The following is a 57671-nucleotide window of genomic DNA, read 5'->3' as shown; positions in this document are numbered from 1 at the left end:
GGCGACCTCCTGCGCGATGTCGGCGATCCAGTCGCTGCGGTCGGCACCCTCTTCAGGTTCCAGCAGGGCGTCCAGACGGGGCGCGGCTGCGGCAAGCCACGCCCCGCGCACGGTCGGCTCCGGAACCGGCAGGCCGGCGCCGAACGCCTCCAGCGCGAGGTCTGCAGGCCGCCGGCCCGGGCGGGCGTGGGCGCTGAGCCACACCACCAGATTAAGTGCGTCGGCCGGGACGGTGGAGACGCTTCCGCGGCCCTGCCCGGCGCCGTGCTGCTCGTTGCGGGATAGCAGGCCCGCCGCCCGCCACCGTTCGAGCTGGGTGGGAGTGGGGGCCGCTCCGCGCTCCCTGGCGGCGGCGATCAAGGCGGCATCGGCCCTGCTGGGCTGTTTGCGGACCATGGCATGCGACCGTACCGGCCGACTTCGGCTTTTGGAGCCCCGCGAGCTTGTCGAGAACCGGACCGTCGCGTGCTGGTCTGCTGATGGTGCCCGAGGCGCCGAGCCTCTCTGCCACGAAGGAGTGCCAGTTCTATGACCAGCACACGCAGCTCATCGACGCCTGGCCCGGGCGGGTCGCGGCGGTGGACCACGATCGCCGCGATTGCTGGCGCCGCAGCCGCCGGGGTACTGGCCGCCCACAGCACGGCGTGGGCGGTCGGCGTCGGCACTGCAGCGGGCCTGTTCGTAGCGATCCACGAGATTCTTCGACATTGAAGCCCGAACACGTGACGAACCCCAACCCGGACCCGGCCGGTGCGTGCTGAGCGACCCGGCCATCTCGGCCCTTGACGAGACCGAGGTGGTGCTCCCCGCGTTGCGGCACCTGCGAGACGTTGCCCGCCATACGTGCCGCACCGCCGCCTACCTGCCCGGCCTCGCGGTGCGGTCCTCGTCACGCCACTGCGGCGCTGGCCAAACTCGCTAACCACATCGCGCCCTACGTCGTGGACTTCTGACCCCCGCCGGCGCGCGGGTAGCCAACGCCGAGGCCGCGCTCGTCGAAGCGCGCACGGACCTCGATACAGCACGCCATCACGCTCGTGCCCCCGCCGACCAGCACCCAGTCGCCGCCGCCTGACCACGATTCCGCTCGGGGCAGGTGCCGCGCACCGCGGACCTGCCCCGGGCGGGCGTCAGAGCGCCGCATGACCCCGCCCGATCCGCACGCCCACCCCAGGCACGGCGCGGATGCACGGTCGAGCACGGCAACGCGCGCGTCGGTGAGGGTGGGTTAAGCCGCGGCGGCCGGAAGCAGGATGCATGATCGGTCGGCTGGATGGCGTACCCCGTCCGCGCTACGGCCGGCGGGCCGCGTGCCGCCCCGGCGGTTGCGGGCAATGGTGACCGATGGGCGCGACCACGACCGGGTCGGCTCGGATCGCGCCGGCATTCCGCCCGCCGGTCGTGCCCCAGCTGACCGAGGCCACCTTGACCGCCGCCGGGCTGCCGGCCGAGCCGTTCACCACAATGCACGTCGAACTGGTCCGCGTCAGCCCGAAGGGCAAGTGACACGCCCCCGGTACAGACACCCACGGTGCACGCATGTGACCCGGGTGTCCGGCTACCGCCCGGCCAGCCTGCCGGCGTAGCAGGCCAGTGTGCTGGGCGAGCACGACCTGTGCAGTTCGTGCGTGCACCAGGCGGCGATGCCCGGTCCGGCCGGGGTGCTGTATGTCTCGGCCCGGCCTGATTGTCGCCGCCGCGCAGTGGGTCGCCGAGTTGGAGCGCCTCGCCCCCGGGATGGCGTGGCTGGACGTGGCCCGCTGGTCTCGGCAGACTCCCGTTCGGCCCGCTCGACCCCATCCCTGATCTGCTCGCCGGGCTCAACGGCGCCCGGGGTTCGCCGTGCACAGCGCAGCCGCCGTCACGGCCTGGGACCGGCTGCGTCAGCGGGCCGACGCCGCGGTGGCGGCGGCTCGCCAGGCCGCCGGCCCGCCCGGCGCCGCGCGCCGGTCGTGGCCAATCCGACCCCGGCCCGAGCGCCGCTATTGCGTGCGCCTTCGCCGTTGGCTCACTTTCTTTACTGGCGTGGTAGCCCCGCCACCTGCGTCGTCTGGACGGTCTGGACTGATTGTCCTCGGCGTCCCGGCTGGGCAACGCAACGCGGCGCGATCGACAAGGCCAGGACCTTGGGCTGAGAGTTGCCAGATCGGGACTGGAAGGTTACGGCCCGAGGGTAGACCTTCCCTGGGCAACGGTCCTGCTGGTAGCTGATGCCACCCATCTCCATTGGCATGTAGTCACCGCCGGCGAGCGGGATGCCGACGTACCAGATCCAGCATTTGTCGGCCAGCCCTTCCTGGTCGTTCCAGGTCGTCACAGCGAAGTCCGCCTGCGAACCGAACACGTAGCAGAACGCGGCCTTGTATGTGCGTCGGAAGTGATCGACACAGCCCTTGCCCACGTCGAGCAGCTGCGCCGACGTGCCGCCCGCGACGACCGCAACGTTGGCCTGACCGCCCTTCACCTTCTTCGTCACCGACATCTTGCGCACCATGTCCGGCCCGAACCGTGGGCCGGCTGGTGCTGCGGATGACGCTGCCGGGGTCTGGGTGGATTCAGCCACGGTGACTTCGGTGGACGGGCGAACCGACGGACTCGCGGTTGGGCGATCCGAAGTCATTGACGTACTGTCCCCAGCCGAACCGCCGCAGCCAGCGATGACCAACACGGCGGCCACCGACAACAGCCAGAAACTCCGGGGCAAGGACGTCATTCGGGAGACGCTCACAAGACCATCATCGTGGAACGCCTGAGCGACGCTGGAGTCTCTGAATGGGCATTATGATCGTCATCTTGCTGACAGCCCTAGACGTGTTGTGCTTCGGCCCCAACGGGCGTACAGCCATCGAGTTCAAGTACTTCACCACGCATTGAACGGTTCCAGGGTGTACTTCGACGTTCGATCTAGCTTTGTCGGCTCGCAGCGCAGATGCGCGCTGCACGGCCGCTATGCCACCCTGGCTGGATGCACCCGCCCGCCGGCGCTTCAGGCACTTTGCTGACAATGGTCGATGCTCTGGACATCCCGGTGTTCCTACGCCGCAGTTCGCCCCTGGTACCTGAGCGGCGGCCCCGAGCCCAGCGGATCGACGCGGGTGCCCCACCGTGGCCAGCCATCGCCGAACCACCGTCTGGGCAGTATCTGGTCCGTACCTCCTGGCGGGAGATCATCGATGCGGCAGCGACCGTCGGGCGAGACTCAGTGGGGTGGCTGGCCGCAACGCCCACGCTCGCGTGGGCGGAAATTGTGGCTCGCCGTTCCCCGCTGATGGCCTATCTCGGCCGGAGCCAGCATCCCGGCGGCCCGACCGGTTCGCTGTACCACCTCGAGCCGAACGTGGTGTATCAGCACGGCACGGAGGCCAGCGCGCAGGTCGCGTTCGGGTACCGGATGGGAATGACGATGGCCGAGTGGGCCTGCCGCGGCCTGCTGGGCACCGGTCCGACCGACCACGCCGAGAGCATCGAAAAGCCGTTGTACGCCGGAACCGGGTGGGAGGAGCAATTCGGTCTGCCAGACCTCGTCGCCCGGCACCCAGCCGCCCCGTACCCCTGGCTCATTGAGGCGAAGGGCGGCCGCCGCGCCGGTCTCGGCATGCTCCGTAAAGGCGCCGAGCAGCTGACCCGGGCAGAACTGATGGACGGGCCCCACGTGCGGGTGCTGTGCGGCACCAGCCTTGAACACCGTGTCTTCGTCACCCTGGACGTCGAGGCCGTCAGTACCGAGGGCGTCACCGCAAACTCGGATTCAGGCCCGGCGGACGACCCGAACAGCATTCTCGACCTGGCCCGCTCAAGGATGCTGTTCTACCTGGCGCTACGGGCTCTGCCACCCGAGCGTCTGCGGATCACGCCGGTCGGTCAGGATCTCGCATCGTACCGGGCCGGCCGCCGCACCGGGCTGGCACAACTGCTCGAGCATGACCCGTCAACCCGCGCCGAACGCGACGCCGCGCGCCAGCCCGAACAGTACCGCCGACGCCGGCCGGGCCATCGGTCAGACATGATCACGGGCAGGGTCCCGGGCACCGACCTCATCGTCGGGCTCTCCCGGCGGCTCTACGCGGCGTGCGAGCAACTGGCCGACGTCGAAGCCTCCCTTGCGCAGATCGTCAACGTCGAGCGCCCGGCATGGCCCCAGCGGGACGGTCCGGAGCCCAGCCTGCGGGAAGTCGACGAACGGCAACGTGAGCGCGATGCGCTGTTGCGGTTCCGTGAACGCGAGGAGCGTCCATATCTGGCAGAGCGCGCTCGGGCCGGTTTCGAACGCGGATCCGAAGCCGAATGGCCGGAAATCGTCGGTGTGGAGCCGCCCGTGGTCAGCGAACCGCCGCCGGGTTACCTTGAGGCGGCCACGCCCGACACCTATCTCGCCGTCAGCGCCGCGAGCACAACGACCGTCAGCTGACATGGCGCGAGCTGTACCCCGCTGGAGTCGGCGGCAGGGTGGTGCAGCTCGTCACTACACCATAACCGCACTGTCGGGCTGCTTATGGTGTGGGCAGGGCCCCGGTGCCCCTCCGGTCGCCGTCGGCGCGGACGATGACAGCCGGCTGGCGGTTGCGGCAGGCCCGAGCTCGCGACGGGATTGGGCCACACCTCATGCCTAACGGCGACTGGTTGTCTCGCCACACATGCACGGGGAGCAAGACGGTTATCACGCACCGTACGCAAGTTGCTTGGGATCATCCCCGCGTGCGCGGGGAGTACCGCGCCTATGACCACGCCATGCCGGCCCAGACCGGACCATCCCCGCGTGCGCGGGGGCGACCAAGTGCAGGAAGCGGCTATGACAGATTTCCAGGGAGAACCCTCGCGCGTGCGGGGACGACCGGATCTGCGTGATCGAGTTGCCGTTGCCCTGGGGAGAACCCCCGCGCGTGCGGGGACGACCTCTCCTGCCTCGTGAACGACGGTGCCCAGGGGGAGAACCCCCGCGCGTGCGGGGACGACATCTGCGAGGCGTGGATGTGCTCCGGGGCCTGTGGAGAACCCCCGCGCGTGCGGGGACGACGCGCAGGAAGTCGAGCAGGTCGCTCATGCTGCCGGAGAACCCCCCGCGCGTGCGGGGACGACAAGCCCTCGAACTCGACGCTGATCCACTCGGCGGGAGAACCTCCGCGCGTGCGGGGACGACTGCTGGCCGCCGCGTGGCCGATGGCGGTCACGGGGAGAACCCCCGCGCGTGCGGGGACGACGGCATGTTCGGCGCCGACCCGGCGCTGACACCAGGAGAACCCCCGCGCGTGCGGGGACGACGCCGTGACGGTGCCGATGGACACGATGCGCCGCGGAGAACCCCCGCGCGTGCGGGGACGACTCGCCTGGCAGGCGGTCGACGGCGCTGCGGGGCGGAGAACCCCCGCGCGTGCGGGGACGACAACATGTAGCAGTTCGGAGCCGCAACCGGGTAGGGAGAACCCCCGCGCGTGCGGGGACGACTCGCCCCGTCGCTTCTGTCGTACGGGCACATGCGGAGAACCCCCGCGCGTGCGGGGACGACTCGAGGAAAGCGCAGTACCCGCAGCCGTGACGAGGAGAACCCCCGCGCGTGCGGGGACGACGGCGTGCTGTTCGCCTGGCTGTTGCTGACGATCGGAGAACCCCCGCGCGTGCGGGGACGACCGGCTGGCCTGGGCTTTGTCGCCCTCCTGCAGCGGAGAACCCCCGCGCGTGCGGGGACGACCCGGACCCCGCCTCGATTGCGACGCTCTCCAGCGGAGAACCCCCGCGCGTGCGGGGACGACAAGAGCAGCGGGCGGCGGCGGCGCGGGACGAGGGGAGAACCCCCGCGCGTGCGGGGACGACCGAGGCGCCTCCTAGCTATCTGCACCTGGCCCGGGAGAACCCCCGCGCGTGCGGGGACGACGAGGCCATCAACCTGCGCCTGAGTAAGTCCGGCGGAGAACCCCCGCGCGTGCGGGGACGACGAACAGACGCTCGTCCTCGGGTCGCGCTGGGCGGGAGAACCCCCGCGCGTGCGGGGACGACTCGGCTGAGGGCGGCTCGGCCACGGTCAACGTGGGAGAACCCCCGCGCGTGCGGGGACGACCGGGTGCTCCACAAAGTCACCCTCACGCTCCAGGGAGAACCCCCGCGCGTGCGGGGACGACCCACGCTCGTCACCCACCCCGAGGGCGTTGAGCGGAGAACCCCCGCGCGTGCGGGGACGACGCGAGCAGCGGGATGCCGCCAGCCTTGATGTCCGGAGAACCCCCGCGCGTGCGGGGACGACGAGCAGTCCGGCAGGTTCCCGACCATGATCACGGGAGAACCCCCGCGCGTGCGGGGACGACCTTGATTGGCTGTCCCGCGACATCGCGGCGGGGGGAGAACCCCCGCGCGTGCGGGGACGACGGCTCGGCGGCGCGCTCGTCGGTACCGGGTCGCGGAGAACCCCCGCGCGTTCGGGGACGACGCCCACGCCGGCGCGATGATGGTGCGCAGGAGCGGAGAACCCCCGCGCGTGCGGGGACGACACCCGGTGGTGACCAGGACTCGTATCGCAAAAGGAGAACCCCCGCGCGTGCGGGGACGACAGTAGGGCTGTACGCCGATGGAGTGCCACCCGGGGAGAACCCCCGCGCGTGCGGGGACGACGTCTTCGTCAGCGCAGCGATCGTCTCCGCCTGCGGAGAACCCCCGCGCGTGCGGGGACGACGCGTCCGGCCTGCCCGGCGGCCAGTCGATGGGCGGAGAACCCCCGCGCGTGCGGGGACGACCTGGCTACACGTTGGATGCGCCGGAGGGGCACGGGAGAACCCCCGCGCGTGCGGGGACGACGTCGCTTCGGGCGGTCAAGCGGCCGTGAATCTCGGAGAACCCCCGCGCGTGCGGGGACGACCGCTCCGAAATGACCTTCATGTGGTGCCCCGCCGGAGAACCCCCGCGCGTGCGGGGACGACGGTCGGGGGTGCTGTCGTGGTCATGGGGTCTCCGGAGAACCCCCGCGCGTGCGGGGACGACATGTCGGCCCAGGCGCGCCGGATGTCGCGGGGGGGAGAACCCCCGCGCGTGCGGGGACGACGACCAGGAGGACGACGACGACATGGGTGCGAGCGGAGAACCCCCGCGCGTGCGGGGACGACGCGCAGTTCCAGCCACCACCCGCCCCGGATGCGGGAGAACCCCCGCGCGTGCGGGGACGACTTGGCCCGTCGTTTCGGTCGGCCGGGGCCCACAGGAGAACCCCCGCGCGTGCGGGGACGACGGAGTGAGCATGAGGCGGCCGAGCTGGAGCGGGGGAGAACCCCCGCGCGTGCGGGGACGACACCATCTACGACCGCGACGACGACGGGCACGTGGGAGAACCCCCGCGCGTGCGGGGACGACGGTGTGGCCGCCGGTTCCGGATCGTGCTCTCGGGGAGAACCCCCGCGCGTGCGGGGACGACGGAGCTCCCGAGGGACATCCCGAACTCACCGCAGGAGAACCCCCGCGCGTGCGGGGACGACGTGTGGTGGATGTCGCCGCAACAGCCAAGGGTGGGAGAACCCCCGCGCGTGCGGGGACGACGGCGTCGTCCAGGTCGACGCGGACGGCGCTAGCGGAGAACCCCCGCGCGTGCGGGGACGACGTCGGTGGTGGATCCCATGTCGGATGAGGATCTGGGAGAACCCCCGCGCGTGCGGGGACGACATGATCAACGACGAGTGGCGGCCGGTCGACGCGGGAGAACCCCCGCGCGTGCGGGGACGACTCGTTCGTCGGCGAGTATCCGACGAACGCGGCCGGAGAACCCCCGCGCGTGCGGGGACGACGCCCGGCCGCAGATCCGCGCCGCGTATCTCGGGGGAGAACCCCCGCGCGTGCGGGGACGACGTACGCGAGTTGCTGCTCAGCGGACATCTGGGAGGAGAACCCCCGCGCGTGCGGGGACGACCGGGGAAGATCACCGCGTCGCTCATCTCGATCGGGAGAACCCCCGCGCGTGCGGGGACGACATCCCCGAACCCGAGGACGGTCCGCCCGTTGCGGGAGAACCCCCGCGCGTGCGGGGACGACGTGTTTTCGGGCCGGAATCACAGGGCAAGCTGCGGAGAACCCCCGCGCGTGCGGGGACGACGCTTGCTGACCAGCGATTCTACTGTCACGGCGGCCGATTCCCGTTCAGTTGCACTGGCGCGACGGTTCAGGTTGTATCACCCGGAACGGCTCGTTCGTTCGGGTGAAACAGTTTCACGCGATTCGGATATTTCCGGATGAGAGCCGCATCGCGTCTCCCGAAACTGTCGTACCGCTGCTCTATGTTGCCGGGCGTGGATGCGGAATTGCTGCAGCGGCTCGCGCCGTTTTGGGGGAAGTCCAACGCTGGCGGCCGCCCCAACCTGCTTGTCCAGCACCTCCTCGACGCTGCGGCCGTTGGTGAGCTGATCTGGGACCTCTACCTCGCCCCAGCGGTGCGCGACAGGTTGGACGCCTGCTGCGCTGGCCGGGGCCGTCAGTTGTTCGTTGTGTTGTGCGCACTCCATGACGTAGGCAAGGCGACGCCAGCCTTTCAGGACAAGGTGACGGCGTTGGCGGCAGCGGTCCAAGCGTGTGGCTTGCGGTGGAGGTCGCTGCCGAAACAAGCGAAGCAGTGGCATCACACACTGGCTGGCGGGGTGATCGTGCGGGACGCGCTTCGCGCGGCCGGTTGGAGTTCTGACCAGGTCGATTGGGTCGTTCCCATGGTGACGGGCCATCACGGCATGGTGCCGATGCGCGCCCGGTATCGAATGCCGGAGCGCCACGGGCACGGCGAGGGGCCGCAGTGGCGGCGTGCCCAACAGGAACTGGTCAACGCGGTCGCCTACGAAGTGGGCGCTGACATGGCCGACCTTGAGCCGATCTCGACACCGGGCAGGGCCATGCAGTTGACGCTGTCCGGCGCGGTGATCATGGCGGACTGGATTGCCAGCGACAGCGAGAGATTCGTCGGCATCGACAGGCTTGACCAGGTCTCGATGGACGAGGCGCGTGAACGAGCCCGGGAAGCGTGGCAGAGGTTGGAGCTCCGCGGCGGCTGGCGTGACCGGTCGTTGCTCGCGCCGTCCGGGTTCTTCGAGCAGCGGTTCCGTCGTTGCGAGGTTCGACCGGTCCAGGCATCTGCGGTCGACCTGGCCTCCACGATGCCCGGTCCCGGCCTGATGTTCATCGAAGCGCCGATGGGCGAGGGTAAGACGGAGGCGGCGCTCGCGGCTGCCGAGGTCTTAGCGTCTCGGTTCGGCGCCGATGGCGTGTTTGTCGGTATGCCGACTCAGGCTACAAGCGACGCGATGTTCAACCGTGTCGTGGACTGGGCTCAGTCTTTGGACGCCTCTGTCCCGGTCGGTCTGCTGCATGGCAAGCGTCGGTTCAATCAGCGCTGGCGGGAGATGCGCGAGACGCGCTTCAGTGACGTCGATGACGACGAGTACGGGTGTGAGGACGTGTTCGGTGTGGTGACCGGGCGGTCACATGCCGTGCAGCGCACGGTGGTTCCAGCGGAATGGTTTCTCGGGCCGAAGCGTGGCCTGCTGATGCCGATCACGATCGGCACGATCGACCAGCTGTTGCATGCGGCGACCCGCACCAGGCATGTGATGCTGCGGCATCTCGGGCTGGCCGGGCGGGTCGTGGTACTCGATGAGGTGCACGCCTACGACGTGTACATGATGCAGTTTCTGACGGAGGCGTTGCGATGGCTCGGCGACGCTGGCGTCCCTGTGGTGCTGTTGTCGGCGACATTGCCGCCGGCCATGCGTCGGCAGTTGGCCGAGGCGTACCTGCAGGGAGCGCTACGCGAATCCGATGTAGCGGTGCCGGCATCGTTGGTCGGGGGCCAGGGATACCCGGCGGTGCGGTGGGTGACCGCAGCGGATGGTCGAGTGCAGAGCGGCGGCTGCTCGGCCAAGCCGTGGCGTGATTCGATCAGCGTTGCCGTCGACGTGCTGGACGAGGATCCACGTGAGGGACCTGAGAAGCTTGTGGCCCTGGTCGCTGAGGCGCTGGCTGACGGTGGTTGTCTCCTCGTGGTGCGCAACACGGTTCGCCGCGCACGGCAGACCTTCCAGGCGTTGCGGCAGGCGTTTGGGGGCGATGGCACGATCACTGTGCTGCTGCATGCGCGGCTGATGATGGGCGAGCGTGTGGACCGCACGGAACGGGTGCTCGATCTGCTCGGTGCTCCGGATCGTGAGCAGGCACCGTCACGTCCGCCGCGGATGATCGTCGTGGCCACCCAGCTTGCCGAGCAGTCCTTCGATGTCGACGCCGACTTGCTGATCAGTGATCTGGCGCCGATCGACCTGCTGCTGCAGCGCATCGGCCGGCTTCACCGGCATGACCGTCCGGCGGAGGCTCGGCCGTGCCGCGTTGCCTCGCCGAGGGTGGTGGTCGCTGGCATGTCGTGGATGGGCGGCGTGCCCGTGTTCCCCCGTGGCAGCGAACACGTTTATGGCCGTTATCCGCTGTTGCGTGCGGCGCACCTTGTTCAGGAAGCGAGTGTCCGAGGTGGGTGGAGTGTGCCGGCGAAGGTTCCTGAACTCGTGCAGCGCGGCTACGACGTCGGGGAGCCGCTGCCGGCGGGCTGGCGGACGGAAGTCGATGCGGCGCTCGCGCAGTGGAGGCACAGTGACGCGGTTCGGCGGGACAACGCCAACAGGTTCATCCTCGCCGGTGTCGGTGAGCTGTATCGCGCTGACCTTGCCGGACTTCATGACCGGCCGACCCGGGATCTTGACGACGACGACGCAGTGTCCGCCGTGGTCCGTGACGGTGCGGACAGTATCGAAGTGGTAGTGCTTCGCCGACGCGGTGATCTCAAGTACACCCTGGACGGGCGGTCGCTTGGTCCCGCCGACACCATGATCAGCGATCCGGATGTGGCCGAGGCCGTCGCCCGGTCGACGGTGCGCTTGCCGGCGGCGTTGAGTGAAGCCGCGCTGCTTGAGTTGACTCCGTTGTCTGAGGCTGGCGGCGACCCTTGGCTACGTCGTATCAGGGTGCTGGAACTGGATGACGGGAACAGTGCGGTCCTGGGACGGCGCCGGCTCAGTTACGACCTCGAACTGGGGCTCGTTGATGAGCCGGCGCCGTGAGAACCCCGCATGGCGGGGAGGACCTATGGGCGAGCTACACCCACGGGACACCCCGGCGGAGCCGGGCGTGTTCAGCGTACCGGAATAAATGATCAAGCAATTGTCACCAGCTATACCCAGTTCGGTCGATGGTGCTACGCTCGGCCGGTCCGGAGCGCGGCGCCCAGTGTGCCGCTCCGCTCCTCGCGTGCCTGCCAGCGCACATGCACCTCGGAACAGTCCAACGCTCAACGATGCGTGGAAGGACGAGATGTTCAGCTTCGACTTGACGACGGATCCGTGGATCCCGGTGATGACCCGCGACGGACGGCAGACGGTTTCGCTGCGTGTCGCGTTGCTCGAGGCGCACCAACTGCTGGGCGTCGCGTTGGACTCGCCGCTGGAGGCCGTCGCGTTGTTCCGGCAGGTGCTGCTGCCGGTATACCTCGATGCGCTGTTCGTCGACGCACGATGCCGGTACCCCCGGACAGCGCGCGAGTGGGGCCAACTCTGGACGGCAGCGGTCCTCGACCGCCGTCCACCCTGGGCCGACCACGGACCTGGTGAGCAAGGCCCGATCGACGCCTACCTGGATCGGTACCGTGACCGGTTTCAGGTCTTCGGCGCGCATCCTCTTGCGCAGGTCGCGGAGTTGCGAACCGTCAACGGCGAGACCAAGCCGGTGTCGGTGCTGATCGCATCGGCGGCCTCTGGCAACAACGTTCCGCTGTTCTCGGCCCGGACCGAAGCAACGCCGCCGGCGCTGTCGCCTGCGGAGGCGATCAGGGCGGCGCTGGCGACGCACTGCTGGGACACCGCGGCCATCAAGTCCGGCGCGGACGGCGACCCGATGGTGCGGGCGGGCAAGACGACCGGCAACCCGACTGGTCCTCTCGGGGGGATCGGCGTGGTGTTGCCGCTCGGCAAGACGCTCGCCCAGACACTGCTGCTGCATGTACCGATCACGTCCGCCACAGGATTCGACGACCGGCCACAGTGGCGAGCGAGCCCCGACCGCGATCCGTCTGCCAGGCCCGAGTGGCAGCAGCGTCCGGCCCGCGGCCTGCTGGACCTGCTCACCTGGCAGGCCCGCCGGATCCGACTTGTGCCGGAGGCCGGCCCCGACGGGACAGCCGTCATACGACGTGTGGTGCTGTCCGCTGGGGACCGGATGACTCGGCTCCCGGACGAGATCGAGCCGCATACCGCCTGGCGGATGTCCAAGAACAGCAAGGAGCAGGTGCCGGCCCGGCACACGGTCGGTCAGTCCGCCTGGCGGGGCATGCTGCCGATGCTTGCTACCGCGCCGAACAACCCGCACGGCTCCAGCCCTCGGGTGCTGGGCACGATCCGTGACGTCCAGGACCAGGACCAGTTGCCGATCGACTACCCGCTGCGGGTCCTGACGGTGGGGGTGCAGTACGGCAACCAGTCCGCTGTTGTGGAGGATCTGATCGTCGATCTGCTGCCGATGCCGCTGGCGGCACTCAACGCGGACAGCGGCGTCTATCAGATGGTCGAGACCATGGTCAGCCAGGCCGACGACCTCCGTGTGGCAGCCAACCGGCTTGGTGACGAGCTCAGACTCGCCGCCGGCGGCGAGAAACTGCCCTGGGACAAGGGCGATCGGCTCGGGGACCGAATGGTGCACGCGTTCAACCCTGTCGCGCGGGAGGTGCTGTCCCGGTTGCAGCGCCGTCCCGACGACATCGACGCAACCGAGGAACTGTGGCTCGCCGAGGCACGCCGCATTGCGTTGATAGCCGCCGAGGGTGCCCTGAACGCAGTCCCGCCCGAAACGTTCATCGGCCGTGTCCACAGCCCACGGGATATCTATCGCGCAGCCGCCGCGGAGGCTCGATTCCGCGCAGCGGTCCGCAACATTCTTGGCCAACCTGTTCCTGCTGGCACACCTTCAGGAGGTGCGTGACGACATGTCCACCACGGACGAGCGACCCCTGTTCTACTGGCAACGCTATGTGGCTGGCGGTGCGCGGTTCGCCAGCAGTGCTGGCGCCGACTTGGCCGCACTGCGCCGCGGTGTTGGCCGACTTCCCGGATCGGTTCCGGCGATGTGGCCGTTCTACACGCAGATCAATTCTGACGGGCGGACGACCGCGCGCTACGCCGCCGAACATGCCGCCCTCACGCTCTTCGCGATTCACCAACAGTCTCAGGCCACGTCCATGCACCGCCCGGGCATCGGCCTCGGCACCGCCGTGCTGAGACTCCGGCAGCACGGCCAGCGACGCGGCGGTGGCCCGGCGCCGGCCACCGGCCCCGCTGCTCCCGACTGGTCGAAAGAGAGCCCGGTCGACCGCCGGTTCAATAGCGCCGCCACCGCATCCGACGTCACCGAGCTTGTCTTGCACTTGCGCGGCCTGGTCACCCAGCTGCGCGGCATCGCCCAGCCGCTCGACTACACGATGCTCTTCGACGACCTCCGTCGGTGGGACTTCCCCGAGGGCGCAGCCCGGGCCCGGCGCCGATGGGGCATGCAGTACTTCACCCGCAACGGCCAAACCAACGACAAAGACGAAGACACCGCAACCGATCCCACCCAGCCGACCGACGAGGAGTCGCTGTGAACCGCACCTACGTTGACGTGCACATCCTGCAGACCGTCCCGCCGTCGAACCTCAACCGGGACGACGCCGGCAGCCCCAAGCAGGCCATCTACGGCGGGGTGCGCCGCGCCCGAGTCTCCTCACAGGCGTGGAAACGCGCCACCCGGCTGGCGTTCAGCGATCGACTGAACCTGCCGACCGAACAGCTCGGCATCCGCACCAAACGTATTGGTCAGCAGCTCACCGACCGCATTACCATCCGCACCGGCCTCGACCCGCAAGCGGCTCGGCGCCTCGCCGACGCCATGCTGGCTGGGCTCGGACTCACCGCCAGCAAGAAGAAGGCCGAGGAGAGCGCCTATCTGCTGTTCTACGGCAGGGCACAGCTCGACCGGCTCGTCGACCTAGTCGCCGACAACGCCGACGACCTCGTCGCCCTCGCCGACGAGCCGCTCACGAAGGCCACCGCGGAGCTCGGTGTGCAGCAGGTCCTCACCGAAGGTCACCCAATCGACGTGGCCCTCTTCGGCCGAATGGTCGCCGATCTCACCGCCCTCAACGTCGACGCCGCCACACAGGTTGCCCACGCCGTCAGCACCCACGAAGCCAGCTTCGAGTTCGACTATTTCACCGCTGTTGACGACGCCAAAGACCGCGAAACCGAGGACGCCGGCGCCGGGATGATCGGCACCGTCGAGTTCACCTCCGCCACCCTGTACCGGTTCGCGACCGTTGGGATGCACCAGCTCATCGAGAATCTCGACGGGCGGGTCGACGCGGCGGTTGACGCCCTCGCCGCGTTCCTCGAGGCGTTCGTCTACTCGATGCCGACCGGACACGCGAACACGTTTGCGCATCACACTCTGCCGAATCTCGTCTCGGTGGTGGTCCGCGGCGACCAGCCGGTCAACCTCGTCTCCGCCTTCGAAAACCCGGTCCGGCTCCCGTCTCCGTACGCCAGCGAAACCCGCCCCCGCGACGGGATCGCCGCCGAATCCGCCCGCCGCCTCGACGCCGAACTGGCCAAGGCGGCCCGCCTGTGGGGCGTCACTCCGCTGCTCGCGACGTCGCTCTACGACCAGCAGGCCGTACCCGAGCCGGCCGCGCTCGGCCCGGTCCAGCCATTCGCCGACATCGTGGCCGCAGTCCGCGACACGGTCACCGCCCGCATCACCGAAAACGTCCCGGCATGAACCAGCACTCGGGCCCCGGCCCGCACAGCCTCGTGCTGCGGCTCGCCGGCCCCATCCAGTCGTGGGGCGGCCAAAGCCAGTTCAACCGCCGCGACACCCAATCGGAACCCACCAAGAGCGGCGTGCTCGGCCTGCTCGCAGCCGCACACGGCTTGCGGCGCCAGGACCCGATCGAAGTCCTGCTCAGCCTCACCTTCGGGGTGCGCACCGACCGGCCCGGCACCATACTGCGCGACTATCACACCGTCAGCACACTCGACGGCACACCCCTGCCATCCGCGCAAGTCAACGCCAAAGGCACCCAGAAACGCACCTCGCCGCCCAAGTACACCCACCTCACCACGCGCTACTACCTCCAGGACGCCGTCTTCGTCGCCGCCGTCAGCGGCCCGCAACCCCTGCTCGAAACGCTCACCACCGCCATCCGCAACCCCGCCTTCCCGCTCTCGCTCGGCCGGCGATCTTGCCCTCCCACACAGCCGCTGCTGCTCACCGACCCCGAACACGGCACCGATCTGTGGCACGGCGACGCCCTGAGCGTCCTGCTCCGCGTGCCCTGGCAGGCGCCCACGCGTAAACCACCCACCGGCCGACTGCCGATCACCGTCGACGACCCCACCGGCGACGACGTGCGCACCGACCTACCCACCTCCTTCGACCCGCTACACCGCGCCTTCACCACCCGCACCGTCAAACACCACTGGGCCACACCGCCGGGCTACCCGCCGCTCGCCGACCACCACGACCCGTTCGCTCTGCTCGGAGGCTGATCCGATGCCCTACCTGTCACGTGTCTGGCTCAACCCGCAACGCACCAAGGCCCAGCTGTTCCTGCGCAACCCCCAGGTCGCGCACGCCGCGGTCCTGGCCGGCATCAGCCGCCAACCCATCAGTGAACGCGTCCTGTGGCGTCTCGAGCCAGACCCGGTAACCCAACATCGGCTCAGCCTGCTCGTACTCACCGACAGCCACCCGTCATGGGAGCACCTCGTCGAGCAGGCCGGCTGGCCACACGCCGACGAACCACAGGCCATCACCCGGTCCTACGAGCCGCTGCTGAACCAGATCGCACTCGGCAGGCAGTTCACCTTCCGGATCAAGGCCAATCCCACCAGCTCCACCAAGACTCCCGACAGCCCGTCGCCGCTACAGAAGGAACGTCTCAGCCAACCCAGGCCACGCGGCGTCCGAGTCCCACACCGCACCGTCGCCCACCAACTGGCCTGGTTCACCTCCCGGATCCACCGGTGGGGCTTCACCCTCGTTGACGGTGAAGCCGGTCTCCCAGCGGTGCGCGTGTCCGGCCGCGAAAGACTGTCCTTCAACAAGAGCAGCAACCGCGACGCGCCCGTGGTCCTGCAGACCGCAACGTTCGAAGGCGTCCTCACCGTCACCGACCCCGGCACCGCCCGCCAGAGCCTGCTTCACGGCGTCGGCCACGGCAAGGCCTACGGCCTCGGACTTATCACCCTCGCGCCCACCATCGACACGGCACGCAGCTGATGTGGTGGCTCGCCAATCCCCAAGACCTCCACCGCGTCACCGACCGGATCTCCAACCTGTACGTCGAGAAATGCCACGTAGACCGCGACGACAACGCGGTCGTGCTTGTCAACCGAGAACGCACCATCCGAGTGCCCGCCGCGATGATCGCAACACTACTGCTTGGACCAGGCACACGCGTCACACACTCCGCGGTCGCGCTGCTGGCCAACTCCGGCACCGCCGTGTCCTGGGTCGGCGAACGTGGCGTCCGAATGTACGCCTCAGGATTGGGGCCCAGCCGCGGCGCCCAACTCCTAATCCGACAGGCATACCTCGTCACCCGCACGAAGGAACGCCTCGCTGTCGCCAGACGCATGTACGCCATGCGATTCCCCGACGAAGACGTCTCCGGACTCACTATGCAACAACTGCGCGGCCGTGAAGGAACTCGCATCAAGAAGCTGTACCGAGAGCAATCGACACGCACCGGCGTTCCGTGGAACGGACGAGTCTACAGACCAGGACATCCATTCGAGGCCGGCGATGATGTCAACCGGCTCCTTTCGGCCGCCCACAGCTGCCTCTACGCCATCTGCCACGCCATCATCGTCGGCATAGGTGCCAGCCCAGGCCTCGGATTCGTCCACACCGGGGGCGCCACGTCGTTCGTCCTGGACATCGCCGACCTGTACAAGGCCGAATACACGATCCCGATCGCCTTCGACCTCGCCGCAGCAGGGCACGTCAGCGAGCGAGACGCCCGCATAGCCTTCCGCGACAAAGTCGCTGACGGCAAACTTCTTGCCCGAATCGTCCGCGACATCAAAGCATTGCTCCTCGTCGACCACGCCGCTTTGGAAGACACTGACATCAACGAACTGTGGGACGAAGAGCACGGAAACGTTCCCGGCGGCGTCAACTGGGCGATCGACTACGCAGACAACCTCTCCGACGACCTACTCGTCGGCGTGACCGGACCCGACATCGACCCAGCAAAGCAGGTCGACTAGTGACCGTCGTTGTCCTGATCGCAGTCGCGGAAGGCCTCCGAGGCCACCTTACTCGCTGGATGATTGAAGTCGCGCCGGGCGTGTTCGTCGGCAATCCCAGCAGCCGGGTACGCGACCGTCTATGGAATCTACTTACCGAACGAGTCGGCGACGGACAAACGATCATGATCGAGCCAGCGCGCAACGAGCAAGGATGGGCAACGCGAACTGCGGGTCGGGACCGCTGGTACCCAGTCGATCTCGACGGACTGATTCTAATCGCACGTCCACGCCGATAAAGTCCCAGCTCAACAAGCGTCGTCCCCGCACGCGCGGGGGTCTTCCAGGGTCGTACCCGGCCGCCGGTTGCTCCGGCTGGTCGTCCCCGCACGCGCGGGGGTCTTCCTCCCGCGTACAAGGTCGGCCAGGGGGCCGGTACGTCGTCCCCGCACGCGCGGGGGTCTTCCGCTAGCGCCGTCCGCGTCGACCTGGACGACGCCGTCGTCCCCGCACGCGCGGGGGTCTTCCCCTCCCGATGATCCACCGCCACGGGCGGTACCGGTCGTCCCCGCACGCGCGGGGGTCTTCCCCCGAGCCTGCCGAACCAGACCCCGTTGTCCAGGTCGTCCCCGCACGCGCGGGGGTCTTCCCCGGCCGCGGACCATCGGCGACATCAGCGACGAGTCGTCCCCGCACGCGCGGGGGTCTTCCACTCGGCGGATTCGCGCCGCTGGATACCGTGCCGTCGTCCCCGCACGCGCGGGGGTCTTCCGCCGCGGGCGGCGCGGCGCGCCCTGGGCTTGTTGTCGTCCCCGCACGCGCGGGGTCTTCCGGCTTCGGCTCCCTCGAAGTTCGCCGCGGCGAGGTCGTCCCCGCACGCGCGGGGGTCTTCCGCAGGACGTTGAGCGTGGTCAGCAGTTCGATGAGTCGTCCCCGCACGCGCGGGGGTCTTCCCAGAGTGCCGCTGTAGGAGTCGCGACCGATGGTGTCGTCCCCGCACGCGCGGGGGTCTTCCGAGTGCGCGCTCCGCACTGACCGGCCACGCTGGGTCGTCCCCGCACGCGCGGGGGTCTTCCCCGATCGGAAAGCCGGCGGTGGCGGTGGTGGCGGTCGTCCCCGCACGCGCGGGGGTCTTCCCAGAGCGGCCCCGCCGGTGTTGACGCACCGGACGTCGTCCCCGCACGCGCGGGGGTCTTCCCGCGTGGTTCCGGGGAGGCCCGGACGCGGCCGGGTCGTCCCCGCACGCGCGGGGGTCTTCCCCACCTCGCCCGCCGCCGAGCACGGTGTCGTCCCCGCACGCGCGGGGGTCTTCCGGCCGACTTAACGTCAACGCAGCCCGTCAGGTAGTCGTCCCCGCACGCGCGGGGGTCTTCCATTCGACAGGAGGCGGAGAATCGTGGGTAGATGGTCGTCCCCGCACGCGCGGGGGTCTTCCCTCTGGCAACGTCCGCGTCGCGGTTACCGGCGCGTCGTCCCCGCACGCGCGGGGGTCTTCCCTCTGGCAACGTCCGCGTCGCGGTTACCGGCGCGTCGTCCCCGCACGCGCGGGGGTCTTCCCGGTCATGCCGGGCGAGTAGTCCTGGTGGAGCGGTCGTCCCCGCACGCGCGGGGGTCTTCCCGTGTCGCCCGCGAAGTGCAGGACCAGGTGCCCGTCGTCCCCGCACGCGCGGGGGTCTTCCGAACGCGAGACGCTCGTACGTCTCGTCATACTTGTCGTCCCCGCACGCGCGGGGGTCTTCCGGTCGCGACGTCGGTCGAGTAGGCGGCTGGCTCGTCGTCCCCGCACGCGCGGGGGTCTTCCGCTCGCTACGCACGTCACGGTCGGCGGGACCACGTCGTCCCCGCACGCGCGGGGGTCTTCCCGATCGGATGGCCGTTCCACCCGCCCCATGCCGGTCGTCCCCGCACGCGCGGGGGTCTTCCCTCTCCCGGCTCCGGGTCCTGCTCGAATTCCGGGTCGTCCCCGCACGCGCGGGGGTCTTCCCGACGCGAGATCCTCCGGCCGTGCTAGCTGATCGTCGTCCCCGCACGCGCGGGGGTCTTCCCCAACCGGCCCCGGTGGGGGTCCCCTCCACCCAGTCGTCCCCGCACGCGCGGGGGTCTTCCCCTCACGTGCGACGTCGAGTACGACACGCAGGTGTCGTCCCCGCACGCGCGGGGGTCTTCCCGCCAAGATGGAGGCGGCGACGCTCAAGGCCGCGTCGTCCCCGCACGCGCGGGGGTCTTCCTCGTGACCGCGTCGTCGACTACCTGCACGATCCGTCGTCCCCGCACGCGCGGGGGTCTTCCGCCCCGCCGGATAGCCACCCACCGGACTAGCACGTCGTCCCCGCACGCGCGGGGGTCTTCCTTTGGACTGATACGGCCCCGTCCGGTGCGCTAAGTCGTCCCCGCACGCGCGGGGGTCTTCCGCCGCCAGCGAAACTCTTGGCGCCGCCGGTGAGGTCGTCCCCGCACGCGCGGGGGTCTTCCCTCCTCAGCCCGCGCACCCGCCGCCGCCGCATCGTCGTCCCCGCACGCGCGGGGGTCTTCCCCCGAACCCGGATACTGAGTCTCACCGGAATTAGTCGTCCCCGCACACGCGGGGGTCTTCCCTGTCCTGGCATCGGCCCTCCTCTATGTCAGTGGTCGTCCCCGCACGCTCGGGGGTCTTCCCTTCGCGTTGCTCGCGCCGACCTGGTGACGGGCCTCGTCCCCGCACGCGCGGGGGGTTCTCCGAGCGAAGCGTGCCCTTGCGCGTGCTCAAGGTTGTCGTCCCCGCACGCGCGGGGGTCTTCCCGGGCAGGTCATGTCCTGGATCACCCCTGGTGGGTCGTCCCCGCACGCGCGGGGGTCTTCCGTGCCGCGACGGGCAGACGGACACGGTCACCGTGTCGTCCCCGCACGCGCGGGGGTCTTCCTGCTCGTCGTCGGCTGGCGGAGGTCGCGGCGATGTCGTCCCCGCACGCGCGGGGGTCTCCCCGCGATCTCCGACCAGCCCTTCGGGGCCTCGAAGTCGTCCCCGCACGCGCGGGGGTCTTCCGTAGGCGAGTTCCGCGGTGTGCTCGAGGCCGTCGTCGTCCCCGCACGCGCGGGGGTCTTCCCCGGCCCGAACACTGGCAGCACGGCATCCCCGAGTCGTCCCCGCACGCGCGGGGGTCTTCCCACCCAGGAACGCGACAAGGACGAGTTCGGCAAGTCGTCCCCGCACGCGCGGGGGTCTTCCGGAAACGTGATCCGTCCGATGCAGCTCCTGTGGTCGTCCCCGCACGCGCGGGGGTCTTCCCGCGGAGAGCGAGTTGGTACGTCACCTGGTCGTCCCCGCACGCGCGGGAGTCTTCCGTTGTAGCCGATGTCCGACCAGCCGTTGGTGTCGTCGTCCCCGCACTCGCGGGGGTCTTCCGGAGGCCGCCGCGAGCGCGACGAGGTAGCAGAGGTCGTCCCCGCACGCGGGGGTCTTCCCGGCCCAACGACGGGCTTGTTGTTCACGTCGTCGTCCTCCCCGCACGCGCGGGGGTCTTCCGAACTACGCGGGGGCGTTCGCCACCCAGCTGCGGTCGTCCCCGCACGCGCGGGGGTCTTCCCGACATTGACGGTGGCCACCTGCTGCCGTCGTCCCCCGCATGCGCGGGGGCTTCCCAGGCGGTCGCCGCCGCCGCGAAACGGGCAGATCAAAGCGAACATCCGGGTCCTTCTGAGTCGATCATCGGCCAACGTCAGCTCAGGAGCGGCCATATCAGCAACAGCACGTTTACCGCAATGGGCAGAACCTGTTCCAGGAGGACCTTCAACAACGCCGTCTGCGGGGCCGGCGACCCAGCGATGTCGGTCGTCGGCGTTCGGTCGGGCTTGACCAACTGAACGACGCGCTCCTCGGTTGTCACCGTTGTCTGCACGACGGTCGTGACGGTCATGACTCGAGTGACGCGGACGGTCCGGGGTTCGAAGGCCATGGCTTGACAGTAGCAGAATGCAAATAGGCCTAGCCACAGACGGCGCCATGATGCCAGGCAAGATGCCAGACTGTCTCGCGCAGCAGGAGGGCGGAGGCGGCTGTTGCGCTGTCCAGCGGTGATGGCAGCGCATCTTGGGCACTACTTTCCAGCAGTTCAGTGCGGCAACGGCACGTTCCCGGTAGCCACAGTTAGTGCGGTTCCGTTGATCTTTCGTCGCAGCGATGCTTCCGAGCCGCAGTCAGTGCCGGAGTTAAAATCGGAACGCCCGGCTCATGCTGGGGTGCTCCGTAGGCGTAGCCACAGGCCACGTCGTCCCTGCCATGCGGGGCCGTAAGACGTTGGCTCATCTTGCGAGTCGGGTTGCCGCTCGCAAGATGAGCCAGCACACCAAGCCTGGGTCACGGGTTCAAGCCTGGGCCTGTAAGTAACCACCTCGGTGTACGCGGCGAGCACGATCCGCAGACGGCCACGGACATACTCGCTTAGAACAACCCTCACATGCGCGTCAAAGAACGTCAGCTGCGTGACCCGAGCCGTAATGCGCACCTTAATCCGTAGGTTCAGGGTTCGAGTCCCTGGCCCCCACCACTTGACCTGCGGTTTCATCCCGCCTCTCGGTCCGATGCGGACCGTGGATGCTTGCTGGCTACTCCTTGCCGGTTGCGTCGTTTCGAGCCCCTTGAAGTCGACGGAAAACCCGTTATCGCACAGTTCCGGCGTTTGCCGGGAGCCGCGCCGACGTGCACCGACGACGGCCGCACCACCACGACGGCGACGTGCTGCTCGGTCGACCAAGTGCCGTCCAGGTGCCGTTCATCCCCGGGCTCGCGATGACTGTGCCGGTGGCCGCCCGACGCGGGGTTCCGGGCCTCGGCGGCCGTGGACCAGGCCGACCAACCGGGCGTTCCTCGGCTGGCGTGTGCGGTCAGGTTCGCTGGCCGGGGCCGCGCGGTGCGACGTGGTCGACGGGCGACTTGACACTACCCGCAAACCCAAGCGTGGATCGTCGTGACATCGGGCATACGGGGCCGCTGCGGCGACGCCCGTCGAATTCCACGTCGACGCGAACGGCACCGTCTATTCCACGCCGAACAGCGCCGCGGCCGGTCTCGCGGGCTGCCCCGCACCCGGGTGGCCGACCTGGTGCACCGACGCCGGCGTCAGCCTGCTGCAGTTGCTTGACCGGCTTGCCGATATCGAGCCGCCCGCCGAGACCCCACCGGCGCGGGACATCGATACTGCCGGCTGGGCGGCGCCGTCCTGATCTCCCGGGTCGGGCGCTGACGGTGCGAACGCGGAGCCAGTTGGTCGCTGCGCACCAAAGGGTCGAGCCCCAGCCGGCGCTTCTTGATGTCGATCCGGTCAGCAGGACGGTGCTGTCACCGGCGGTAAGCCGAGCTCGCCACGGAGCGGGTCGAGGTCGGCGACGTACCGCTCGGCCCACGCCAGCCACTGCTGAGCTGCGGTGACGTCGTGGCCGTGCGCCGCGCGGCTGGCGATCTCGGTTCGCGTCGCCTCGAGGAAGGCCGCCGCGTGCGGGGCGAGCCGCCAGCGCCGCACCTGGTCGACGAAATGCCGACCCTGCTCGGCTTCGATGTATGCGGCTCGGGCCTGGTCGAGGGCCGCACGGCGCCGGTCTTCGGCGTCCCGGCTCGGGCTGGCCAGTTGCTCGAAGATGCGCAGCACGCGCCGCCGCGACCGTACCCCCGCAGGCGGGGCGCGGCCCGGCCCCGGCAGCGGCGGCCTGCCCCGCGGAGGCCGGGACCGGCGCAGCGGCTGGTGGTGCAGCGGCCGACCTGGGTCGGCGGCCGCCCGCACCAGCGCTGCGGGTGAGATCCAGAAGGTGAAGTGCCGCTCGCCTCGTGCGGTTCGACCCAGCGCACGATGTAGTCGAGGTCCAGCAGCAGCCTGGCCCCTTCCCTGTCGGCAGCCGGCTCCGATCGAGGCCAGGAGCGCGTGTTGCCGATCATTGAGCCGCTTCCGGTTGTCGGGCACATGGACCACTCAACCGCCATGCCGCGTCCGGCGCCGGATCTCCTTTCCGACGTCTCGGGCTTCCGCCTATGGCCAACCGGCGCCGTGCTCGGCCCGGGCGTGACTCACCCGCCTTCTGCGGGCAGGAGTCGTGGCCGGGCTCCGGCGTATCGCCGGTGCACCGCTGCCGATCCGTGCGGGGCCGGTCGGGGCTTGTTACCGGGGCGAGGTCCCCCGGGAGCACTTGCCCTGGGCGGCGAGGTGAGGGTTCATGTGGCTGCGTCGGAGCGGGTCCGGCGCGGGCCGCGCGGCAGTCGCCGCCGGCCCATCGATGCGAAGGAGGACTCTGTGGCGGACAACGTGTCAGCACCGTCCGGTCCCGGCCCGACCGGTATCGGACTGGGGCTGGACCCGGCATCGGGCGCGATCGGTATCGACCCGGAGGACACCGAGGTCGTGCCGGCCGCGTTCATGGGCCTGGTCGTGTCCGCGCGGGCGACCTACCGGGCCATGCAGGCCAATGGCTGCTACCCGGCGATCGTCGCGGTCGGGGCGGTGGAGGACACCGTTGCCGCGCTGGCTCGGATCAGCAGCCACCTGGAACTCTATGTGGGCGACTGCTCCGGCCAGGGCGGTGAGGCCGTCGTGCGGGCAAGCGATCTGCTCGGACAGGCCCGTAGCGCGCTGAGCGACGTCCGGCACCATCTCGGGCTTGACGACGCGGCCGAGCCCGACCTGACGCCGCCGGATGTGACGGTGCTGGTCGGCTGAAATCCGTTCGGAGTATCGCGAGCCTCGGCATCGGCGGCGAGCCCGCCGATGCCGAGGTTGTTTAGCCGGCCCAGCAATATCGGCAGGATCCCGTCGGGCTCGTAGGCGAGGGACGGAGACAGCGGGTTCGCATGTTCTCGAACGGGCGCAACCCGGACGCCGCACGGCACGTTGACGAACGTCCGGTGTCTGCGGCCGTCGGCCGCAGCGCGCTTGCCCACCAGGGCTGGGCGGCCAGTGGTGCGGCTCAGTCATCAAGTGGCCGCGGGACTCGCTTGGCATGCTCCCGGGGCGGTGGCCCATCGGCGGCCGGTGGCTGTTGTGCCCGCTCGGCGGCTTCGTTGTTGCCGGCGATCCGTCTGTCGATGTCGTCGGGGTGGGCTGTGTAGTAGTCCAGCGCGGCGGCGATCTGGGCGGTGGTGAGCCCGGTGACCGTACGCAGTTCGCTGCGCAGGGCCTCGCCATGCCAGGTGGGGTCTTCGTGACGGATGGCGTGCAGTGCCGCGATGACCTCCCAGACATCCGGCCCGTCGGACAACGCCGCGCGCGGCCCCGTCGGTCCGGGCCGCATGACGATCCCGGGATGCTCGCAGGACCCACCGTCTGCGGCGGGGATGTGAGCGGATGCCGATCCGCTCGACGCCGTCGTCCTGCCGGCCTCGGGATGTGCCGCCGCCGAGGGCTGTATGCCGCCGCGCCCGTCGTTGATGCCGGTCATGACCTGATCAACGCAGATCACTGGCCATGATGCAAGTCGTGTATCCCCGGGCGGTCTGGTGTGTGACGGTCCCGCGGCCGGTCGGCGGGCGTGGCCAGAACGTGCGGGCCGATGCCAGCACGTCCGGCCCTCGCCGCCTGCTCCGAGGACGCCGCGAAACCGCCGGTGGACTCCGCAGGGCCGGGGCCGTCGCCCGTCACGCCATCGGCCCGGTCGACCCCGCACCCTTCCGCTCGCGAACAGCGACTCCACGATCACCTCGCCGCATGGTGTGCGCAGTCCGGCGACCTCCTGCAGCGAACGCACGCTGCGGCGGAACGGGCGCGTGCCGCACACCGGCACCGGTTCGTCGCCGTCGCGGCCGGGCGCGACCGGAACCGGCCACGCCGCCGCGGATCGGCAGCCGCGAGTGCGTCCGGCTTGTGCGCCGCCGGCGGATGCACCATAAGTGGGATTACGCGCAGTCGCTCGCAGTGCACCGTCCGACGCGAGGTGAGCAAAGGAGATCAGCAGCGTGGCGGTCCCTCTCCGGGAGGGTCCAAGGGTTGGCGCCAAGGACTCCCGACGCGGAGGAAGGCCATGATTGACCTTCGTGACGATCGGCAGACGACAGCGCGGTCGCGGTACATATTCGCCGTCGCCCGTCAAGGCCCACGACAACGTCCGTGGCTGGACCAATCAGGAGCCGTCGAACGAAACATCCCACTGCAGAGAATTCGGCAGAAAGGCGCGGCTTCGCTCAACCGCTCTGCAGGAGTGCTACACGCGCCGCCTCGTCGCCGAGAATCGGACATTCCATGACAGCGTCCTGGCCGAGCCGCGCCGCCGTTCGGGAGTTGTGCGTGCGCGCACAGTGACGAGGCACTCCTTGCGCACGCCGTTCGGGGTGGGGCGTGCGCGCATAGTGAGCGAGCGATCTCTCCGCACACCGTTCGGGGCTGGAGCGTGCGCGCTTAGTGAGCGACCGATCTGTCCGCACACCGTTCGGGGTGGGGCGTACGCGCATAGTGAGCGGGCTATCTCTCCGCACGCCGCTCGGGGTGGCGCGTGCCCGGACGCGAGGTAGCTTGCATGCACTCGCAGCACCACACAGCGCCCTGACCCCAAGATCTCGACCTATGCACAATCTTGCAGCCTGCACGCCCTCAAGGTCCTCGATCGTGGAAACCAGCGATGGCTATAGCCCATCCACCTTTCCACGATCGAGGATCACGCCGCCGTCGACCGCCAAAACCTCGCAACAACCCCAATCTTGAGCGACAACCATCGCCGAGCGTGCAGTCACACACACACCCGTCGCCAACAAGCCACACCACGCGGCGACCCGGCGCGCGCCCCCGGCGCAAGGAATGAAAGCCGGACGCCAACGGCCAAGTGGTCCGGCCGCCCTCGACACGGGGTACACCCCGAGGAAGGCGGCCGGACCTACGGTCGTTCTCTAGTGGCATCTCCAGACGATCGCGCGGATGGTGTCGCTGGGATCGTCGGCCTGGCCGGCGATCGTGCGCCCGTCGTCGCTGATCGTCACGGCCAGGAGGCTGGTCGTGCTCGGCTTGTGCTGGAACGGATCCGGCAGCTGCATCCGCTTGTCGCCGGCCACCATCAGGCCGTGGCCCTGTGGGTCGGTGCCGACCATCCAGCCGGAGGCGTTGGCCGTGTCTGGGCGTGTGGCGAAGCCGGGCACCGTTTCGACCGTGCCGGTCGCCAGGTCCCAGCGTAGGCCGCTGGCGGGGGCGCCGGCCGGCCGGTTGACGCCGATCACCCAGCCGTTGCGGATGGTGAAGGCCCCATAGCCGGTGCCGCTGACGACGGCGGGCGCCGGCAGCCGTCGACCCGTGCCGTCGGGCGCCCAGGCGTAGGCAACGCCGGCCCGCACGCCGCGGGGGTCGGGGGCCGTCGTCTGCACACCGCCCGGGATAGTCGTGTAGATCGACCCGATCACCGTGCCGTCCTCGTCGATCGCGCTCGCGATGCCGCCGGTCGCGTCGTCGGGCAGGGCCAGGGGCCGCGGCTCGGCGGTCGGGCTGGACCAGATCAGCGGCCGGCCGGTGCCGTTGTTGCCGACGATGACCTCGGCCGCGTTGATGCCGGCGACCGTGACGCCGTCGCCGCCCGGGAGCTTGGTGACCTTGCCGTCGCGGTAGAGCCAGGCGACCGGACCGCTGTCGACCCAGCTGTTGCCCACCCCGACGCCGGCCGCGTTGACCGCGCTGATCGCCTGGTCCGCGCCGGGGACGGCGACCTTGGTGGCCCGCCCGTCCTGCCACACCAGGACCTGCCGGTCGCCGCCCTTGGGGTACGAGCGACCAAAAATGATGCTTCCGGTCGGGTCGGCCGCGGTCACCAGCGCCATCGTGACGTTGTCCGGGATCGGCAGCTTCTCCGCCTTGCACGACGTCGGGACCGCGATGGCCCGCGCCGTCGCCCGGACGGTCGGCGGGGCCTTGGCGGCGGCGCTCGTACCCCCACTGCTGCCTGACGCCGCGGGGGCAAGCTCGGGCCGGCGGTCGGGGCCACGGGTCGCGGCCAGCGCCACCGGCACCGCCGCCACCGCGGCCAGGGTCAGCACCAGCACGCCGCCCGCGAGTGCCCGACGGCGCAGCCGGCGGCGGCGCCGGCCGTCGCGCATCGCCCGCGCGACATCGATCGACGGCGGCCGCGGTGGCTCGTCGGGCAGGGTCCGCAACAGGTCGCCGGCGTTGTATTCGTTGAGATCCACGTGCTATCGCTCCTCGGTCAGGACCGCGACCGACCGCTCGCCGAGCAGCCGTCGCAGCGCGTTCAACCCGTGGGACGTCTGGCTTTTGACCGTGCCGACCGTAACGCCGAGCGTGTCGGCGACCTCGGCGACGGGCAGGTCGTAGATGAAGCGCAGCACCAGCACCGCCTGTTGGCGGCGGGGCACCTGCGCCAGCGCGGCGCGCAGCACCGAGCGGTCCTCGACCTCGTTCTGCCCCGGCGCCGTGCGGTCCGGTATGTGCGGCGGCTCCGCAAAGAGCCGCACCTTCGACCAGGCGAGCCTGCGCTCGTCGATGAAGGCGTTCACGAGCATGCTGCGCACATACCGGTCCAGGTTTCCGGCCTGCCGGATCTTCGACCACCGCACGTAGAGCGTGGTGATGGTCTGCTGGACGAGGTCGTCAGCGCGGTGCGAGTCGCCGCTGAGCACATATGCGAGACGGCGCAGCGCCAGCTGCCGCGCCGTGACGTACTCCACGTACTCCTGGTCCGCCGAGCTGCCGCCCATCCAAGCCGCCCTCTCCCATCGGGGATTTCGTCCACCCTCAGACGGGATCGACGGACCATTCGGTTGTACGGCATCCGGCGGGGCTTCCGGCAGTGCTTCCGGCGGGGCGGTAGCTGCACAACGCACCGGTGCGCACCGACGCCCGTAGGTGCGCGCCGAGCTCGGGGAGGACCGCCTCGATCCGCCGCAGTGCGTCGCGGATCCGCGTCGTGAACTCCGTGCGGGCCCGCTCCCCCGGGCTCCCCGCCTTTTAATCCGTAGGTTCAGGGTTCGAGTCCCTGGCGGCCCACCACGTGACCTGCGGTTTCATCCTGCCTATCGGTCCGATGTGGACCGTGGATGCTTGCTGGCTGCTCGTTGCCGCTTGCGTCGTTTCGGCCGCTTCCCACCCTCGGCATCGGGTTTGACCTGCGGTTTCGGGACTGGTCCGGTCGCAACGGTGGTGGACTTCTGCGGGGGTCGGGGCGGGCTGGTCGGCCAGTTCCGGCGGCGGATCTTGTCCCGCACCCCTCTGGCGGTGGTGAGGACGAGCCGGGCGGTGGCCTCAGCGGCTTTGTGCTGGGTGGCGGGCAGCACGCTGGTGTAGGTGTCGGCGGTGAGCACGATGCTGGCGTGGCCGAGCTGATCCTGGACGGTCTTGAGATCAGCCCCAGCAGTGTGGGCGAGACTGGCCGCACCATGCCGGAGATCGTGCAACCGCACCGGCGGCAGCCCGGCAGCGGTGATCAGGTACCGCAGCCGCTTGGTGAAGCTGTTCGGATGGAACGGCTGCCCGTCCGGGCGGGTGAACACGTAGTCCCATGCCCGCCACTGCCTGCCTGCGGCTGTGCACAGCTGCCGCCGACGGCGCTGATGGGCGCGCAGGATCGCCACCGTGCGCCGGTCCAGGGCGATCGTGCGGCGACTGGCGGTGGACTTCGGTGGGCCTTCGACGACCTGGTAGCCGATCGTGGTGCGCTGCGTGGTGATCGACAGCTGCCGGCGGTCAAGGTCAACGTCCTGCCAGCGCAGGCCGGCGGCCTCCCCGCGGCGCAGCCCGCGCAGTGCGATGAGCCACCACAGCGGGTACAGCGGATCGTCGGTGACGGTGTCGAGGAACTCGGTGAGCTGGGTGGTGGTCCAGACCGCGACTGCAGGCCGATGGCCGTCGGTGCGCCACTGCTCGACCCGGGCCTGGGTCCACACCACGGCGTGGGGTCGGTGTGGCTGGCATCTCAACGCGGCGGGCCGGGTTGTCGGTCACCATGCCGTCGCGGATGGCGGCGTTGTAGGCGGCGCGCAGCGTGGCGCGGACCCGCTGCAGGGTGGCGGGCGACCTGGACTGGTCCGTGGGGGTCGTGGTGGCAGCGAGCTCGTCGACGCCGGCCACGACCACCAGCCGCGGCCCGTGGTCCGGCCGGACCTGATCGACAACGAGGGCCTCACCGCGCCCCTACGCGGCGGAACTGACCAACGGGGGGTGGCTGCCCGTCGTGCGTCGACCTGCTCGGCGCGATCGCCGCCGAGCTCGGCCGGCCCGACGGCGACCCAGCCGTGCGCGAGGACCAAGCGCCGCTGGCGCTGCGACGAGGCAGGGTGCCGGCGTCGTTCGTTCGCCGAGTCGGTGCCGGCACTGCCGGCACGTAGGCGGTTGACCAGCCGGTTGAGGGTTGCGGCCGGGGCGGCGGTGGCCGATGCCGGCCGTACCGTGGTCCAGGCGCCCGCGACCATGCGGTCTCCTGGCCGGTGGTCGCGGCGGCGTTCACCGACCACGCGCAGATGGTGCTGTCGGCCCAGCCGGAGCCGGTGCAGGTACTCGGCATCGACGAGATCTGCCGGGGCCGGCCCAGATGGGTCCTCGACGAGGCCACCGGTGGCTGGCAGAGCACGGTCGACCGCTGGCACGTCGGGTTCGTCGACCTTGTCCGGCCGGCAAGGGCTGCTCGGGCAGGTCGAGGGCCGCACCGCCCAGGCAGTCATCGACTGGCTGGACGAACGTGACCAGGCCTGGCGCGACGCGGTCCGGTTCGTCGCGATCGACATGTGCACGATCTTCAAGTCCGCCGTCGGTCCTGCCCCGGGCGACCCTGGTTGTGGACCACTTCCACCTGGTGCAACTGGCGAACCAGACCCTTACCGAGGTCCGCCGCCGGGTGTCACCATCACCCACCGGGGCCGGCGCGGCCGCAAGGGCAACCGCGAGTGGGAGCTGCGTAACCTGCTCACCCGCTCCGCCGCCCGGATGCGTGGCGAGCACGTCGACGCCCCTCCCCGACGAACTCGCCAGTCTGCCGCCAGCGATCGGCAACCCGATCATCACCGCGTGGCACGCCAAGGAGGACCTCCTCGACCTGCTCGCCACCGCCCGCACCCACCCGGATCGCGAACAGGTCCGCGACCTGCTGTACCGGTTCTACCGCCGCTGCGCCGACGCCAGCCTCCCCGAACTGGAGCGCCTGGCCATGACCGCCGAGACCTGGTGGCCAGAAATCCTGGCGTTCCTGCACACCGGGATCACCAACGCCGGCTCCGAGGGCACCAACCGGGTCATCAAGACCATCGCCCGCGACGCCTACGGCTTCCGCAACCCCGTCAACCAGCGACTTCGAACCCGAACCGCCACTACCCGCAAAGCCCGCGGGCATCTCGACCCCCGCTAACTTCGAAGAGCCGGTTTGCGGCGAGGTCAGGTACGACGTTCATGCGGATCGCGAGTTCGTCGGGGGTGATGGGTTCGCCGGTGGTCTGCTGGTGGTTGACGGCCGCGAAGCGGGCGGCGGGCAGCAGGTGCATCGGCACCTCGACCGGGGCCGGCCGGGGGCCGGGGTGATGTCGGTCGGTGACAGCACCGCGCCAGATGGGCCGGTGACGGCTCAACGTCTCCAGGCGGCCCGTGTCCAGGCACCGCAGTTGCGCCACGCCTGCCCCGAGCCTGCCGTAAGGAGCCGCCCGCATCTTACAAAAATCGCTGTCATGTCCTACATCAAGCCACTAGGACACCCACCGGATCGCGTCGAAGGTGACACTGTCATCATCGAATTTATTAACCCGAAGAAACACCAGACTGAACCCATTGTCGCCCCGGTTGGTCGTCTCAACGCAAAGGCCAAGATTCGTGTGTAGCTCAACCTCGACATGCGGGTAGCCATCCTTGAATGATTTAATACTTTCAAGGCATTGAACAGCAGTCGGAGGCGTGGACTCCGTCCAACGACTCCACAGCGTATATATTTCGAGCGTGCCGATGCTCGTCTCAATGTCGGAACCTTCGAATCGGCCGGTCGGGTCGACCACAGGAGGGGACGCGTCAAGATCCGCCGCGCCGCCGGCACACGTGGGACAGGCATTTATGGTAAAAGCACCACTCCAATCCAAGTGAGGCGGCGGAGGACTCGGCTTCCTCGTTCGCACGGCAGCGCTAGGACTCTGCGCGGCCGTGGTAGGACTCTGCGCCGTGCTAGAACTCTGCTTCCCAGAAACGGCTACGGCTGACGCCACTGCCCATACCGCCGTCAGCGCTGTGATCAGACCCCCCACGCTCAACAGCACCTTTGTGGTGGTGTTCATCGCGTTCACCGCCCGGCGCACGACCCCCGGCCGGTGGTCATTGTGGGCGGGGAGGGCTGGGTAGGGGGCGGCCGGTGCAGGCCGCTGTGCAGGCGGGAATACCTGATATTGGGTCGACCCCTGATGCCGAGCCAGGTCGCCAGACCTGGATCCCGGCGCATACGGCGCAGGCGGCATCGAGACGGGCGGCCTACGGACAAGAGGCATCGAGACCGTCGACGTCGGGACGGGCGACGTCGGGATAGGAGGCATCGAGATGGGCGACGTGGGGACAGGAGGCATCGACACCGGCGACATCGGGAGAGGCGACATCGGAGCGGACGGGTCCGGCGGGCCGGCCGGCGCCAGCGGCTTCGCCACCGGACGTGGTGGCGAACCAGCCGGCGATACCGCAGCCGACTCCTCGTCCTTCGGAGATGGTTGCGCCGTCAGCGCGACGGCGCGGTCGATGTGCAAGGTGCCGCTGGCCACGACGAGTTCGGGCTGTTCGATCACGGTTGGCGCGACACCCAGCGATTGGTGCAACAGCGTGGCGGCCAGTGGCATGCGACTGGAGCCGCCGACGAGGAACACCGCAGCGATGTCCTCGGCGCGAATCCCGGCGTTGCGTATGGCAAGCCTGGTTGCCGTGACCGTGCGCTCGAGCAGCGGCCGGGCGAGGTGGTCCAGCTGCTCCCGCCCGAGGACCGCCTCCAGCTCGAGGATCGGCATGAAGATCGTCGTCATGGCGTTGCGGGACAGCGCCTCCTTGCCGATGCGCACGTCGTCCCAGAAGGTCAGCGACAGCCGCCGGTCGGCCGAGATGGCCGGGGCGATGAGTCGGCGCCAGCCATCGGGGGCGCCCGCGCCGTAAGTGGCACCGAGGTGCGCGACGATCGCTGCGTCGACGTCCAGCCCGCCAGCGTCGAGGATGCCCGCCTCGGCAAGCACCTCGAACCCGCCGGCTGTGCGCCGCACCACGGACGCGTCGAACGTCCCCGCCCCGAAGTCATACACCACCAGGCAACGACCCACGGGTACCTCGCGATTGAGCGCGTACACGTAGTACGCCGCGGCGGCGACCGGCTCGGCGACCAGGACCGCCGGCGGTAGGCCAGCGATGGCGGCGGCCTCGCGCAGCGTCTGCCGGCGGCGGGCGCCCCAGCCCGCCGGGTGCGTCAGGACCAGCCGGTCGACTGTGGCACCCACGACCCGCAGCGCCTCGTCGCGCACCCGTCGCAGCACCGCGCCGATGAGCTCAGCGACCCGCACCGCTCGCTCGCCGAGCAGCACCTCGCCGTCATCGATGCGGGCCTTCGGGTGCGGCTCGAACGCCTCTGGCCGACCGCGGGACGCCTGCACCGCGTCGCGGCCGACAAGCAGCCCACCGCCCGGCATGACGCAGACAGCGGAGGGCAGCAGCGGCGTCTCGCCGAACAGCAACGGCACTACCCGCCCGTCGTTCAACCCGACGACCGCAACGGTGGACGAGGTCCCGAAATCGACGCCGAGCGTCACCATTCCCAGGTCATATCACACCCGGACCGCCATGATTGATATGCCGCACCACCTGACGCCCATAACCGGTCCATTCGGCCGAGACACCCTCCGTCGAGCAGGGGTTGCATTCCATCTTCGGTAGCCGCCAGTTGCGACGGATCACCTGCCTCTGCGGGCCGATATGTCCCCCGACCGCGCTGTAGCCTTCACGCACCGCAGGAGATGGTCCTGCCCTAAAATGCCTCAAATCATGCAAAGCCGCCCGTCAATCAGTAGCAACGGCACCGCGTCCGAATTGATCGTAAAATAGAGTGTTTCTATGAATTGGCTGATTCCCTTCGTACAGCACTGCCTGTTCGGCGGAGCTGTGGGTTTGGCCCAACTATGCTAGATCGGTACTGATCACTGACGTTCAGGGGTGAGTATCGTGGCAGCTAGGGAGCGACCGATGGCGGTTCATACCGATAGCGGAATCATTTCGGCCGGCAACAGCGCCACCAGCGGTGAGTGAGCTGGCGGCCGCAGGGCCGCGCGCCGAGGGCGACAGGTCGATCGCGACCCAGTTCAACACGGGGATCATGTCCTCTGGGGCGAACGCGACCAACACCAGTCGTGCAGCTGTCCGAGGTGCCCGCACCGGCTGCGGTGGAGGCGCCGGCCGGGACGCAACAATCTTCCGGCGCCGGTGGCGGGGATGTTCGTCGGCCGCGACAACGCCTTGACCGATCTTGACCGGAAGTTGGCTGCCGGTGGTGGGGTGATCGGTCAGGCGGTGCGCGGTCTGGGCGGGGTGGGCAAGACCGAGCTGGCGTTGCGGTACGCAGTGCAGGTTCGGTCCGGACAACCGCAGTGGAGTCGTCACCTCGGCCGAGCTGCAGTTGCACGGGCCGAGGATACCGAGCGCGAAGTGCCGCATGCTATCGATGCGTCTGAGCGGTCGGTTCACCCCGGCGGACCGGACCCGCGCGGATCGCGGCACTATGCGGGTGATCTTCGATCACCTGCGCCCTGGCGGGCCGCGTAAACGTGATATGTAGCGTGATCGAGGCACTGCGTGCCCCGATTGAGGAGACTCACGATCACCTACATATCAAGCAGATGAGTGAATTGATCAAGTACCTCCACCGGTCGGGCTGTAACCCACCGTAGTCGTCTTGTCTCGACACATTCGGATGTGGGCGAGACTACGGAGTCCGCGCGGGCGTGGGCTCCACATGATCGGTTGCTCGCTGGTTGCTCGGATGTTCGCTACCTGGAGCGGACGGACCCGTACGGCTCAGGAACTTCCGCGTGCCATCCAAAGGGGGCATTGGCATTTGCGGGGAGCCGAGCCCGCTGACCAGCACGGACGTTGTCAGATCGACTCGGACGCGCCGGGCCCTTCACGGACTTTTCCTTGCTGTGCTTGGCTTTGAGCTAGTTGATCGTCCACTTCGGACTTTTAATCCGTAGGTTCAGGGTTCGAGTCCCTGGCGGCCCACAGGTTTCCCAGGTCAGAGCCGGTGCCCCAGGCGCCGGCTCCGCCGTCTCAGGCCGCGTACAGCAGCGAAGTACAGCAGTGGGTTCGTTCTGCGCCTGAGTCCGCAGGTGGGTCCCGCCAGCAGTAGTCCCGCCGGCTACGCCGGACTTGGGCTACCGACGCCTGTGAGATCTTGAAAAGCTGCGGTCCCGGAGTAGCCGATGAGAAAGCCAACGAGCGCGCCGCCCCAGAAATCTTCGATTGTGACAAACGATTGAGTTTCAGACTTCCGAGCGGAGAACACCGCCGCAGCCATGCTCAGTATGGAAGCTAGACCCAGCGACACTAGCGCTGACGTGGCATCGAGGCTGCCGAGATCTCCCGACGCCTGCTGAAGCAGTCGACCTATCGAACCGACGATTGAGCCCGAAATGGAGCCCAGCATTACCGACAGCATCGCAGTACGGATGGCAACGGTAAAAGGTACGGTGTTCGAGTAGATTTTGGGCTTCGAATCGGGCGGCTCGAAGCTGTAATGCACGATTAGATTTAGCCGATATTCGGCGGGAAGGAAGAATGGACTCCGCCGTGTGGTAAGAGTGATGGTCATAGCGTCTTCACATCCCGGCATTAGGGCCGAACCTTCGGGAAGTGAGCCGCGCAAGGTTACATAGCCCTGCTCGCCGGACCCCTCAATTGTTACCATTGAACCATCACGCGCGGCAACATAAACCCGCCGGTTGCCGGCGCGGACGTTGGCGCTCGAGCCGTCTCGCAGGCTAACAGTGATGGAAGACGCTTCGGAGGTCATGCCTACGCGCTGCTCTTCAAGCAGAGTAATTTCCGACCGAAGGTCGATTATGTGATCGCTTACATCCGAATCCGAACCGTCCTTCTCTAGGCTTCTAAGCGCGGCTCGCTTCTCGTCGATGAGTTTCGAGATCGCGGCGATCTTGGCGGGAATGCCTTCGGGCTGCGCGTCATCCTTTGCTATGCGCTGAATTATCGGTGGGTCTCCGAGCTTTTGATGTACCGAAGCTGGGAGATTGGTGACTACGCGATGGATCCAGACCGGACGATCAAATGGGTTCTTCACATGAAGATAAAGAGCGAAGTCTGAACCCGAGAAGATTTGAGGTGATGACAGGTTAACGACGAGATCGAGGAGGCCTTGCCTGACGTCGGCGCTCTCCGGATTTTCTGGCGTCAAGTTTGGCTCCTAGGCTAGGAAGTCGTTCGTACAGCTTCGATCCTCTTCAACGGGAATGCCTCGCCCGATCGGTGCTTCTTTACTCGTCCAACTGGCGCTGAGGTCGCCGAGATTAGCTGGCTGCGGGGCTGGTGATGCTCGCGGCCAAACGCTTAAGAGCGTCCCGGGTCTTCTTCGACGAGACCTGGGTGTAGATCTCCATCGTGATCGAAAACTTGGCGTGGCGAAGGATCTGCATCGCCACCCGCGGGTGAACGTCTAGGTCAGCCAGCATCGAGCCGCAGGTACGGCGCGCGTCGCGGACCGTGATGCGTGGGACGCCGGCCGCGTAGCAGCGTCGATCCCAGGGTCATTGCGTTGTTGGGTAACCGCTGGTCACGGCGTCTATGAGGTCGTGTGAGCGACGGTTGGCGCGTCGGTTGGCGCGGGCAATGTTGGTGTCGCCGTTGGTGCGGTGGTAGCCGATCGCGGTGTTACGCAGGGTGGCGATGACGGCTGGTCCGGTGCCGGTCCGGGCTTGGTGTGCGTCTTCACGAAACGTGACGTCCCGTACGTGGTGGAGGCGGTTTTCGATGTGCCAGGCGCGGCGGATCCAGTCCTGCAGGTCGGCGGGCTGGGCGTCGGCGGCGGGCAGGGACACGGTGAGGTAGGCGGTTTCCCGGCTGGTCCGGCCGGCGACGATGCGGGTGCGGGTGATCCGGATGGCCTGTTCGGCGTGGGGGAAGCTGATCCCGCCGGGCGTGTGCAGGGTGAGAGCCTTGACGGTGCGGGTCTCGCGGCGGCCGTGACCGCGGTCGCGGGTGCGGTCCCCGGCTGGGACGTGGGCCCAGGGCAGGCGTTTGAGCTGCGTGTGCAGCGTCGGCTGGTTGGCTTTGACCTGGATGAGCAGGTGCGCGCCACGGGCGGCGACGTCGGTGGCGTGGGCGGTCTGCGTGTGCAGGGCGTCGGCGACGAAGATCACTCCGGTCAGGTCGCCGAGCATGGTGGCGACGGCGTCGAGCAGCGGCGCGCACGCCGGGATTTCGTTGCTTTTCGCGGCGATGGTGACCTGGGCCAGGACGATGCCGGTGGCGGTGTCCAGGGCGGAGAGCAGGTGGACGTGGCCGCCGTCGGGGCGGTGGGCGCCGCGCAGGGCTTTGCCGTCGATGGCGATGACCTGCCGGTATCGGCGTGGCCGCTGCGGGGTCGCCGGTCGGCTGCGGGTGCGCAGCCAGCCGGCCAGGACGCCGGCGAGGAGTTCGGCGTCGAGGCGGGTCAGCAGCCGCCACATCGTGGTGTCCGCCGGGATCCGGTGGAAGCCGAGGCGGGTTCTGGCCTGTTCATCGAGGTCGTGCAGCCAGTCGCTGATCGCGGCGAACGACGACGCACCGGCCAGGACGGCGCAGACCGCGACGGTGAGCAGACCGGCGAGGGGATACCGGATCCCGCGCGGGTCACGCGGATCCGGGACCGCGGCCAGGGCGTGCAGGAGCCCGCCGCGTTCACCATCGGTGATGGGGGCAGGCCCGGAGTCCGCGGCGGGCGCGGTGACAGACAGTGCGGGGATGAGGGATGATGCCATCTGCGGGTGAGGTCCTTGCGAGATCACGGGGCGTCGAGAACTCCATGATCACCGATACGGTCTCACCCGCTTCTGCGGCCTCTACCAGGCCCCCTCGCCGCACGAATCCCCTGCTCAGCGCCTCACCGATCGATGATGCAATCGCCCTGGCGTCGATCCCAGTACCGATTGAAGTTCCGCGGCTCGATCGGCGTCCCGAACCGGGTGGTGAGCAGTAGCCGCAGCCCGTGCCACAGCTCGCCAGCCTCCGTGCTGTCCCGTTCGGCGTCGAGGTGACGCTGCCGAACCGCGACCGCACAGATCGGCGGCACGGGAGGCCGGCGTCGGACAGGGGCGTCTTCGTCTCGCGGTACAGGAGCTCGTTGCCGATCCGCTGCAGTTGCCGATCAATCTGTAGCGTCACCTCGTACTCGGCGACGCACTCGACGCAGAACGCCACCCGGTGCGGCTTGCAGCGCCGGTCCCAGCCGGCCCAGTCGATCGCGTCGTCGGTCAGGCCCAGCATCTCGCCTTTGCGGAGCCCCAGGACCAGGACCAGGACGTAGGCGGCGTACAGCGGATCGCCGTCCTGCCGAGCGGACTCCAGGAACCGGCGCGCCTCATCCGTGCTCCACGAGCTGCGCCGGGCGGGCCGCGACACCGGCAGTCGGAGGTGCTTGGCCACGTTGCGAGTTGCCGAGTCCTCAACGATCGCCTGGCCGAGCATCGAGCGCAGGGTCCGCCGAATGTGTCCCAGCGAGGCCGGCGACAGCAGGGACCGGCAGCACCGCCCGAGCGCGCAGCAGCGGCGCTTGCCCTTCGGCCGGCGGGCGTCACGGCCCTGGGCGCAGCACTGGCAGGTCCGGGCGACCTCGTTGATCCAGGTCTGCGCGTCCCGCGACGGCAGGTTGAGCTTCTTCTTGCCGAGGCCCGGGACGATGTACAGCCGACAGGCCACCTCGTACGCAACGTACGTGCCGGGCGACAGGTTCGGCTTGACGATCTCCTCCAGCCAGTACGCCGCGTACGAGCCGATCGTGGGCGTCTTCGTCGCCACCGGCCCGTCGTTCGCCTTGGCGTGCAGCTTGACCCACTTGTCGTGGACCTCTTCGCGCGTCTTGCCGTAGACGTACTTCCGGCCGCGCTTGCCGTCCGGCTTCGTGACCCACACGTACGCCGCGAACCCGTTGCGGTACGGGTAGATCGAGCCCTCCCCGTTGGCGCGTGCACGACTCGCCATCAGGCCGCCTCCTGCCGCTCGATCTGGTCCCGGATGTACTCGTCCACCCACTCGGGCAGAATCCGGCGGTACTTGCCGTCCTTGACCGATCGCAGCTCGCCAGTCGCGATCTTCATCTTCACCTTCGAGATCCCGAACCCGAGCAGCACCGCCACTTGAGCCGGCGACAGCCACTTGGGCGCAAACGCTGACGATCGATCAGTCACGCTGCGACACCTCCCCGTGGTCGTTGGTTGCCGAAAGATCTGCCGTCGCGTCGTACTGCGCGGCGCGATCGCGTGCGGCGTTCAGCGCGTTGCGCCACTGGATGCGTTGGGCGAGCGCCCGTAGCAGGCGATGCCGCATCGGCGGCATGTCCGGGTCGTTGGTCCGCGCGAGTTCCCAGGCGACCGGCGTCGGCGTGCCCGGCTGGACCTCGCCGACGATCGGGACCTGGTCGACGCCGGCCGAGACGCCGAGCAGCGCGCGGACCCAGGCGCGGGCGTCGTAGCGGTGATCGGCGAGGGTCTTGCCCGACCAGTCCCGCGAGACGAGGATGCGCCGCCCGCCGATGCCCAGCGTGGAGCGCTGATGGACGCGGCCCTTGCAGTTGCCAGGCCGCAAACGGGCGTGTGCCTTCTTCGGTTGGATGCCGTAGAGCAGCCAGTTCGCGCATCGGTCCGAGCAGGGCGTGACTCGCAGTTCGCGCCAGAAGCGTTCCAGGTGGTCGCGTTGCCGGTCGGTGGTGACGGCGTGGCAGTCGGCTGCGGATTTGGTGATGTACTTCGTGATGTAGCCGATCGTGCGGTCGACGTTCTTGTCGTCCGCGGTTACGCCCTCGGCGCGGATCTGGGCGCCGAACCGGATCACGTGCCGGCTCGTCCTCGATCGCGTCCAGCGCCTCATCCCAGTCGGTCAGCGGTTGACCACTCTCGGCGTCGCACCACATCTCGGCGTCGGAGTCCCAGACCGGCCGGCAGGTGGGCGCGTCGACCTTTCCTGGTGGTACGTCGCGGCGGCTACCTCCCGCAGCACCGCCCGGGCGATCGTGCCGCGGATGGCGAAGTGCGCGTGCGGGGCCAGGCGGCGTTGCGGCTCGACGCAGCCGGCGTACTGGACGTTCCAGCCGACGCAGCGGCGCAGGTTCTGCCAGAACCGGTCCAGCAGCCGCGGGAACGCGATCGCATCCCAGGCCGCACGGCGGTAGTCGTACGTGCTCGGGTCGACCGGGGAGCCGTCCGGTCGTACGGGGCCGTATGAGTCGAGCGTGACGGTTAGCCACATCGACGGCCGGTATTCGGTGCCGTCCGGGGCGGTGTAGACCCGGCCGACCGTGCGCGGGTCGACCTTCTGCCGCGGCAGGGCCGGGGCGTCCTGGCGGCGTTTGGTGGAGCGCTGCCGCTTCGGCTCCGTCGGCTTGTCGTGCGCCCGGGCGACGCTGCCCCGCAGCCCTTCGGCCGCGATCGTCTCTTCCACCTCGCGGATGGCGTGGTCGACCTCGTCGACCTGATCCCACAGCGACTCCCGCACGGCCTGATCGCGGGCGTGTTCCAAGTGGGCGCGGAGGCTGATCAGCGCCCGCTGCCCGTCGGTGGCCGGTTCCGGGGCGGGGGCGGGTTCGTCGGTGCGTTGCCAGCCCTCCCGGATCTGAACCTTGCGCAGCCGACGAGCCCGCTTCGCGCACGGCGGGCACTTGTCCTCCCGTGTGGCGCCGCACGGCACGTCGATGATCTCGGTCTTGCCGGTGTCCAGGTCGGTGCGGCGCAGCCCGACCGGCCGCAGGCACACGCCGTACTCGGCGGCCATCTCCTTGACCACGTCCGCCGCCAGGGGGATGAGCATCCGGGCGGCGCGGGAGCCCGGGCGGGGCTGCTCGTCCGGTTCGAGCCCGGGCAGTGCGGTGACGGTCAACGGCGCCCACAGGGTGCGCGCGACCATGTCGCGCAGCTCGGCGGCGATCCGAATCCGCTCCGCGAACTCAGCAGCCGCCCGGGTCGGCGAGCACGTCGCAGCCCGTGCCGTGGCCGATGACGACGACCTCCTTGCCGTCCTAGTCGTCGAGCGGGTCGAGGGACGGCCACGTTGGCGAGGGCGGCGTCAGCGGGTGGCGGCGAGGAGCCGGGGGAGAATCTGCGCGGCCGCGCGCCGTTCCACCTGAAGGTTGGCCTGGTCGGTCGGCTCCGACGAGACGTAGACGTCCACGTCAAGGCCGTCCTGCCAGACGTACAGGTGGCCGCTGAGCGAGTAGGCCGTCGTGCCTACGCCGAGAGCCGGGGTGGCCTCGCGGTTGCGGACGTCGAAGTTCTCCCGGGTTTCCAGGCTTACCATGATGGTCAGCTGGCCCTGCGACAACTGCCACTGGCAGTACCGCGAGCCGCCCGAGTTGCCGCCGTCGTCCGTCATCAGCGTGACCTGTTCGCCGGTCAGGCCGTTCACCTCCGGCTTCGACATCAGTGTGCAGATGTCCGGCAGTGTGCCCGGCCCGCGCGACCCGGATGGCGCGGCCGAAGCGGATGTCGAGGCCGGCCGCGAGGCGGCCGCAGAGGGCGAGTGCGCCGGCGCGGAGGAGAAGGCCGCAGGGGCGGAGCCAACGGGCGCGGCGGCGGTGGTACCGGTGCTCGGCTTGTTGCAGGCGCTCAGCGCGAGCACGCTCGCGGCGGCCGCGGTCAGGATAATGATCCGGTGTGACATGGTGACTCCTCGGGGTCGTCGCTGCTGCCCCCACGACGCTGCCGGACCGGTCGCGCCCGCGGGGCAGAGCCGGCCCGGACTGGCACGCTTCGGGGAGGACCCACCTCGGACACTCAGTCCCAGTGGGAGGCGTTGGCGTCCGAGACGGTGCCGGGGCGGGTCCACGACGACGCAGACGGGCAGGCCGGCCGGGTCGCGCACGACCTGCCAGTTCTCGCGCAGGTCGCGGCTCGCGGCCGACGGCTCCAGCCGCGCGACCTCTACCGCCAGGTCGACGCCGGCCGCGTCCAGTGCTGGCTCGCCAGGGCGTACAGGATCTCGAGGTTGCGGGTGCGGGGCGCCCAGAACGGTGACCGCCGGTCAGCGGTTCCGATCATGCGGAGAATGGTCCGGTTGGGCGACGACATCGACTTCGTCGATGTCGGCATCGTCGCTACCATGCTGCGGTGCGAACGCGGACGGAGGAACGGCGTACTGCGGCGCTGGTGACGATGTGGGAACGCTTTCCTCTGGTCGCCGAGCGAGTGCGCCGGGGACACGGGCTACGGATGCCGCGCCATCTCGCCGTGTTCGCCGCGTTCTGGGCAAGCGTCAACGACGCCGAGCGTGAGGCGTTGAGCGACTTGATGGTGAGCCCGTGGGGTGTCACAGAATACTTCGGCGATGACGGTTTACGGCTGGTCGCCCGCGACGAACTGGACGAACGACTCCATGCCCGGTTCCGGCGGGACCCAGCCGAGTTCGTCACCGTGCTCGCGGGCGGCTCCGACGGACTGCACTACGGACTCTGGTACGACGACCCGGCGGAACTGCCGTCCGTGATCGCGCACAACTGGGCCAGGGACTCCGCCGAGACCTGGGCGTGCGGTCCGCCCACCCTGCTGGGGGTGTTGCGCGGCAGGGCGGATGCGATGCTGTCCGACTACGGCGACACGGGTGAGCAGGCCGAGCGGATGCGGGCCCTCATCGCGGCACTTGACTGGTTCCACGCCGCGGATCGGGAGGCGTTGAGCGCCGATGGGGAACCGCGGTGGGCGTCGGCGCGACGATCGTACGGCGCTGTCTCGCTCTTCCCAGCGCTGCCACCGGGCAGCGGGGATCCACGTCTGACGGAATCGAACGATCGCCTCTCGGCCCTTCAGAGTGATTCGGCGCAAGGGGCGCGCTGGATCGCCGACGCCGAGGGCGAACTGGCCGCCGGACGACCCGCGCTCGCCCTGGCCATCGGCGGTGAGCTGCATTGGCTCGACCACGACCAGTACCGGCGGCAGGAGCTCGATCTGCTCGTGCGCGCCTACCGGATGCTCGGCCGAGACGCCCTCGCCGACATCGCTGAGATCCACGCCGGGCGGAGGGATTTGACCTCGGTGGATGTCCTCGTCCGTCCTTGATACGAGGTCAATGGCCGACGGTGCAGACCGCCCCAGTGCACTGTTCTGGTCGCGATCCGCTCGTCACACTGAGTTTGCCGTGCGTGCGGACCCTGCCCGACCGCGCCGCCGTCCGCTGATGAGGCCTGTCGCTGGGGCAGCATAGCGGCGCGCGATCTGCTTGGATCGCGGTCATGCAGATGGTGGAACGTCCATGGGGGATCACCGCGTTCGGTGCGGCCAGCGTGAAGGCCGTCCCGGACCTCGTGCGAATGCGGTTCAAGATCGTGCGCGTGGAGCAGACCCCGGCCGCCGCGTTCGAGGCAGCCCGCGCTGCCGTGCGGGCCGTGCGCGGCACACTGCGGGAGCGCGGGATCGGCGACGCGGCGGTCGATGGTTCGCGCCTGGATCTCAAGACCGCCACCCAGTATGTGAACGGGACCCACAAGTTCGTCGGCTACCAGTGTCAGGCCGCCTTCGCGGTCGAGTCCAGCGCGTTGGACGACGTCGAGCCGTTGCTCGTCGATGTCGTCGCGGCCGGCGCTAACGAAATCGAGGGCGTCGACTTCGACGTCATCGCCAAGCGCGAACTGCGGGCCGAGGCCAGACGCAAGGCCATCACCGCTGCCCGAGCCAAGGCCGACCTCTACGCCGAGGCCGCCGGCGTTCGCGTCGGCGCCGTGCTGCACATCGAGGACGTCGACCCGGAACAGCCGGGCACCTCCCGGTACCGCGGTCACGCCGAGGCCGCCGCCACCACGGCCCAAGACCTGGCCCCGGGCCACATCGTCGTCTCCGCCGCAGTGATCCTCGGCTACGCCGTGGCCCGCGAGTGACCCCGCCGCTCAACAGCGTTCCCGCCAAGGTCGTCGAGCGGACAAATCGACGGCGATCGTACGACACGTGCATCGAGGCGGTTCTCGACCGCTGGTTGTGCTGACGACGATGGCGTCTTCATCGAGCCGGACGTTGATGGCGCTGTCCAGTCGGTGCACGGTCCACGCGAACGCGTGCTGGAAGTCCGCCTCCGAGTGGAGCGCTAGACCCGTCTTTCGCACATGGTTGTGAGTGGCGGCGTGCGGTGTTGGTGGGTTGGGGTGGTTAGCTCTGTCTATGGGTGTTGGTGGTTCGTCTCGGGGTCGTGTGGTGGGTGGGCGGCGGGCGGAGCTCACGGTGGTATCGGTGTTGGAGAAGCGGTTGGGGTCGTTGCCGGTGATCGCGGAGTTCTCGCGCCGGCTGGACATCGCGGGCGTCATCGACCGGGCCTGCCCGGTTCGGGACGTGGCCATCGCCACGCATGGTCAGGTCGTCGAGGTGCTGATCGCGAACCGGTTGACGAACCCGTCCGCGATGGTGGGGATCTCGGCGTGGGCGGCGGCGTGGGCGGTCGAGGAGGTCTACGGGCTGCCGGCCGCGGTGCTCGGTGATGATCGCCTCGCCCGGGCATTGGATGCGATCGCGCCGCACCTGGACGGCATCGTCGGGTCGGTCGGTGCGGCGGCGATCGAGGCGTTCGGGATCGACGTGTCCCGGCTGCACTGGGACATGACGAGCGTGTCGCTGCACGGCGCCTACGACGAGGTCGACGACGGGTTCCCGGCGCCGGGGTGGGGACATCCGAAGGACCGCCGCAGCGACCTGAAACAGATCCAGGCCGGGATCGCGGTCGCTTCCGACGGTGGTGTCCCGATCTTCCATCAGGCCTACGACGGCGGCGCCGGGGAGGTCTGCCAGGTCGTCGAGGCGATGCAGCACATGCGGGCGCTCGCCGGGCAGCGCCGGTTCCTGCTGGTCGGGGACTCGAAACTGCTGTCCTACAGCAACATCACCGCGATGCACGACGCGGGAGTCGCGTTCATCGCGCCCCTTGGGGCGGCACGGGTCCCGGCCGGGCTGTTCGCCTCGCTCGACCCGGGCCGGGCCGTGCCGGTGGACTACACGGCGCAACGCGACGTGGGCAAGCCCGCCGACCGGCGCGGCGCCTACCGGGTCCTCGAGGACATCATGGACATCCCCGGACCCCGCAAACGCGACCCGGTCCACCACCTGCGGCGGGTCCTGGTCCACTCCACCGCGAACCAGACCGCCGCCGCCAAGGCCAGAACCCTCAAACTCGACAAGGCCCGCACCGAACTGGACACCCTCGTGCGCACCGCGGGCACCCGCTATCACCCCGACACCGCTGCGGTCACCGCGAAAGCCGACCAGATCAGCCGGCAACGCCGCATCAGCGCCTACCTGCGCACCCAGGTCACCACCGACACCGCCACCGGCAAACCCGTCTTCGCCTGGCACTTCGACGAAGCAGCCATCGCCGCCGAGGCCGCGACCGACGGTTGGTACGCCCTGCTGTCCAATCTGGACCCCGACGAGGCCGACCCCGCCGAAATCCTGCGCCGCTACAAGGCCCAACCCGCCGTGGAACAACGCTACGCGACGATCAAAGGCCCCCTCGCGGTCACGCCCATGTTCCTGCAACACAACCGGCGGATCACCGCACTCATCACCGTGATCTGCCTCGCCCTGCTCATCTTCAGCCTCATCGAACGCGAAGTCCGCACCAACCTCGCCCGGCAAGGCCACACCGACATGGTCGGGTTCTACGCCTACGACAACCGAGCCACCCGACCCACCGCACGACTCATCCTGCAAACCCTCCACGACCTACGACTCATCCCCGCCCACGACCAGCAGCCACCCAAAATCCCCCATCCCGGATGGCTGCAAGCCCAACTCCTCGCACTCCTCAACGTCGATCCAACCCAGCCACGCTGGCCATAAACCACCGCTCAAGACCATGTGCGAAAGACGGGGCTAGACGTGTTCTGCGTAGCTCGTCCATGACCGTGGTCAGCTCGGCCGATCCTGCCAGCAGCAGCACCTCGTCACAGTGGCACAGCCGGTATACCCGGTGCAGCCGTCGAACGGAGGAGGCTGTTCGGGAGCGCCCCATCGGTGGGCATGACCGTGCAGCCTGTCGGATGCTCCGCCCAGGAGGGATGCACCATAAATTTGGGGCTGTCAACTTGAGCGTCTGTTAGTACGCTCTCGGCCGTGGTGGACGCGACAGCGGTTCAGGAAGCGCTGGCCAACCTGGCGGCGCGGTTGGTAACCCCGGTGGATTTCATCACCATCCATCGCGCCAACAAGGACGAGGCGAAGCGGAACCCTCAGTACCGGAGCATGAGGTACGGCGCTTTCCTTCAGGCGTACGGGCCGTTCGAGATGTTCTTCAACGACCTCATCGGCGCCCACGGAGGTCCCCGGCAAGGCACACCGGCGACCATGGACCGGATACGTGAGCGGATCGGTCAGCACCTCGGGGTCCCCAACGTGACCCACCAGTGGCGGGCCCGAGTCCGAGCGCAGCCCGAGCCTGGCCGCGGCGGGCGCTGGCTATGGACCACCATCCAGACACAGCAGCTGAGTGACTACCTCCGCGACGCCAAGGCAGTCCGCAACCGGCTCGCCCATGGTGACGATCCGCAGACTGCGCCGAATGCGTCCGGGACGCTCTACGACCGCAAGGACGGCAAGACCTCCATCACGCTGATGTGGGTCGAGGGCTTCGTGCAGGCGACACAGGACTTGGCCACGATCACCGCTCTCGAGCTCACCAGCGACACCACACTCATCCCGGACTGGCCGGTGCCACCTCGCACCAAGGTAAGTGCGAACCCTCCTCCACCGCCGTACCCGCCGACGTCGTAGCGGCAGGGGCGGGGCGCCCGCTGCCAGCCGGGCGTGGAACGCTTCGAGGCCCTGGTCGACGGACCGGCCGTGAACGTACGCCGCTCGGTGACGGCCGGTGCGCTGGTGGTGCCGTCGATCGCGGTCAGGGCCTGGGAGGCGTCGTCCGAGCCGTCCTGGATAGTCGAGCGGGACGGCCAGACGTTGGTGGCCATCCGCCCTGACGCGCAGGGAAGCATTACATCGATCGGCGTGCACAGGTCGCGGGCCACCGACGGGACGCCGCCCCGGCGGCGACAGGCCGTCGCCTGCCGCAGGTAACGTGGCCGTTGAATCCCCGAGGTGCGGACTGTACTGAGCTCTGGCGTCCGCGCGAGCTGAGCTGTGGAGCGTAGCCATGCGGATCATCGACTCGATTGACGATGCACTCATCACAGAGTTGTGCGATAGGCACGAGTTCTTCTGGCTGGACGTCACCGGCCCGACAGCCGAGCAAGTCAAGCGACTGGGCGCCGTGCTGGGGCTGCACCCGCTGGCGGTGGACGACAGCATCCGGTTCGGGCAGCGACCGAAGCTTGACACTTACGCGGAGACGGCGCTGCTGGTGCTGCAGGGCGCGGTCGAATCCCAGCCGGAGGACGAGAACCCGCATCCCCTCGAGGAGATCCACTGCTATATCAGTGGGGACTACATCGTCACCCTGCACCGCGAGCCGTATCCGCCGCTGGAGCAGCTGAAGACGCTGGTCCAGCGCATGACGGCGTCCAAGAGCGAGCAGTATTACGTGTACAAGGTCGTCGATGCCATCGCGGACAGCTACTTCCCGATCCTCGCCGACCTCGACGAGGAGATCAACGACCTGGAGAACACGATCGTCGCCGGGGCCGGCCGGCGCCAGCTAGAGGAGATTTTTCGGCTCAAGCGAGTACTGATGCAGCTACGCAAAGCCGTCGTGCCGATGCGAGACGTCTTCGCTCGCCAGGCCGAGGCGATCGCCGACCTGGCCGGGCTTGAGGCTGACAGCCACGACTACTTCCGGGATGTCTACGACCACCTGATCCGCATCGCGGACGAGCTGGATTCCTATCACGAGATGGTCGCAAGTTGCACCGACCTCTATCTCTCCATGGTCGCCAACCGGCAGGGAGAGATCTCCAAGCAACTGACGGTGATCGCCTCGATCTTCCTGCCATTGAGCTTTCTGACCGGATTCTTCGGAATGAACTTCGATTGGGAAGGCAACCATCTCCTCAGCGGGGTGTGGACCTTCATCGCGCTCGGCCTGGGGACGATGGCTGTCGCGGCCGGAGCGATGTGGTGGTGGTTCCGTTACAACGGCTGGACCAGGTCTGACAACTAGGTGAAGCCGCCGCGGCGCACCTGGGCAGCGCGGCCGGACAAATCCCGCACGTAGCAGCGGTAGTGCCAGCTGCCGTGGCCCCGTTCGGGCAATCGGGTGCACCCGGATGCCCAATCGGCGACCGGTCGCCGTGTCGCGGCAGCCGCATTGCTTGAACACGCCCGACATCGCCATCGCAACCTCCCGAGCAGCCAGAAGTCCCCGGTGCTCAGCGTCAATGACCGGCGGGAAGCAGCACGTCACCCCATTGGGTGACGGCTGGTGCGCTGACCAACGTTCACCGGGTTTTGTCGTACCCCGTGTGACGGGTTGGCGTGCCGCGACCCCACGGCACCGTTCCCCGGACGCGTGGCGCGGCCTGTATGGTCGGCGATCATGAAGATCACGATCGCCATCGTCCTCGCGGTCGCGTATGGCTGGCTGACCGGCCGGATTCCCGCCCCCGAGGACCCAGGTACGTTCTGGATCGGCAACCTCGCCGCCCCGTACCTGATGATCGGCTTCCTGGCCAGCGCGTGGGCGGCCCGCAAGGCTTGGTCGGCCACCCTGACCGGCGCCGCTGCGGCAGCCGTGACGGTGTGCGGCTTCTACAACATCTTCGCGGTCGGCATCGACGCCCGAAACAAGTGGGGCCTGCCGCCGTCAACGCCGGAGTCGACCGCACTGCGCGTCGCGTACGAGCACTGGCTGCGCCTGCTGCTGTTCGGCGTCCGCCCTTGGCTGCTGATCGGCCTGGTGACCGGGGCCGTGGCCGGCTATCTCGGCTACCGGTGGGTGGCCCGGCGCGACCGCCTGGGCCCGGTACTACTGGGCGTCGGCCTGATCGTGGAGCCCGCCGTTTACTTTGCCAAGCTGAGCCCGAACATCGGCTTCACCGAATACCCCTACCGCCCGGTCAACGTCGCCATCTGGTTGGCCGAGGCCCTCATTGGTGCCGTGGCCCTGGTCTACGCCCTGCGCCGTTCGCGCGGAAAGACGCCTGCGGTGCCGCCGGACGCGAGCTAATGCGCTGACCAAGAACCCGGGTCTGGGTGTCACGCGGCTTGCGTTCGTAGGCGTCCCCAGCGTTGTTGGCGTTCGATACGGATGCGGGCTCGTTCGCGGCGTTGGGCGGCCAGGACCCAGCGTCTTCGGCCGGGCCTTGGCCGTCTTGACGAGGTAGGTCTCATCGTCGGGACTGATACGGCGGGGACGGCCACCCGCCCAGTTAGGGTCCAGCGGCCGCAGCCGGATCTCGTTGAACCGGTGGATCACATCCCGCACGGTGTCCTCATGCGCGGCCACAAGGCGGGCGATCGCCGGCACCGGCGTCTCGCTCGCGCGGCGGAGCCGCTCGCTCGTTGGAGGGATGGCTGAAGATCGCTCCCGGCGGCGATGAGCCGGGGCGGGAAAGGTCAGAGGATCGACACGTCAATCACCCCGCGTCTCCGGGAGTCATCGTGAATATCGCAAAGGCATCCTTCCTCGCCGCACCCGCCCTGATGGCTGGGTACGGGGTGGTCCGGCTGACGGACAGTGAGCACGGCCCCGGCTTCGTGTGGACCTTCGGGCACCTGTTGATGCTGGCCGGTCTTGTCATGTTCGGCTGGGTGTTCGCCGGGCTGCGCCGCGCGGTACCGGGCAGAACCGCGAAGGCGTTCGGGGCGATCGGGTTCGTCGGGCTCGGTGCGGTCATCGTGCAGATCTGCGTCGACATCGTCGTCGGATTCATGTCCAGTGACGCGGCGACCAAGGACCACAACTTCGAACGGTTCCAGGAGATCCCCGGCGTGCTTCCGGTTGTCTACACGGTGGTGCCGCTGTTCTTTTACGTCGGGCTGCTCGCATTGACGACCCTGGGTGCCGTCGTGCGGCCGCGCTCGTTGCCGTGGTGGACCCCTGTGCTGATCCTGGTGGGCACCGCCGTTGCCGGGGTGAACCTGGACTATATTCCCGAAGCTGGCGTCCTGTACCTGATCGCCTTCCTGCCACTCGTGCTGCGCACCACCCGGACCGCGCCGGTGGGCGCTTGAGGACTGCGGATCACCGGGCTGTACCGACGGCAGATCTGTGGAGTGGATTGGATGCGATCTGATGACCGTCGGAGAGCTGCCGCTGTGGCGGCGCCTGCCACCGTCGTGGCAGCCGTTCGTCGCGGACGCTGGCGTGGCGTTGGTGGTGCTCGCGGTGCTGTACGTCCCACTGGTGATCCCTCGGCCGCAGCAGCCCGGGCCCTACTCGCCGTGGGCCTGGGTGCTGCTGGCCGGGTCGGCGCTACCACTGGTCGTCCGGCGGCGGTTCCCCATCGTCTGTCTCGTCGTCATCTACCTCTCGCTCGTCGCATACAACAGCGTTGACCGGGCGGTGTCCCAACCGATCGGCTGGGGAGTGCTGGTGGCCATCTACTCGATCGCGTGGGTCGGCCGGCGCTGGCATCAGGTCTGTGTCATGGTGCTGATCGCCGTGACCAGCCTCGCCAGCGTGAAGAGCCCGACAACCGCAGCGATCGGACTGCTCACCTGCTCGGCGGCGCTGCTGCTCGGCACGCTCGCCCGGCGCCGCGACATGCGCCTGCGGGAGCTGGCCTACCGCGCCGGGCAGCTCGAACGCGACCGGGAGGCTCAGGCGGCGCACGCGGTGGCCACCGAGCGGGCCCGGATCGCCCGGGACATGCATGATGTGCTCGCCCACGCGGTCAGCTTGATGATCGTCCAGGCGGAGGCGGGAGCGGCGGTCGTGCGTACCTCACCGGAGCGGGCGGAGAAGGCGCTCGACGCGATCGCCGGCGCCGGTCGGGACGCGATGGTCCAGCTCCGCCGCACGCTGGGCATGTTGAAGGAGGATCAGGACACGGGGGTCCGTACGCCGCAGCCGACCCTGGCCGCCATTCCCGTACTGATCGACCAGGTGCGCGAGACCGGGGTGGCGGCGTCCTTTACGGTGTCCGGTGCACGGCGTGCGGTGCCGCCGGACACCGAGGTGGCCGCGTACCGGATCGTCCAGGAGGCCTTGACCAACACGCTCAAGCACGCGGCCGCGCGTACGGTGACGGTCGCGCTCGACTGGGGGGATGAGCTCATCATCACGATATGCGACGACGGTTCCGGCGACAGCGCGCTCGGCATTGCGGGGGCCGGTAGCGGGCTGATCGGCATCCGTGAGCGCGCCGCGGCGTGCGGCGGTTGGGCGGACGCGCGGGCCGGCACACACGGCTTCACCGTGACCGCATCCCTCCCGGTGACGGCCCGATGAGCATTCGGATCGTTGTCGCCGACGACCAGGAATTGGTGCGTGGCGGATTCGCGATGATCCTGGACGCCCAGCCGGACTTCGAGGTCGTGGCCGAGGCGTCCGACGGCGTGGAGGCGGTCGCCGCTGTGCTGCGCCACCAGCCCGACGTGGTGCTGCTCGACATTCGGATGCCGCAGATGGACGGCATCCAAGCAGCCCGGCGGGTGTGCGCCGAGACATCGACTCGGGCCCTGATGCTGACCACCTTCGACCAGGACGATTACGTCTACGACGCGCTCTACGCCGGGGCCAGCGGTTTCCTGCTCAAGGACGTCCGACGCGACGACCTGGTGCACGCCGTCCGGGTGGTGGCCGCCGGGGATTCGCTGCTGGCACCGGCCGTGACCCGGCGACTGATCGCCGACCTGACGGCACGCCGGCCGCGTAACGGGTCGCCAGCGATCGGCCTGGAGGCACTGACCGTGCGGGAGCGGGAGACCCTGGGACTGCTCGGTCGTGGCCTGTCCAACGCGGAGATCGCCGCCTCGATGGTGGTCAGCGAACATACCGTGAAGACACATGTCAGCAACGTACTGAGCAAGCTGGCTCTGCGTGACCGGGTACAGGCCGTCATCGCCGCGTACGAATCCGGCCTGATCGCCCCCGGCTCGGCCTGAGGTCGAGTATCCGGGCCCCGCAGAGGACGCGATGCCGAGCCAGCACACCAGCGCCAGGCTGGTGGCCACGATCCGCTCGCGTAGCCGGTCCAGATGCTCGTCCACGGTGTCCATGATGGACAGTGCGGTGCCCACCTGCCGCCCATCAGTCGCACGCGGCTGGCCCGGACCACACCCGCTTGGAGGTTGCTGCTGCGGCTCGGTGGTGTGGTGGGGTGCGGTTGGTCTGAGGTCCTGGTGATGAGGGGACGTGAGTCCCGGATGGTTGGGGAGGTTCGGCACGAGCGCCCGGTGCGGGCTCGGGATGACGATGGGTGTGTCAACGGGAGCACGGCAGGAGGCCGGAAATGCGCACCGCACACATCCACCAGGTTAACCACCTCGAGCGGGTCGAGGCCCCGGGGAGCATGCTCACCAAGACGGCCGCCAAGGCACTGGCGGTGCTGCGCTACGCCACCGGGTTCGTCTTCCTGTGGGCGTTCGCGGACAAGACCTTCGGGCTGGGCTACTCGACCCCGGAGGCGAGGGCCTGGATCCATGGCGGTAACCCCACCAAGGGTTTTCTGGCCTCGGTCGATACGGGCCCGTTGCAGGGCTTCTTCCACACTATCGCTGGTACCTGGTACGCCAACTGGCTGTTCATGCTCGGCCTGCTCGGTATTGGCGTGGCGTTGACCGCCGGGATCGGGCTGCGTATCGCCGCCGCGTCCGGCACGCTGATCATGGCCGGTATGTGGCTGGCGGAGTTCCCCCTGGCCCAGCACACCGTCAAGGGTGCCCCGACCGGTTCGACCAACCCGCTGACCGACTACCACGTCATCTACGCGGCGGTGCTGATCGTCCTGGCCACGGCCTACGCCGGTCACACCTGGGGCCTCGGCCGCCGCTGGGCCAAGCTCCCCCTCGTCCAGCGCAACCGGTGGCTCATCTGAACACCCGCACCACCCGCGAAGCCCGGGGAGACAGCCGACGGCTGCCTCAACCGGGCTTCAGCGTGCGACCGCGCAGGAGACCGTAGCTCTTCTCCACAGCGCCGGCACCGGCCGGCGGTCGCGCGAGGCAACAACGGGACTTGGTCACCGAAGCATGCGCGTCCGGATCGTTCCTGGATCGTGTCAGGAACGGATAGACCGTGTTCCGATGATGCTCGCGAGCGGCCCGGCGACGGCGTCGACGTGCTCGATGCGTGGCTCGAACGGGTCGGCCGGCGCATGCGCTGAGCGGCAAAATCACACGCCGAGCAGCCACCGTCCACACCGGACTGGCCGGCAGCGCAAAACGCGGCCTGCCGGGGAAGCCAGCGGGCCGCGGTGTGCGAGGCGGTCAGGGACGCGAACCGGTTCGTCAGACGTTTACTTGCCGTAGGTGCCGGTCGACCACAGCACGGCGTGGTCGGTGTTGCGGTAGAGGACCAGGTTGCCGTCGTCCTGGAGTACCAGGGTGCCGGCGCCCTTGCCGTAGGTGTTGGAGGCCCAGGCGACGCCGCCCTCGGACTTGTAGGCCACGAGGTTGCCGTCAGGCTGGTTGACGAACCACGAGTCGGCCCGCATGCCGAAGGCCCACAGCGCCGTCTTGCCGTTCTTGTACAGCACGAGGTTGCCGTCGAAGTCTTGCAGGACCAGCGAGTAGATCCCGTTCGGTGAGGTGATCTTCTGGCCCAGCACGAGCGCCTGCCCGGTGTTGAGCTGGTGCGCCCTGGCGGCGGGTGACGGCGGGGCCGGTGCGTGACAGCACGTGTTTGACGCCCAGATCACCCTGTGGTCTTCATCGGCGTAGTACACGAGATTGCCGTCGTTCTGTAGCACCAGGGTGGCCGCCCGGCCGTTGATGTCGGCCGCCCACCAGTAGGCCTGATGGTGCGAGTCGTACGTGGCCACGAACCCGGAGTACTGGGTGTTGTACAGGTACTTGACGGCGGAGTTCATCCCCGCCGCCCACAGCGCCCGCTTGCCGTACTCGTAGAGCACCAGGTTGCCGTCGAAGCTCTGCAGTACCAGTGAGAAACGCCCGTCCGGCGAGGTGATCCGGTCCCGGCTGGTGCCCGCGACCAGGCCCTGACCCGGTTTGATCCGGTCGCTCGCCGTCGGGCCGGGCGGCAGGCAGCCGTCCGGCCACTGCCAGTAGCCGAACGCGACCTGCGACCAGTTGACCCAGCTGCCGAGCGAGGTGGACAGCGTCACCCAGGCACTGACCTCCTCGATCTCGTCCGACGGCACGACCGCCGACGTCGACTGCCCAGGCTGCAGCGTGCCCTCGGCCGCGATGAAGTCGCCGTGCCGGATCTGGTAAGGCAGGGCCACGCCCCCGGCCGGATTCCGCATGCTGACCAGGCTGGTGTGGCCGCATTGGTACGTCACCGAGCCGGTCGGCATGATGGATGGCCCGATTTTCTGGCGCGGTAGCCGCTGACCCTTTCCGGCTCCTCCGTGCATCTACCGGTCGGAGGGCCCATGGAGGGGAGCACGGGTGCAGGTTGACGACGAGCACGAATACGTCGAGTACGTCCGGTTGCGGTTGCCACGGCTGCACCGGGTTGCGTACCTCGTCCTCGGTGACGAGCACCGTGCCCAAGACGCGGTGCAGAACGCGCTGACGACCCTGTACCGACGGTGGTCGCGGCGTGGCCAGGTCGACAACCTCGACGCCTACGTCCACACGATGGTCGTGCGGGCCTGCCTGGCCGACCAGCGCCGGCCCTGGGCGAGCGTCTTTCTGCGGGCCGAGGCACCGGACACCGAGGTCGCGGAGAGTGGCGGACTGGTCGACGAGCGACTCGCCATACGTCAGGCCCTCCGCTGTCTGCCGGAGCGGCAGCGGATCGTTGTCGTGCTGCGGTTCTTGTGTGACATGTCGATTGCCGACGTGGCCGCGACGCTGGGCCGGTCCGAGAACACGGTCAAGAGCCACACCGCGGCGGCGTTGCGCACGCTGCGTGACGCGTTCGAGCCGCCGGCCGCCGGTGTCGAGCCGCAGCTGAGGAGGTCGCTGTGAGCGCTGAGGAGAAGCTGCGGTGGTACGCCGCGCTGGACGACGTCCCGCCCCCGCGCATGCTGGCCGAGGACGTGCTCGTCACCGCCCGGAGGAAGGTCCGCAACCGACGCATCCGGTTGGCCGCGACGGCCGGGCTCGCCACCGCGCTGGTCCTGATCGGCGTCGCCGTCGCGGTGCCGCGCCTGGACGCCTCGCCGGTGCCGACGCACCCGTCGCCGTCGGTCGTGCCGTCGACACCGTCACCGACCGCCCCGCCGCTGCACTGCCGTGCCGAGGCGCTTCCCGAGCCGGGCGGCCTGACCCCGGCGCAGCGGATGGCGAGAGCGATCGACCCTTCGGGCCGGTACATCGTCGGCACGTACGCCTCCGGCCCGGACACCGTCGGCCTGCTCATGTGGACGGACGGCGACCTCCGGCAACCGGCCGCCGCGAAGGTGTTCGCGGCGACGGCCGTCAACAGTCGAGGCGTCGTGATCGGCAAGGCGCCCGACCGCGACGGCTACAAGCACGCCGCGGTCTTCCGTGACGGCAAGGTCAGCTTGCTGCCCCGACCGGCCGGAACGATGTACAGCTCCGCGTTGGCCATCAACACCCATGGCGACATCGTCGGCACTGTCAGCGGGAATGATCTTCCCAAGTACGGAGGCAGCACCGAGGACCTGCCGATCCTGTGGCCGGCAACCGGCGGCTACGTGTTGCTCCAAACCGGCCAGGACGACCTGTGGCCGCACACCGCCGCCGCCATCGGTGACGACGGCGTGATCCTCGGCACCGTACTGCGCAGCGGAGGCGGTTTCACCATCTCCCTGCCGTACCGGTGGAACGCCGACCGGACCGGTGCTCTCCTCCCACTGCCTCGCCCGCTGACCACCAAGTCCGCCGGCGTGGCCGCGATGGCCGGCCAATGGGCGGCCGGTTCGGCCGGCGACCTTCCTCGCGCGCAGGCCCCATCACCGGCGCCCAGCCTCGATGTCCATTTTGGAACTCCGCAGGCGCACGTCCGCTGGAACCTGGCCACCGGCGCGTTCGAAGAGCTGGGCATCTTCTCGCCGTACGGGGTCAGCGCCACCGGCGCCATGATCGGTGCCGACGATCCGTACGCGAGGACGCCGGCGGTCTGGCGCGGCGGAACCGTAACGCCGCTGCCGCTGCTGGACCCGGGGCGTTCGTTCATGGTGTACGGCGGCGTCTCCGCCGACGGCACCACCGCGTTCGGCACCATGATGCCGCCGGTGTCCACCACGTCCGGCGACCCGAAGGGCCCCTATGACATGGTGCGCTGGAGGTGCTGAGCGTGCGTGCGCCGAAGATCCCGCCTCGATTCAGGTTGCGGTAAAGATCACTGCGCCCAACAGCGGCAGCCACGTTCGTCCCACATCACGCAGGGTGTCAGCGACATCCCGTACTTCGGCGGCACTGACATAGACGACGTAGTACTCGTCGTGGAGATGCCGCCACCGAGCACCGCGTGTGACAACGGATACGCGCCGTTCGAGGGTGTCGCGGTCGACAGCGGATTGCCGGGGATGAACGGGGCAAATCGTCGCGCGGGGTCATTGCGGCTGAGATCAATTCCGCGAAGCTGCCTGGGGCCTTAACCTGGTGCTCAACTGAAATTTGGCCATGGGTCAATCTCGGACGCCTAGCTTCCGTAGGTCGGCCCGCGAACATCGGTGCCGAAATCCCCACCACCTGGAGGTCCGGGCCCATGTCCCGTGCGCTCATAGGGCGAGTCACCGTCGCCTTATCCTTGTCAGCAGCTGGTTTAGCCAGCCCGTTGTTCGCCGGCTCGGCGTCCGCCAATACGGCTGGGACGGGTCTGGTCATCAGTGAGGCGTACGTCAACGGTGGCTCGTCCGGTGCGAGCTACATCAACAAGTTTGTCGAGCTGTACAACCCGACGTCGAGTGCGATCTCGCTGAGCGGTGACACGCTGCAGTACCGTGCGCCGACGAGCACGGTCGTGCCGAGTGGTGCGCAGGTGTTCGCGTTGTCGGGGACGGTGGCCGCGCATGGTCACTTCCTGATCCAGTTGCCGAGTAACGGTGCCGGCGGCGATGCGCTGCCCGCGCCGGATTTGAACACCGGCGGGAGCATCAATCCGGGTGCGGGTGGTGGCACGCTGTTCATCGCGGCCAGCGCCGCGGGTGTGCTGCCCACCGACGTCTCGGTGATCGACAAGATCGGCTGGGGGAACAGCAACTCCCCGGAGGGCACCGCCGCGGCCGGGAACTCGGTCGTTTTGAGTTTCCAGCGGGACGCGGCCGGTACGGACACGGACAACAACGCCGCTGACTTCCGTACCGCGACGCCGACGCCGCAGAACGCGGCGTCCGACGGTGGCTCGGTGGCCGTCTCGGTGACGAACCCGGGCACGCAGAACGCGGCGGTCGGTGCGTCGCTGGCGCCGTTGACGCTCAGCGCGTCGGGTGGCAGCGCGCCGTACACGTGGACGGCGGCGGGGCTGCCCGCGGGTCTGGTGATCTCCGCGGCCGGGGTCGTTTCGGGGACTCCGACGGCGGCCGGGGTGTCGTCGGTGACGGTCACCGCGACCGACTCTTCCGGGGCGAGCGGGTCGGCGTCGTTCGACTTCAATGTCGCGACGGAGACGAAGGTCCTGCCGATCGCGGAGATCCAGGGCACGAACACCGACACGTCGCCGTACGTGGACAAGACCGTGACGACCGAGGGTGTCGTGACCGCCGTGTACCCCACCGGCGGGTTCAACGGCTTCTTCCTGCAGACCGGCGGCACCGGCGGTACCGAGGCCGAGGATGCCACGCCGGGTGCCTCCGACGCGATCTTCGTGTTCGGGTCGGGGTCGGTGGGCCAGGTCGCCATCGGTGACAGTGTCCAGGTCACCGGGACGGTCGCGGAGTTCCAGGGCGAGACCGAGATCACCTTCCCGGCCGTGACGAAGCTTGCCGCCGCGCTGCCCGCGGTCAAGCCGCTGCTGATCCCGTGGTCGCATCTGGCGACGGATGCGCAGAAGGAGGCGCACGAGGGTGAGCTGATCGCGCCCCAGGGCACGTTCACCGTGGCGGACAACTACAACGCGAACTTCTACGGCTCCTTCACCCTGGCCGCGGGTGACACGCCGCTGCGTCAGCCCACCGACGTGGGTGCGCCGGGCAGCGCCGAGGCGCAGGCCGCGGTCGCTGACAACGCCGCCCGGACGGTGACCCTGGACGACGGTGCGAGCTGGAACTACAGCAGCAGCGCGTACACCGGTGTGCCGCTGCCGTGGCTCACCCCCGGCAACCCGGTCCGGGTCGGGTCGAAGGTCACCTTCCACCAGCCGCTGATCCTGG

General features: G+C 69.0%; 42 protein-coding genes, 3 pseudogenes and 2 CRISPR repeat arrays (1 of these 47 running past the window's edge). Of the genes and pseudogenes, 26 read left to right on the top strand and 19 right to left on the bottom strand.

Translation table 11 applies throughout. The annotated features are described in order from the left end of the window. Both ACGFI8_RS38385 and ACGFI8_RS38380 read right to left on the bottom strand, forming a co-directional pair. A protein-coding gene (locus ACGFI8_RS38385; RefSeq protein WP_392812206.1) for a hypothetical protein crosses the window boundary here: on the bottom strand, window positions 1-396 show its 5' end (the start). Its footprint begins 786 nt before the window's first position; the window shows 396 of its 1182 coding nt (coding positions 1-396); its start codon is at window positions 394-396; its stop codon lies off the left edge, out of view. A 538-nt stretch (window positions 397-934) separates the two neighbouring features. Next, a complete protein-coding gene (locus ACGFI8_RS38380; RefSeq protein WP_392812205.1) occupies window positions 935-1144 on the bottom strand; it encodes a hypothetical protein in 210 nt (69 codons plus the stop codon). A gap of 200 nt (window positions 1145-1344) precedes the next feature. Here ACGFI8_RS38380 and ACGFI8_RS38375 point away from each other — a divergent pair, with 200 nt between their 5' ends. Beyond that, window positions 1345-1506 carry a hypothetical protein gene (locus ACGFI8_RS38375; RefSeq protein WP_392812204.1) on the top strand — a complete coding sequence of 54 codons (162 nt, stop codon included), beginning with the start codon at window positions 1345-1347 and terminating at the stop codon, window positions 1504-1506. A 511-nt stretch (window positions 1507-2017) separates the two neighbouring features. On the opposite strand, the gene ACGFI8_RS38370 is transcribed toward ACGFI8_RS38375, so the two are convergent. Then, window positions 2018-2494, bottom strand: coding sequence for a hypothetical protein (locus tag ACGFI8_RS38370; RefSeq protein ID WP_392812202.1), 477 nt, complete (start codon window positions 2492-2494; stop codon window positions 2018-2020). Between the two features lie 510 nt (window positions 2495-3004). On the opposite strand from ACGFI8_RS38370, the gene ACGFI8_RS38365 reads away from it, so the two are divergent. The 9 genes from ACGFI8_RS38365 (at window position 3005) to cas2e (ending at window position 17572) form a co-directional block, all read left to right on the top strand. Beyond that, a complete protein-coding gene (locus ACGFI8_RS38365; protein ID WP_392812201.1) occupies window positions 3005-4408 on the top strand; it encodes a hypothetical protein in 1404 nt (467 codons plus the stop codon). 274 nt (window positions 4409-4682) lie between these two features. Continuing rightward, window positions 4683-8065: direct repeats of the CRISPR family, unit length 28 nt; unit sequence GGAGAACCCCCGCGCGTGCGGGGACGAC. A gap of 193 nt (window positions 8066-8258) precedes the next feature. After that, window positions 8259-11060 (top strand): CRISPR-associated helicase Cas3', encoded by a 2802-nt coding sequence (cas3, locus tag ACGFI8_RS38360; RefSeq protein ID WP_392812199.1) that lies wholly within the window; start codon window positions 8259-8261, stop codon window positions 11058-11060. Between the two features lie 250 nt (window positions 11061-11310). Then, window positions 11311-12969: a type I-E CRISPR-associated protein Cse1/CasA gene (gene casA / locus ACGFI8_RS38355; protein ID WP_392812197.1), complete on the top strand. Its 1659-nt coding sequence runs from the start codon at window positions 11311-11313 to the stop codon at window positions 12967-12969. Beyond that, window positions 12926-13627, top strand: a complete 702-nt coding sequence (gene casB / locus ACGFI8_RS38350) for a type I-E CRISPR-associated protein Cse2/CasB (protein ID WP_392812195.1) — start codon at window positions 12926-12928, stop codon at window positions 13625-13627. The genes casA and casB overlap by 44 nt, the downstream gene beginning before the upstream one ends. After that, on the top strand, window positions 13624-14799 hold the full coding sequence (gene cas7e / locus ACGFI8_RS38345; protein WP_392812194.1) for a type I-E CRISPR-associated protein Cas7/Cse4/CasC: 1176 nt from the start codon (window positions 13624-13626) through the stop codon (window positions 14797-14799). Before casB ends, cas7e begins: the two co-directional genes overlap by 4 nt. Continuing rightward, a complete protein-coding gene (gene cas5e, locus ACGFI8_RS38340) occupies window positions 14796-15569 on the top strand; it encodes a type I-E CRISPR-associated protein Cas5/CasD (RefSeq protein ID WP_392812193.1) in 774 nt (257 codons plus the stop codon). The genes cas7e and cas5e overlap by 4 nt, the downstream gene beginning before the upstream one ends. A 4-nt stretch (window positions 15570-15573) precedes the next feature. Further along, on the top strand, window positions 15574-16302 hold the full coding sequence (cas6e, locus tag ACGFI8_RS38335) for a type I-E CRISPR-associated protein Cas6/Cse3/CasE (RefSeq protein ID WP_392812192.1): 729 nt from the start codon (window positions 15574-15576) through the stop codon (window positions 16300-16302). After that, a complete protein-coding gene (gene cas1e, locus ACGFI8_RS38330; protein WP_392812190.1) occupies window positions 16302-17294 on the top strand; it encodes a type I-E CRISPR-associated endonuclease Cas1e in 993 nt (330 codons plus the stop codon). Before cas6e ends, cas1e begins: the two co-directional genes overlap by 1 nt. Further along, the gene (gene cas2e, locus ACGFI8_RS38325; protein WP_392812189.1) at window positions 17294-17572 is read left to right on the top strand and encodes a type I-E CRISPR-associated endoribonuclease Cas2e; all 279 of its coding nucleotides are present in this window, start codon (window positions 17294-17296) and stop codon (window positions 17570-17572) included. The genes cas1e and cas2e overlap by 1 nt, the downstream gene beginning before the upstream one ends. Window positions 17573-17590: 18 nt before the next feature. Further along, a CRISPR array of direct repeats spans window positions 17591-20892; the repeat unit is 28 nt; unit sequence GTCGTCCCCGCACGCGCGGGGGTCTTCC. A gap of 76 nt (window positions 20893-20968) precedes the next feature. Here the strand turns inward: cas2e and ACGFI8_RS38320 are convergent. Continuing rightward, window positions 20969-21205, bottom strand: a complete 237-nt coding sequence (locus ACGFI8_RS38320) for a hypothetical protein (RefSeq protein WP_392812187.1) — start codon at window positions 21203-21205, stop codon at window positions 20969-20971. Between the two features lie 1365 nt (window positions 21206-22570). Continuing rightward, a complete protein-coding gene (locus ACGFI8_RS38315) occupies window positions 22571-22894 on the bottom strand; it encodes a hypothetical protein (protein WP_392812185.1) in 324 nt (107 codons plus the stop codon). Between the two features lie 636 nt (window positions 22895-23530). Here ACGFI8_RS38315 and ACGFI8_RS38310 point away from each other — a divergent pair. Next, window positions 23531-23953, top strand: coding sequence for a hypothetical protein (locus tag ACGFI8_RS38310; protein ID WP_392812183.1), 423 nt, complete (start codon window positions 23531-23533; stop codon window positions 23951-23953). 247 nt (window positions 23954-24200) lie between these two features. Here ACGFI8_RS38310 and ACGFI8_RS38305 read toward each other — a convergent pair whose 3' ends face one another. From ACGFI8_RS38305 to ACGFI8_RS38290, 4 genes are all read right to left on the bottom strand, one after another. Continuing rightward, window positions 24201-24671: a hypothetical protein gene (locus ACGFI8_RS38305; RefSeq protein WP_392812181.1), complete on the bottom strand. Its 471-nt coding sequence runs from the start codon at window positions 24669-24671 to the stop codon at window positions 24201-24203. A 1438-nt stretch (window positions 24672-26109) separates the two neighbouring features. Next, window positions 26110-27390, bottom strand: a complete 1281-nt coding sequence (locus ACGFI8_RS38300) for a hypothetical protein (RefSeq protein WP_392812180.1) — start codon at window positions 27388-27390, stop codon at window positions 26110-26112. Between the two features lie 3 nt (window positions 27391-27393). Then, the gene (locus ACGFI8_RS38295; RefSeq protein ID WP_392812179.1) at window positions 27394-27918 is read right to left on the bottom strand and encodes a SigE family RNA polymerase sigma factor; all 525 of its coding nucleotides are present in this window, start codon (window positions 27916-27918) and stop codon (window positions 27394-27396) included. 315 nt (window positions 27919-28233) lie between these two features. Beyond that, a complete protein-coding gene (locus ACGFI8_RS38290; RefSeq protein WP_392812178.1) occupies window positions 28234-29106 on the bottom strand; it encodes a site-specific integrase in 873 nt (290 codons plus the stop codon). A gap of 485 nt (window positions 29107-29591) precedes the next feature. Here ACGFI8_RS38290 and ACGFI8_RS38285 point away from each other — a divergent pair, with 485 nt between their 5' ends. Next, window positions 29592-30557 (top strand): transposase, encoded by a 966-nt coding sequence (locus ACGFI8_RS38285; RefSeq protein WP_392812176.1) that lies wholly within the window; start codon window positions 29592-29594, stop codon window positions 30555-30557. Window positions 30558-30888: 331 nt separating this feature from the next. On the opposite strand, the gene ACGFI8_RS38280 is transcribed toward ACGFI8_RS38285, so the two are convergent. The 8 genes and pseudogenes from ACGFI8_RS38280 to ACGFI8_RS38245 all read right to left on the bottom strand — a co-directional run bounded on the left by ACGFI8_RS38280 (window position 30889) and on the right by ACGFI8_RS38245 (window position 41062). Next, window positions 30889-32964 (bottom strand): Hsp70 family protein, encoded by a 2076-nt coding sequence (locus ACGFI8_RS38280; RefSeq protein ID WP_392812175.1) that lies wholly within the window; start codon window positions 32962-32964, stop codon window positions 30889-30891. 1595 nt (window positions 32965-34559) lie between these two features. Further along, window positions 34560-35612: a hypothetical protein gene (locus ACGFI8_RS38275; protein ID WP_392812173.1), complete on the bottom strand. Its 1053-nt coding sequence runs from the start codon at window positions 35610-35612 to the stop codon at window positions 34560-34562. 112 nt (window positions 35613-35724) lie between these two features. Continuing rightward, a pseudogene (locus ACGFI8_RS38270) lies at window positions 35725-35958 on the bottom strand (site-specific integrase); the annotation flags it as partial. Between the two features lie 3 nt (window positions 35959-35961). After that, on the bottom strand, window positions 35962-37173 hold the full coding sequence (locus tag ACGFI8_RS38265) for an ISAs1 family transposase (RefSeq protein WP_392812171.1): 1212 nt from the start codon (window positions 37171-37173) through the stop codon (window positions 35962-35964). Further along, window positions 37094-38392: a tyrosine recombinase XerC gene (xerC, locus tag ACGFI8_RS38260; protein ID WP_392812169.1), complete on the bottom strand. Its 1299-nt coding sequence runs from the start codon at window positions 38390-38392 to the stop codon at window positions 37094-37096. The genes ACGFI8_RS38265 and xerC overlap by 80 nt, the downstream gene beginning before the upstream one ends. Next, entirely contained in the window at window positions 38392-38598 is a 207-nt protein-coding gene (locus tag ACGFI8_RS38255; RefSeq protein WP_392812168.1) for an excisionase family DNA-binding protein, read from the bottom strand. Before ACGFI8_RS38255 ends, xerC begins: the two co-directional genes overlap by 1 nt. Further along, window positions 38591-40213: pseudogene (locus tag ACGFI8_RS38250) on the bottom strand (replication initiator). The gene ACGFI8_RS38255 and the pseudogene ACGFI8_RS38250 overlap by 8 nt, the downstream one beginning before the upstream one ends. Window positions 40214-40468: 255 nt before the next feature. Continuing rightward, window positions 40469-41062: a DUF3558 family protein gene (locus ACGFI8_RS38245; RefSeq protein WP_392812166.1), complete on the bottom strand. Its 594-nt coding sequence runs from the start codon at window positions 41060-41062 to the stop codon at window positions 40469-40471. 446 nt (window positions 41063-41508) lie between these two features. Between ACGFI8_RS38245 and ACGFI8_RS38240 the strand changes: the two genes are divergently transcribed. The 7 genes from ACGFI8_RS38240 to ACGFI8_RS38210 all read left to right on the top strand — a co-directional run bounded on the left by ACGFI8_RS38240 (window position 41509) and on the right by ACGFI8_RS38210 (window position 48487). Continuing rightward, window positions 41509-42453 (top strand): ADP-ribosylation family protein, encoded by a 945-nt coding sequence (locus ACGFI8_RS38240; protein WP_392812164.1) that lies wholly within the window; start codon window positions 41509-41511, stop codon window positions 42451-42453. A 173-nt stretch (window positions 42454-42626) separates the two neighbouring features. Further along, entirely contained in the window at window positions 42627-43268 is a 642-nt protein-coding gene (locus ACGFI8_RS38235) for an SIMPL domain-containing protein (protein ID WP_392812162.1), read from the top strand. Between the two features lie 346 nt (window positions 43269-43614). Next, window positions 43615-45213 carry an IS1634 family transposase gene (locus ACGFI8_RS38230; RefSeq protein WP_392812161.1) on the top strand — a complete coding sequence of 533 codons (1599 nt, stop codon included), beginning with the start codon at window positions 43615-43617 and terminating at the stop codon, window positions 45211-45213. 273 nt (window positions 45214-45486) lie between these two features. Beyond that, a complete protein-coding gene (locus tag ACGFI8_RS38225) occupies window positions 45487-46143 on the top strand; it encodes a hypothetical protein (protein ID WP_392812159.1) in 657 nt (218 codons plus the stop codon). A gap of 33 nt (window positions 46144-46176) precedes the next feature. Further along, complete coding sequence (locus tag ACGFI8_RS38220; protein WP_392812158.1) at window positions 46177-46443, top strand: hypothetical protein; 267 nt, start codon at window positions 46177-46179, stop codon at window positions 46441-46443. 76 nt (window positions 46444-46519) lie between these two features. Beyond that, window positions 46520-47482 carry a magnesium transporter CorA family protein gene (locus ACGFI8_RS38215; protein WP_392812156.1) on the top strand — a complete coding sequence of 321 codons (963 nt, stop codon included), beginning with the start codon at window positions 46520-46522 and terminating at the stop codon, window positions 47480-47482. A gap of 375 nt (window positions 47483-47857) precedes the next feature. Then, entirely contained in the window at window positions 47858-48487 is a 630-nt protein-coding gene (locus ACGFI8_RS38210) for a hypothetical protein (RefSeq protein WP_392812155.1), read from the top strand. A 114-nt stretch (window positions 48488-48601) separates the two neighbouring features. On the opposite strand, the pseudogene ACGFI8_RS38205 reads toward ACGFI8_RS38210, so the two are convergent. Next, window positions 48602-48832 (bottom strand): annotated as a pseudogene (locus ACGFI8_RS38205) (helix-turn-helix domain-containing protein); the annotation flags it as partial. Between ACGFI8_RS38205 and ACGFI8_RS38200 the strand changes: the two are divergent. The 4 genes from ACGFI8_RS38200 to ACGFI8_RS38185 all read left to right on the top strand — a co-directional run bounded on the left by ACGFI8_RS38200 (window position 48823) and on the right by ACGFI8_RS38185 (window position 52301). Beyond that, a complete protein-coding gene (locus tag ACGFI8_RS38200; RefSeq protein ID WP_392812153.1) occupies window positions 48823-49494 on the top strand; it encodes a hypothetical protein in 672 nt (223 codons plus the stop codon). The pseudogene ACGFI8_RS38205 and the gene ACGFI8_RS38200 sit on opposite strands and share 10 nt — an antisense overlap. Window positions 49495-49714: 220 nt before the next feature. Continuing rightward, window positions 49715-50713 carry a sensor histidine kinase gene (locus ACGFI8_RS38195; protein ID WP_392812152.1) on the top strand — a complete coding sequence of 333 codons (999 nt, stop codon included), beginning with the start codon at window positions 49715-49717 and terminating at the stop codon, window positions 50711-50713. Continuing rightward, the gene (locus tag ACGFI8_RS38190) at window positions 50710-51369 is read left to right on the top strand and encodes a response regulator (RefSeq protein ID WP_392812150.1); all 660 of its coding nucleotides are present in this window, start codon (window positions 50710-50712) and stop codon (window positions 51367-51369) included. Before ACGFI8_RS38195 ends, ACGFI8_RS38190 begins: the two co-directional genes overlap by 4 nt. Before the next feature lie 347 nt (window positions 51370-51716). Continuing rightward, window positions 51717-52301 carry a hypothetical protein gene (locus ACGFI8_RS38185; RefSeq protein ID WP_392812149.1) on the top strand — a complete coding sequence of 195 codons (585 nt, stop codon included), beginning with the start codon at window positions 51717-51719 and terminating at the stop codon, window positions 52299-52301. A 420-nt stretch (window positions 52302-52721) separates the two neighbouring features. Here the strand turns inward: ACGFI8_RS38185 and ACGFI8_RS38180 are convergent, their stop codons facing one another. Continuing rightward, the gene (locus ACGFI8_RS38180; protein ID WP_392812148.1) at window positions 52722-53690 is read right to left on the bottom strand and encodes a hypothetical protein; all 969 of its coding nucleotides are present in this window, start codon (window positions 53688-53690) and stop codon (window positions 52722-52724) included. A gap of 145 nt (window positions 53691-53835) precedes the next feature. Between ACGFI8_RS38180 and ACGFI8_RS38175 the strand changes: the two genes are divergently transcribed. The 3 genes from ACGFI8_RS38175 to ACGFI8_RS38165 all read left to right on the top strand — a co-directional run. Further along, window positions 53836-54360 carry a SigE family RNA polymerase sigma factor gene (locus ACGFI8_RS38175; RefSeq protein ID WP_392812146.1) on the top strand — a complete coding sequence of 175 codons (525 nt, stop codon included), beginning with the start codon at window positions 53836-53838 and terminating at the stop codon, window positions 54358-54360. Then, on the top strand, window positions 54357-55652 hold the full coding sequence (locus tag ACGFI8_RS38170) for a hypothetical protein (protein WP_392812145.1): 1296 nt from the start codon (window positions 54357-54359) through the stop codon (window positions 55650-55652). The genes ACGFI8_RS38175 and ACGFI8_RS38170 overlap by 4 nt, the downstream gene beginning before the upstream one ends. Window positions 55653-56068: 416 nt before the next feature. Further along, window positions 56069-57671, top strand: a 1603-nt coding sequence (locus ACGFI8_RS38165; protein ID WP_392812144.1) for a putative Ig domain-containing protein, incomplete at its 3' end; no start/stop codon positions are given.

Source organism: Dactylosporangium sp. NPDC048998 (genome assembly GCF_043197855.1).
Taxonomy (GTDB): Bacteria; Actinomycetota; Actinomycetes; order Mycobacteriales; family Micromonosporaceae; genus Dactylosporangium.
Note: the sequence above shows the minus strand (reverse complement) of the source record. Positions and strands in the feature narration are given on the sequence as shown.

Bases quoted from the DNA above. Each gene is read 5' to 3' on its own strand.
- ACGFI8_RS38380 (WP_392812205.1), bottom strand. From the start codon at position 1,144: ATGCGGCGCTCTGACGCCCGCCCGGGGCAGGTCCGCGGTGCGCGGCAC.
- ACGFI8_RS38375 (WP_392812204.1), top strand. From the start codon at position 1,345: ATGGGCGCGACCACGACCGGGTCGGCTCGGATCGCGCCGGCATTCCGC.
- ACGFI8_RS38370 (WP_392812202.1), bottom strand. From the start codon at position 2,494: ATGGTGCGCAAGATGTCGGTGACGAAGAAGGTGAAGGGCGGTCAGGCC.
- ACGFI8_RS38365 (WP_392812201.1), top strand. From the start codon at position 3,005: ATGGTCGATGCTCTGGACATCCCGGTGTTCCTACGCCGCAGTTCGCCC.
- casA (WP_392812197.1), top strand. From the start codon at position 11,311: ATGTTCAGCTTCGACTTGACGACGGATCCGTGGATCCCGGTGATGACC.
- cas5e (WP_392812193.1), top strand. From the start codon at position 14,796: ATGAACCAGCACTCGGGCCCCGGCCCGCACAGCCTCGTGCTGCGGCTC.
- cas6e (WP_392812192.1), top strand. From the start codon at position 15,574: ATGCCCTACCTGTCACGTGTCTGGCTCAACCCGCAACGCACCAAGGCC.
- cas1e (WP_392812190.1), top strand. From the start codon at position 16,302: ATGTGGTGGCTCGCCAATCCCCAAGACCTCCACCGCGTCACCGACCGG.
- ACGFI8_RS38320 (WP_392812187.1), bottom strand. From the start codon at position 21,205: ATGGCCTTCGAACCCCGGACCGTCCGCGTCACTCGAGTCATGACCGTC.
- ACGFI8_RS38305 (WP_392812181.1), bottom strand. From the start codon at position 24,671: ATGACCGGCATCAACGACGGGCGCGGCGGCATACAGCCCTCGGCGGCG.
- ACGFI8_RS38295 (WP_392812179.1), bottom strand. From the start codon at position 27,918: ATGGGCGGCAGCTCGGCGGACCAGGAGTACGTGGAGTACGTCACGGCG.
- ACGFI8_RS38285 (WP_392812176.1), top strand. From the start codon at position 29,592: ATGCCGGCCGTACCGTGGTCCAGGCGCCCGCGACCATGCGGTCTCCTG.
- ACGFI8_RS38280 (WP_392812175.1), bottom strand. From the start codon at position 32,964: ATGGTGACGCTCGGCGTCGATTTCGGGACCTCGTCCACCGTTGCGGTC.
- ACGFI8_RS38265 (WP_392812171.1), bottom strand. From the start codon at position 37,173: ATGGCATCATCCCTCATCCCCGCACTGTCTGTCACCGCGCCCGCCGCG.
- xerC (WP_392812169.1), bottom strand. From the start codon at position 38,392: ATGGCGAGTCGTGCACGCGCCAACGGGGAGGGCTCGATCTACCCGTAC.
- ACGFI8_RS38245 (WP_392812166.1), bottom strand. From the start codon at position 41,062: ATGTCACACCGGATCATTATCCTGACCGCGGCCGCCGCGAGCGTGCTC.
- ACGFI8_RS38235 (WP_392812162.1), top strand. From the start codon at position 42,627: ATGCAGATGGTGGAACGTCCATGGGGGATCACCGCGTTCGGTGCGGCC.
- ACGFI8_RS38215 (WP_392812156.1), top strand. From the start codon at position 46,520: ATGCGGATCATCGACTCGATTGACGATGCACTCATCACAGAGTTGTGC.
- ACGFI8_RS38210 (WP_392812155.1), top strand. From the start codon at position 47,858: ATGAAGATCACGATCGCCATCGTCCTCGCGGTCGCGTATGGCTGGCTG.
- ACGFI8_RS38190 (WP_392812150.1), top strand. From the start codon at position 50,710: ATGAGCATTCGGATCGTTGTCGCCGACGACCAGGAATTGGTGCGTGGC.
- ACGFI8_RS38185 (WP_392812149.1), top strand. From the start codon at position 51,717: ATGCGCACCGCACACATCCACCAGGTTAACCACCTCGAGCGGGTCGAG.
- ACGFI8_RS38180 (WP_392812148.1), bottom strand. From the start codon at position 53,690: ATGCGGAATCCGGCCGGGGGCGTGGCCCTGCCTTACCAGATCCGGCAC.